The organism is Paenibacillus sp. FSL A5-0031, from assembly GCF_001956295.1.
In the GTDB taxonomy this organism is placed as follows: domain Bacteria; phylum Bacillota; class Bacilli; order Paenibacillales; family Paenibacillaceae; genus Pristimantibacillus.
Genome location: NZ_MRTD01000021.1, coordinates 1 through 57,671, shown reverse-complemented (window position 1 = coordinate 57,671; position 57,671 = coordinate 1). Strand labels below are relative to the sequence as shown.

The 57,671-nt window shown below is 46.0% G+C and carries 39 protein-coding genes and 1 other annotated feature (1 of these 40 running past the window's edge); of the genes, 37 read left to right on the top strand and 2 right to left on the bottom strand.

Annotated features, from left to right (window positions below; translation table 11 throughout):
- The 17 genes from BK120_RS28075 to melA form a co-directional block, all read left to right on the top strand.
- Positions 1-424, top strand: the 3' portion of a protein-coding gene (locus BK120_RS28075) for a sensor histidine kinase (RefSeq protein ID WP_144376879.1). Its footprint begins 677 nt before the window's first position; 424 of the gene's 1,101 nt are visible here — the last part of the coding sequence; its start codon lies beyond the left edge, outside the window; it ends in the stop codon at positions 422-424.
- Positions 425-520: 96 nt separating this feature from the next.
- Entirely contained in the window at positions 521-1,489 is a 969-nt protein-coding gene (locus tag BK120_RS28070; protein ID WP_083682554.1) for a D-alanyl-D-alanine carboxypeptidase family protein, read from the top strand.
- A gap of 216 nt (positions 1,490-1,705) precedes the next feature.
- Entirely contained in the window at positions 1,706-2,008 is a 303-nt protein-coding gene (locus BK120_RS28065) for an urease subunit gamma (RefSeq protein WP_076270805.1), read from the top strand.
- A 93-nt stretch (positions 2,009-2,101) separates the two neighbouring features.
- A complete protein-coding gene (locus BK120_RS28060; RefSeq protein WP_076270804.1) occupies positions 2,102-2,470 on the top strand; it encodes an urease subunit beta in 369 nt (122 codons plus the stop codon).
- Complete coding sequence (gene ureC / locus BK120_RS28055; protein ID WP_076270803.1) at positions 2,467-4,182, top strand: urease subunit alpha; 1,716 nt, start codon at positions 2,467-2,469, stop codon at positions 4,180-4,182. The genes BK120_RS28060 and ureC overlap by 4 nt, the downstream gene beginning before the upstream one ends.
- Positions 4,183-4,224: 42 nt before the next feature.
- On the top strand, positions 4,225-4,917 hold the full coding sequence (locus tag BK120_RS28050) for an urease accessory protein UreF (protein WP_256711049.1): 693 nt from the start codon (positions 4,225-4,227) through the stop codon (positions 4,915-4,917).
- A 25-nt stretch (positions 4,918-4,942) separates the two neighbouring features.
- The gene (gene ureG / locus BK120_RS28045; protein WP_076270802.1) at positions 4,943-5,671 is read left to right on the top strand and encodes an urease accessory protein UreG; all 729 of its coding nucleotides are present in this window, start codon (positions 4,943-4,945) and stop codon (positions 5,669-5,671) included.
- A complete protein-coding gene (locus BK120_RS28040; RefSeq protein ID WP_083682552.1) occupies positions 5,671-6,564 on the top strand; it encodes an urease accessory protein UreD in 894 nt (297 codons plus the stop codon). Before ureG ends, BK120_RS28040 begins: the two co-directional genes overlap by 1 nt.
- Positions 6,565-6,759: 195 nt before the next feature.
- The gene (locus BK120_RS28035) at positions 6,760-7,203 is read left to right on the top strand and encodes a MarR family winged helix-turn-helix transcriptional regulator (protein WP_076270801.1); all 444 of its coding nucleotides are present in this window, start codon (positions 6,760-6,762) and stop codon (positions 7,201-7,203) included.
- 145 nt (positions 7,204-7,348) lie between these two features.
- Positions 7,349-8,386, top strand: a complete 1,038-nt coding sequence (locus tag BK120_RS28030; RefSeq protein WP_076270800.1) for a BMP family lipoprotein — start codon at positions 7,349-7,351, stop codon at positions 8,384-8,386.
- Between the two features lie 116 nt (positions 8,387-8,502).
- Positions 8,503-10,002 (top strand): ABC transporter ATP-binding protein, encoded by a 1,500-nt coding sequence (locus BK120_RS28025; RefSeq protein WP_076270799.1) that lies wholly within the window; start codon positions 8,503-8,505, stop codon positions 10,000-10,002.
- Entirely contained in the window at positions 9,995-11,044 is a 1,050-nt protein-coding gene (locus tag BK120_RS28020) for an ABC transporter permease (RefSeq protein ID WP_076270798.1), read from the top strand. Before BK120_RS28025 ends, BK120_RS28020 begins: the two co-directional genes overlap by 8 nt.
- A 2-nt stretch (positions 11,045-11,046) precedes the next feature.
- A complete protein-coding gene (locus BK120_RS28015) occupies positions 11,047-11,970 on the top strand; it encodes an ABC transporter permease (RefSeq protein WP_076270797.1) in 924 nt (307 codons plus the stop codon).
- A gap of 68 nt (positions 11,971-12,038) precedes the next feature.
- Entirely contained in the window at positions 12,039-12,713 is a 675-nt protein-coding gene (locus BK120_RS28010; RefSeq protein ID WP_076270796.1) for a sulfite oxidase-like oxidoreductase, read from the top strand.
- Between the two features lie 4 nt (positions 12,714-12,717).
- Complete coding sequence (locus BK120_RS28005) at positions 12,718-13,440, top strand: nucleoside phosphorylase (RefSeq protein ID WP_076270795.1); 723 nt, start codon at positions 12,718-12,720, stop codon at positions 13,438-13,440.
- A 32-nt stretch (positions 13,441-13,472) separates the two neighbouring features.
- Positions 13,473-14,387: an AraC family transcriptional regulator gene (locus BK120_RS28000; RefSeq protein ID WP_076270794.1), complete on the top strand. Its 915-nt coding sequence runs from the start codon at positions 13,473-13,475 to the stop codon at positions 14,385-14,387.
- A gap of 132 nt (positions 14,388-14,519) precedes the next feature.
- Positions 14,520-16,016 (top strand): alpha-glucosidase/alpha-galactosidase, encoded by a 1,497-nt coding sequence (gene melA, locus BK120_RS27995; protein WP_076270793.1) that lies wholly within the window; start codon positions 14,520-14,522, stop codon positions 16,014-16,016.
- On the opposite strand, the gene BK120_RS27990 is transcribed toward melA, so the two are convergent.
- Positions 16,013-16,627, bottom strand: coding sequence for a 3'-5' exonuclease (locus BK120_RS27990; RefSeq protein WP_076270792.1), 615 nt, complete (start codon positions 16,625-16,627; stop codon positions 16,013-16,015). The two genes, melA and BK120_RS27990, sit on opposite strands and share 4 nt — an antisense overlap.
- A gap of 595 nt (positions 16,628-17,222) precedes the next feature.
- On the opposite strand from BK120_RS27990, the gene BK120_RS27985 reads away from it, so the two are divergent.
- The 12 genes from BK120_RS27985 (at position 17,223) to BK120_RS27930 (ending at position 30,250) form a co-directional block, all read left to right on the top strand.
- Entirely contained in the window at positions 17,223-18,479 is a 1,257-nt protein-coding gene (locus BK120_RS27985) for an MFS transporter (RefSeq protein WP_256711048.1), read from the top strand.
- A gap of 234 nt (positions 18,480-18,713) precedes the next feature.
- Positions 18,714-19,520, top strand: a complete 807-nt coding sequence (locus BK120_RS27980; RefSeq protein WP_076270790.1) for an ABC transporter ATP-binding protein — start codon at positions 18,714-18,716, stop codon at positions 19,518-19,520.
- Positions 19,521-19,529: 9 nt separating this feature from the next.
- Positions 19,530-21,368 (top strand): FtsX-like permease family protein, encoded by a 1,839-nt coding sequence (locus BK120_RS27975; RefSeq protein ID WP_076270789.1) that lies wholly within the window; start codon positions 19,530-19,532, stop codon positions 21,366-21,368.
- Positions 21,369-21,501: 133 nt separating this feature from the next.
- Positions 21,502-22,086, top strand: coding sequence for a GNAT family N-acetyltransferase (locus tag BK120_RS27970; RefSeq protein ID WP_076270788.1), 585 nt, complete (start codon positions 21,502-21,504; stop codon positions 22,084-22,086).
- A gap of 13 nt (positions 22,087-22,099) precedes the next feature.
- Positions 22,100-22,573 (top strand): GNAT family N-acetyltransferase, encoded by a 474-nt coding sequence (locus BK120_RS27965; protein WP_076270787.1) that lies wholly within the window; start codon positions 22,100-22,102, stop codon positions 22,571-22,573.
- A 38-nt stretch (positions 22,574-22,611) separates the two neighbouring features.
- Complete coding sequence (locus BK120_RS27960; RefSeq protein ID WP_144376878.1) at positions 22,612-24,075, top strand: serine hydrolase domain-containing protein; 1,464 nt, start codon at positions 22,612-22,614, stop codon at positions 24,073-24,075.
- 334 nt (positions 24,076-24,409) lie between these two features.
- Positions 24,410-24,671: a binding site (T-box leader), on the top strand.
- A 42-nt stretch (positions 24,672-24,713) separates the two neighbouring features.
- On the top strand, positions 24,714-26,360 hold the full coding sequence (gene metG, locus BK120_RS27955; protein ID WP_076270786.1) for a methionine--tRNA ligase: 1,647 nt from the start codon (positions 24,714-24,716) through the stop codon (positions 26,358-26,360).
- A gap of 4 nt (positions 26,361-26,364) precedes the next feature.
- Entirely contained in the window at positions 26,365-26,829 is a 465-nt protein-coding gene (locus BK120_RS27950) for an NUDIX domain-containing protein (protein ID WP_076270785.1), read from the top strand.
- Between the two features lie 63 nt (positions 26,830-26,892).
- Positions 26,893-27,279 carry a VOC family protein gene (locus BK120_RS27945; protein ID WP_256711047.1) on the top strand — a complete coding sequence of 129 codons (387 nt, stop codon included), beginning with the start codon at positions 26,893-26,895 and terminating at the stop codon, positions 27,277-27,279.
- Between the two features lie 216 nt (positions 27,280-27,495).
- On the top strand, positions 27,496-28,413 hold the full coding sequence (locus BK120_RS27940; protein ID WP_076270784.1) for a phosphotransferase family protein: 918 nt from the start codon (positions 27,496-27,498) through the stop codon (positions 28,411-28,413).
- A gap of 5 nt (positions 28,414-28,418) precedes the next feature.
- Positions 28,419-29,282, top strand: a complete 864-nt coding sequence (locus tag BK120_RS27935) for a MerR family transcriptional regulator (protein WP_076270783.1) — start codon at positions 28,419-28,421, stop codon at positions 29,280-29,282.
- 53 nt (positions 29,283-29,335) lie between these two features.
- Positions 29,336-30,250 (top strand): NAD-dependent epimerase/dehydratase family protein, encoded by a 915-nt coding sequence (locus tag BK120_RS27930; protein WP_076270782.1) that lies wholly within the window; start codon positions 29,336-29,338, stop codon positions 30,248-30,250.
- Between the two features lie 54 nt (positions 30,251-30,304).
- Here BK120_RS27930 and BK120_RS27925 read toward each other — a convergent pair whose 3' ends face one another.
- Positions 30,305-31,198: a multicopper oxidase family protein gene (locus BK120_RS27925; RefSeq protein ID WP_076270781.1), complete on the bottom strand. Its 894-nt coding sequence runs from the start codon at positions 31,196-31,198 to the stop codon at positions 30,305-30,307.
- A 321-nt stretch (positions 31,199-31,519) separates the two neighbouring features.
- Here BK120_RS27925 and BK120_RS27920 point away from each other — a divergent pair, with 321 nt between their 5' ends.
- From BK120_RS27920 to BK120_RS27885, 8 genes are all read left to right on the top strand, one after another.
- On the top strand, positions 31,520-32,533 hold the full coding sequence (locus BK120_RS27920) for a S66 family peptidase (RefSeq protein WP_076270780.1): 1,014 nt from the start codon (positions 31,520-31,522) through the stop codon (positions 32,531-32,533).
- A gap of 215 nt (positions 32,534-32,748) precedes the next feature.
- Positions 32,749-34,242, top strand: coding sequence for a glycoside hydrolase family 32 protein (locus BK120_RS27915; protein WP_256711046.1), 1,494 nt, complete (start codon positions 32,749-32,751; stop codon positions 34,240-34,242).
- A gap of 1,033 nt (positions 34,243-35,275) precedes the next feature.
- Entirely contained in the window at positions 35,276-35,659 is a 384-nt protein-coding gene (gene panD, locus BK120_RS27910; RefSeq protein WP_076270779.1) for an aspartate 1-decarboxylase, read from the top strand.
- A gap of 29 nt (positions 35,660-35,688) precedes the next feature.
- Entirely contained in the window at positions 35,689-47,784 is a 12,096-nt protein-coding gene (locus tag BK120_RS27905) for a non-ribosomal peptide synthetase (RefSeq protein ID WP_076270778.1), read from the top strand.
- A gap of 30 nt (positions 47,785-47,814) precedes the next feature.
- Positions 47,815-48,669, top strand: a complete 855-nt coding sequence (locus tag BK120_RS27900) for a CPBP family intramembrane glutamic endopeptidase (RefSeq protein ID WP_076270777.1) — start codon at positions 47,815-47,817, stop codon at positions 48,667-48,669.
- Position 48,670: 1 nt separating this feature from the next.
- A complete protein-coding gene (locus BK120_RS27895) occupies positions 48,671-49,471 on the top strand; it encodes a CPBP family intramembrane glutamic endopeptidase (RefSeq protein WP_083682550.1) in 801 nt (266 codons plus the stop codon).
- Positions 49,468-50,259 (top strand): CPBP family intramembrane glutamic endopeptidase, encoded by a 792-nt coding sequence (locus BK120_RS27890; RefSeq protein WP_076270776.1) that lies wholly within the window; start codon positions 49,468-49,470, stop codon positions 50,257-50,259. The genes BK120_RS27895 and BK120_RS27890 overlap by 4 nt, the downstream gene beginning before the upstream one ends.
- Before the next feature lie 64 nt (positions 50,260-50,323).
- Positions 50,324-57,671, top strand: a 7,348-nt coding sequence (locus BK120_RS27885; protein ID WP_076270775.1) for a non-ribosomal peptide synthetase, incomplete at its 3' end; no start/stop codon positions are given.

Here is a 57,671-nt window from a genome sequence, read left to right as displayed (position 1 = left end):
GCTGCTCGTGCAGTTTCGTTTGCCGCTGGAGGAAGCGGGAATGCAGAGCAAGCTGGTGACAGATAAAACGTCAGTCATGATCAAGGGAGATGCAGCCAAGCTTGTGCGTGTATTCGAGAACTTGATAGTGAATGCCATGAATTACGGCAGAGACGGCAAACAGGTCGTTGTGACTGTTCAGTTGGAGGGCAGTGCAGCCGTTATCGAGGTTATTAATTTTGGTGAACCGATTCCAATGATGGACATTCCTCATATTTTTGAACGATTTTATCGCGTAGACAAATCAAGAACACAGTGGTCAGGCGGTTCCGGCTTAGGGCTTGCCATTGTCAAAGGCATCGTTGAAAAGCATGAAGGTACGATTTCGGTGACGAGTGATTCGGAGCAAACGGCATTCCGTATAACCTTGCCGATTATTAATTAATAATTAAGGGTTTCTTATGGTTTGTTTACGGTCTCCTTAAACTGACTCTCCTATACTTGGTTGTATAGAAGAGACAGTGAAAGGGGATCGTTTTTTATGCAGCAAGAAACGTATGGAAGAAAACGTGGAGGTACAATCTTGTGGCTTCTAACCGCAATTGGAGTGATCATCAGTGTCTTTTACGTCATTTCATTAAAAGGCAGCCCATCTAAAGCTGATTTGCAATTGGATTCTAGCTCGGCTATTTTAATAGATCTCAATACAGGGGAAGTGCTCTACGAAAAAAATGCAAATGAAGCGCTGCCGCCTGCAAGCATGTCGAAGCTGATGACAGAGCTTATCATACTAGATCTCACAAGTGATGGTACGCTTGATTGGAAAGAGCAAGTAAAAACCAGCGCTTATGCTGCAGAGGTGCCAGGTTCCCAAATAGGCTTTGCGGCAGGGGAGATCTATACGGTTAGAGAGCTTTTTGAAGCGATGGCGATTCATTCCGCGAACGATGCGGCAGTAGCGCTTGCAGAGCATGTTAGCGGCAGTGAGGCTGCATTTGTTCAATTAATGAACAATCGGGCTGCTAAGCTGGACTTGTCCAAGCAAACCGTCTTTGCGAATGCAACGGGGCTTAGCCATGAGGATCTGCTTCCGTTCGAAGCTGCTTCTTCAGAAAGAGACACCATGATGTCAGCCAAGGATACAGCAAAACTAGCTGCCTATTTACTGAAGAAGTATCCTGAGGTAGTCGATGTTTCCAGCCGCAATAGCGTGAGGCTTGCGAGCACCTCGCAAAGATTGAAGACGACAAACATGATGTTAAGCGGCATGCCGTATGCATTTCCGGGCAATGACGGATTGAAAACAGGTTATACCGTGCAGGCTGGTTATTGCTTTACAGGTACTGCGAAGCAGGATGGCAAACGGCTTGTATCCGTCATTATGGGTGCGAAGACGCCAGAGCAGCGATTCACGGAAACAGGGAAGCTGTTTGAATACGGTTTTCAATTAAGCGGCTTGGAGAGCGTAATGGGGCATGTGCAAAGCAAACTCGGCTTTAAAGTAGGATAAACAAGGTTGAATTAAATCTGTTTTTCTCGAATGATGAAGAATATAGTCGATCATTCTCATCTAAATAGTTGTGTTATTGTCATGTTAAGTCTAGAACGAGCGCAAGTCGCTTTTTCTGGACTTTTTGTTTTTATGTCATAAAAACTAACATTAAATGATTTACGAACCGGTTTTTGCTGTTTATAATAAAACTAATACAGATAAAGAGGTGAGTATATGCAATTGACCGAACGTGAAAAAGAAAAGCTGCTCATTACGATCGCTGCAGATTTGGCAAGACGACGAATGAATCGCGGCTTGAAGCTTAATTATCCTGAAAGCATAGCGATAATCACCTCTGAAATTATGGAAGGCGCTCGTGATGGAATGACGGTTGCACAGCTAATGGCATTTGGAACGAAAATTTTGAATGCGGATCAAGTCATGAGTGGCATACCGCAAATGATTCACGAGGTTCAGGTGGAAGCGACTTTCCCAGACGGAACGAAGCTTGTTACCATTCACGACCCGATAACTTGAAAACTTTATGCAAAACGGCTATGGGCATCATTTCATTTGATATAGAAAGTGGCATGTGAACGATCAGCTTTATAGGGGAGGAGAGAATGGCCTGTGATACCTGGACAATATCGTACGGCTGACGGTGAAATTGAATTGAATGCCGGAAGAATGACGAAGCAGTTAATTGTAGTAAATACTGGAGATAGACCGGTTCAGGTAGGCTCTCATTTTCATTTTTTTGAAGTGAATCGTGCATTGAGGTTTGATCGCGAGGCAGCTTTCGGGATGCGTCTTCACATCGCAGCAGGGACAGCGGTTCGTTTCGAGCCCGGTGAGGAGAAGCCTATAACTGTAGTTGAGCTAGGTGGTACAAAGCTATCTTATGGACTTAATGGTCTCAGCCAAGGGAAAGCGGAGAACGGCAGGATGCCAGATGTTGTTCGCGAACGACTTGCGGCTTGGGAGGGCGAAGGTAAATGACTAAGATGGATCGACGCAGCTATGCGGCCATGTTTGGCCCTACAACGGGTGATGCCATTCGGCTGGCAGATACGGAGCTATGGGCACAGATTGAACATGATTACACGGTGTATGGCGATGAATGCAAGTTCGGCGGCGGCAAGGTTATACGCGATGGCATGGGGCAGTCGAGCGGCGCGCTGCGTGATGAGGGTGTGCTGGATACATTGATTACGAATGCCGTTATTATCGATCATTCCGGCATTGTGAAAGCGGATATCGGCTTAAAGGATGGATTTATCGTTGGCATCGGCAAAGCCGGGAATCCAGACATTATGGACGGCGTGCACCCGAATATGATTGTTGGCGCAAGTACTGAGGTTATTGCCGGAGAAGGAAAGATTGTAACAGCAGGAGCCATTGATTCGCATATTCATTTTATTTGTCCGCAGCAAATTGAAACGGCGCTCTCCTCAGGCGTCACGACGATGATCGGCGGCGGAACAGGTCCGGCAACAGGAACCAATGCAACGACGGTAACACCTGGCGCGTGGCATATGCGGCGCATGCTGGAGGCAGCCGAACATTTTCCGATGAATATCGGCTTTACGGGTAAAGGCAATGCTTCGTTCACCGCTCCGCTTATTGAGCAAATTGAAGCGGGAGCTATTGGGCTTAAGCTGCATGAGGACTGGGGAACGACACCAGCAGCAATCGATGCCTGCCTGCAAGCAGCAGATCAGTATGACATTCAAGTTGCTATCCACAGCGATACACTGAATGAGGCAGGTTTTGTTGAAGATACACTGGCAGCCATTGGCGGAAGAACGATTCATACTTATCATACCGAGGGCGCGGGCGGCGGTCATGCCCCAGACATCATCATCGCGGCAGGCGAGATGAATGTTTTGCCGTCATCCACGAATCCTACTCGTCCTTTTACAATTAATACGATAGAAGAACATTTGGATATGCTGATGGTTTGCCACCATTTGGACAGCAGTATTCCTGAGGACGTTGCATTCGCTGATTCTCGGATTAGGCCGGAGACGATTGCAGCGGAAGATATTTTGCATGATATGGGCGTATTCAGCATGATTAGCTCCGATTCACAGGCGATGGGGCGCGTAGGAGAAGTTATTATCCGCACATGGCAAACGGCAGACAAGATGAAAAAGCAGCGAGGACCACTCCTTCCGGACAATGAACAGCATGATAACTTCCGTATTAAGCGCTACATTGCCAAATATACGATTAATCCTGCGATCACGCATGGTGTCTCTCATCTGGTAGGTTCGCTGGAAGCTGGCAAATTCGCCGATCTTGTCATTTGGAATCCAATGTTTTTTGGCGTCAAGCCGGATCTCGTCCTGAAGGGCGGGAGCATCGCATTTGCGCAGATGGGTGATCCAAACGCTTCAATCCCAACACCGCAGCCTGTGTTCGGTCGGCCGATGTTCGCGTCTTTTGGGAAGCTGGTGTTTAGCAGCTCGATTACCTTTGTATCTCAGGCAGCCTATGACCTCGGGGTTGCGAAGGAGCTCGGACTGCAGAAACGTATTGAACCTGTAAAAGGCTGCCGCAGCGTAACGAAGAAGGATATGATCCACAATGATGCAACGCCTAAGCTTGAGGTGGACGCGGAAACCTATCATGTTCTGGTAGATGGCGAGCATGTGACCTGCGAGCCAGCTGAGGTGCTGCCGATGGCGCAGCGATATTTCTTATTTTAGCTGCGCGCTGCGGCCATGGAGGACAGGAGGGCGAGCAAAAAATTGAATGATGATATGAAATGGCTGGCTATGCAGCAGCTGCTCGATTCAGCGCTGCCGATCGGCGGCTTCTCGCATTCGTTCGGACTTGAGACCATGGTTCAAGATGGCCGTATGAATCGTTCTGCTCAGCTCTATGATTATGCCTCAGCCATGCTCTTGCAAAGCTGGGCAACCTCGGATGCGATGGTGATCAAGGCCGTATATAGGGATGCGCCAAAAGGGAATTGGGAAAAGGTGTGGGCGATTGAGCGGATTGTTCATTTGCAAAGGGTCGCATCAGAAACACGCAGCGGCGTAGAGAAAATGGGACGGCGGCTGCTTCAGCTTGCAGCAGCCATACATCCGCAGCTGGATTGGTCGCCTTTACTGGAAGCTATGAAGGCAGGAAATTGTTTTGCTTCCCATCCTCTCTCGCACGGCTATGCCTGCTGGGTGCTTGGCATATCGGAGGAGAATGCGATCCAAGGCTATTTGTATACTTGCATCGTAACTTGCGTCAACAGCGCTCTGCGGCTGATGTCGATGGGACAGACGGAGGGCCAATCGTTGATCGCAAGGCTTATACCGCTAACAGCAGACGCTTTGGAAATCGTGCGTGCGATGGTGCCGGAACAAGCCTATTCTAATATGCCGATGGCGGAGATGGCGATGATGCGCCACGAGAGGTTATATTCGCGATTATTTATGTCTTAATTATAAATTAATGGAGGAATGAAAAATGTGCCAAGGACAAGGACATACGCATCAGGAATGGGAAAGCCCGGCAATAGACAGCTCAAGGCCGATCCGTATCGGTATCGGGGGACCAGTAGGCTCAGGAAAAACAGCGCTTGTTGAACGATTAACGCGTGAGCTTCATACCAAATACAGTCTCGCTGTCATTACGAACGATATTTACACGAAGGAGGATGCTCGTATTTTGTTCAATACGGGTGTGCTGCCGGAAGAACGTATTATCGGTGTTGAAACTGGCGGGTGCCCGCATACAGCCATTCGAGAGGATGCATCGATGAATTTTGAAGCTATCGAGGAGCTGGAGCGGCGGTTTGACCATCTGGATCTGATTTTCATTGAGAGCGGCGGAGATAATCTTGCTGCGGCGTTCAGTCCTGAGCTTGTCGATCGTTTTATTTACATTATCGATGTCGCCCAAGGCGAGAAGATTCCACGCAAAGGCGGACCTGGCATTATGCGCTCGGACCTGCTTGTCATTAACAAAATCGATCTTGCGCCGTATGTAGGAGCGAGTCTCGCAGTTATGGAAGCTGACACAATGAAGATGCGCGGGGAGCGTCCTTTCGTTTTCTCCAATTTGTTCGGCGGCGATGGCGTGGATGAAATTGTGAATTGGCTTACACATGAGGTAGCTCATGCGCGCGGAACGGAACACTCGCATGTGATCCAGCTTACGAGCATACCTGATGACAAGCGGCACACAGCTTCCTAATGAGGAATGAGCAAAGCAGTGCAGAGGCTGCAGCCATTCGGCACGAGGATAGTGCAGTGGGAGAGGTCAGGACATCCGTACTGCGTGCAACGTTTGCCAGCCGCCTCGGTCAAACGTTAATCGGCAATAAATATCATACCGCTCCGATAAAGATTGCCAAAGCTTTTCCACTGGATGGTCAGCTGGGCGTAATCGTAATGGATGTTTCTCCTGGCCTGCTCAGCGGTGACCGGTATGAGCTGGAATGGACAGCCGAGAAGCACTCTCATGTCATGATTACGAACCAATCGTATACGAAGGTGCATCCTAGTTTGCCTAACAGTGAATCTTCGATGCAGCAATTGTTCGAACTAGAGGCAGATGCGGTCGTCGAGCATATGCCGGAGCCCATTATGCTATATAAGGAAGCAGCCTTTCGAAACGATACACAGGTTCGACTGCAAAAAGGGTCCGCTTGGCTGCAAGCCGACGTCCTTTGTCCAGGTCGCACGCTTCGTGGTGAATGCTTCGACTATCGCTCATACAGCAATTCATTAACCGTACATTATGGGGAAGAGCTTATCTTCTCGCAACGTCAGCGAGTAGTGCCAGGCAGTCAGGTTATAACTGCGCCTGGCAGCTGGGATGAGATGACGCACTGGGCTACCTTTTATATGTTCAGTGACCGTGTCAACAGCAGCCATCTGGAGCAGCTTCAGGAGAAAATGGACAGCTTCGAAGCTCCAGAGGCTCATAAAGTAATTGGCGGTGCGTCTATGACTTATCGTTACGGTGTTGCGGTGTCCGCAGCCTCAACGGCAGCATGGCCGCTGCAGCAATTAATGCAAGAGCTGTGGCAGACTGCGCGAATGGGACTGCTTGGCAAGCCGCCGCTGCGATTTTTGCAAGGATAGATCAAGCAGTTTTATACTTTTTCAGAAAAAAGGTCAACCTTCAACCTTCGGTTGGCCTTTTTGTGCTAAATCAAAAAGGTTTCATATTTATTTCGTGAAGAACGTTAGTTAAACAAAGGAAGGGAAGGTATAATATGAACAACAGGATGGACTAAAGAAAGTAGATAGGTTGGTGATCAATTGGAAGCTTCAAATATGGAAAGACAAGAGTTAATGAGGCGGCTGGACGAATCGTTTCGTCAAGTGAGAAGACAAATAAACACCGAATGGCACACCTATAATGTGCATGGCTTAGGCATGACCCATGGGAAAATGCTAATTATTTTAGGGAAATCAGGACCACAGAAAGCATCAGCTTTGGCTGAGCAGCTGCTCATCACTAGTGGTGGAGTTACTGGAATTGCTGATCGTTTGATAGAGCTCGGGTATGTGAAACGCGAACGCGGCGAGAAGGATCGGCGTGTCGTGATGCTCGAAATTACGGAAGAGGGTTTGGAAATCATCCATTTAATTGAGACGATACGCTCGAAGCTGATGCTTAAGCTGTTCGATGGCATGTCGATAGCAGATATGGAGCAAGGTGTTCAGTTGTTTGAGCAAATGAGTCGCAATATGGAATCGGATGTTACAAATTCGTGACTAATTTCATATTTCATTATTATTGTGGATGAATTTAGTGTAGAATAAACTAGAAATTTGTCGAATCGAAAAAGATTGACAAAATCCGATAAAACAACTAGGATTAAAAGGAATTAATACATTCAATTGTTTAGGGGAGATTACGATGAAAAAGGTTTTTGCTTTGGCGGTATCGTTGTTTCTAATGGTTGCGATTGTTGCAGCTTGCGGATCTAACAAAAATGAACCAGGAAACGCAGCGAATAACGGTGCAGGTGACAAAGCGGACAAGAAAAAAATCGCTCTTGTATTGCCCGAAAAAATTGGCGTTAACAAGTTTTTTGTATTGATGGATGAAGGCTTCAAAAAAGCAGGCGCAGAGTTTGGCGCTGAAGTGAAAACAATTGAGTCCACTGACCCAGCGGGTTTTGAACAAAATCTTCGTGCAACGGTAGCTGAAGATTACGACTTGATTATTACAGCAACATTCCAAGCAGAAGATGCACTTAAGAAAGTGGCTGCTGAAAATCCAGACAAGTCTTTTGCAGTTATCGATACTGTAGTTGATCTTCCAAACGTTCGCAGCGTTAACTTCCGCGAGCATGAAGCTTCCTACTTGATGGGAGCACTTGCAGGTCTTGCAACTAAAACAAATATTGTGGGTGCAGTCGTTGCAATGGACGCTCCACTTCTTAGCAAATATACATCAGGATTTGAACAAGGTCTGAAAAGCACAAATCCAGATGCACAATTCCTTATCAACTATGTAGGCAGCTTCACGGATCCAGTTAAAGGTAAAGAGCTTGCGCTTCTTCAACAGTCCAAAGGCGCTGACTTTATCGCAGGTATGGCAGCAGTTGGCGACAATGGTGTGTTTGATGCAGCGAAAGAAAAAGGCTTCTTCACTTCAGGTCAAGATACAGACCGTACGGATGAAGATCCAGAGCATATCGTGCTTTCACAATTGAAAGGTACGGATGCAGTTGCTTACGAAACAGTGAAAAGCTTCGTTGATGGCAGCTTTGCATTCGGCGTTGCAGACTACGGCTTGAAAGAAGACGGCGTAGGCTTGACTTTCGTAACAAGAGACAGCAAATCAACGCTTAGCCCGTTTATTGGCCAAGAAAATGTCGATAAAGTAAAAGCTATCGCAGAAGACATTAAATCTGGTAAAATCGTAGTAGTTAATCCGCTAGCTCAATAGTACAACAGGCCGGCTGCTAACCATGCAGCCGGTTTGCTTGTTGCCTAGAAGCTTCCTCTGTAATCGAGGGAGCGGTTTTTTTGTTTATATCGGGATTGAAAGGGGAGAGCTTTTGTATGTTGCTGCAAATGGACAGCATTACGAAGTCATATGGGAGCGTAACCGCAAATAGCAATGTTCAGTTTTCGCTGCAAAAAGGAGAAATTCATGCCTTAGTCGGTGAAAACGGTGCAGGGAAAACGACGTTAATGCGTATTCTGTACGGGATGGAAAGTCCAACTAGCGGTGAAATTCGCATTGACGGCAAGCCGGTTTCGTTCGGGAACCCAGCTGATGCGATTAAGCATAAGATTGGAATGGTTCATCAGCATTTCATGTTATTCCCGACGTTTACGATTGCCGAAAATATCGTTATTGGGCGCGAGCCCTCCAAAGGGGTAGGTTTTGACCGTAAGGCAGCTGCCACAGAGGTGGAAAGAATTGGCAAGCTTTATGGCATGCCGGTAGATCCTTGGAAGAAAGTTGCAGATTGCTCGCTTGGCATGCAGCAGCGCGTTGAAATATTGAAAGTGCTCTATCAGGGCGCTGAAGTTATTATTTTGGATGAGCCAACTGGCGCCTTGACGCCGCTCGAAGTGAAAGAGCTGCTCATTGCGATTAAAGGATTAGCTGCGCAGGGCAAAAGCTTTATTCTTATTAGTCACAAGCTGCAAGAAATTATGGAAGTTGCTGACCGTGTTACCGTCCTTCGAGATGGCAAGGTTACGGGAACAGTCGAAGCGAAAGACACGAATGCGGAACATTTGTCACGGCTTATGGTAGGCCGGGATTTAGTACATATATCACGAAATAAGGTGAGCAGAGGCAAGCCTGTTCTTGAGGTATCAAATGTTTCTATTCCAGGTGTCAAAGCGAAGCCGCTACTAAGCGATATTAGCCTTCATGTCAATGGGGGCGAAATTGTGGGGATCGCGGGTATTTCAGGCAATGGTCAATCCGAGTTATTGCAGACGATATCCGGTTTAATGAAACCCGGAGCCGGCACAATCAAGCTGCTGGGTAAAGATGTGACCGGTGCGCCGGTTGGCGATATTCGTGAAAGCGGGCTTGCTCATATTCCTGAGGACCGTTACCAGTGGGGCGTTGCGAAGGATGCGACCGTTACGGAAAATGGCTTGATGGGACATGCTGACAAGCATCAAAAGCTTGGTGTATTGAATGGGATGAGCATTCGTCAAATGGTAGGCGAGTGGGTGACACGCTTTGGGATAAAAACGGGCTCTTTATCTACAAAAGCTCAGTATTTATCCGGCGGAAACCTACAGAAGCTTATCGTTGCACGGGAACTTGCGCAGAAGACGCCGTTTCTTATCGCAGCGGAGCCAACGCGAGGCGTTGACGTCGGCGCAATGGAAATTATACATGGCGAGCTTCTAAAGAAGCGGGATGAAGGCGGAGCGATATTGCTTGTTTCATCAGAGCTGACTGAAATTTTGAAGCTATCTGATCGGGTGTTGGTCATGTATGAAGGTAAGATCGTAGGGGAACTGGATGCTGACAAAGCTACAGAAGAGCAAATTAGTTTGTTAATGGCGGGAGGAAAAGCGGTTGGATAAGCTGGTACAATTCGGACGTTCGCTGTTACAGCCGCTTTTGGCTGTTATCATTGGTTTAGCAGCGGGTGCGATTGCCATTGTTATCGTCGGAGGCTCCGTAATGGAGACATACGCGGAAATGTGGAAGGGCGCCTTCGGCAGCTTTTATTTTTTTACGAATACGCTCAGTAGAGCTACGCCTATTATCCTTATTGGTCTAGGGGTGGCGCTGGCATTCCGAGCTGGATTTTTTAATATGGGCTCAGAAGGCCAAATGGTATTAGGCGCTCTTAGCGCAGCGGTAACGGCAATCTATTTGCCGGGGCCAGGTTGGTTTAAACTCGTAGCTGCTATTATAGCTGGAATTATTTCCGGGGGAATATGGTCGGCATTCGCAGGATGGCTCGATGCTAGATTTCGAATGAATCTGCTCATTACCACTTTATTGCTCAATTATATTGCAACGTTGTTTGCAGGTTATATTGTATCGTATCCGCTCAAGGATCGTACAGGCTCTGCTGCAATGGCACAGACGGTTATGCTTGATCAAAGCGTATGGCTGCCGAAGCTGTTTAAAGGAATGAGCCTTCATGGCGGATTTATTATCGCTGTAGTCGGAGCAATATTGCTGTTCTTGTTCATGCGCTATACCGTTAAGGGTTATGAAATTAGAATGCTTGGCGGCAATCCGTTGTTTGCAAGCTATGGCGGCGTGCAGCGTGGAAAAATGATGCTTATCAGCATGTTCGTCAGCGGAGGTTTTGCAGGACTAGCTGGCTCCGTTGAAGTGCTCGGCACGCAGTACCGCTATTTGGACGGCGCTTTGACTTCGCCAGGTTACGCATGGTCGGGTATCATGGCCACATTGCTTGCCGGATCGCATCCGCTCGGTACGGCTGTAGCTGCGATTTTGCTTGCTGCACTGCAGACCGGCGGTATGGGCATGGAGCGGAATACAGATGTTCCGCTGGAAGTATCAAGCATTATTCAAGCGGTGCTCATTTTATTCGTTTCTGCTAAGTTCACATACTCGTTCATTAAACGCAGGAAGGCGAGGTCATAAGTATGGATTTTTTATTAGATGTCTCGCTGTACGCCTCGACGCTTCGTATGGTTACACCAATTCTGCTTGCGGCACTCGGCGGCGCAATATGCGCGCGTGTTGGTTTGTTTAATGTAGGCCTAGAAGGTTTAGTATTGATCGGTGCATTTTCTGGGATTGTAGGCAACCACTTCACCGGAAATGTGTTCGCAGCCGTATTGTTTGCGGTATTATGCTCACTCCTGTTTTCAGTGCTGTTCGGTTTTATGAGTATTCATCTGAAAGCGAATGTTATCGTTGTTGGTATTGCGCTTAACTTTCTGGCGCTTGGACTTACGACATTCTCACTACGTGCGATCTTTGATGTGAAAGGCGCATACTACAATAAGGATATGATTGGGCTGCCTAAATGGGATATTCCATTGTTAAAAGATATTCCATGGTTCGGAGAAGTTTTATCCGGGCATTCCCCGCTTGTCTACTTGTCCATCATTCTCGTTATTGTGCTGCAGCTGTTTTTGTTCAAAACGGTTACGGGCTTTCGCTTGCTGGCAGCTGGAGAGAATCCGACAGCAGCCAAAAGCTTAGGCATCAAGGTAACTCGCATTCAATATGGAGCAGTGCTGCTCTGCGGCGCTCTGTGCGGGTTAGCAGGCGCGCAGCTGTCGCTCGGCAATGTCACTATGTTTACAGAGGGAATGACTTCCGGTAGAGGTTTCATTGCACTCGTTGCAACGATGTTAGGCCAATCCAATCCAATCGGTGTTGCGGCATCAAGCTTGCTGTTCGGATTTATGGATGCACTCAGCATCAGGCTGCAGGGCTTCGCGCTGCCGACTCATTTTACGATGATGCTGCCTTATATCGTTACGATTCTCGCGATGTTGTTCTTTAAAGATAAAGGTTATATGCAGGAAGCTCGAAAGTCGAATGAGAGCTCCAGGTAGAGCTGAGATGCTTTATAGCTTGAAATGAGAAATGAATCAGCAAGGAATGGAATCTGGAGGTATACGAGATGCATAAAAAAGCAGAACGTCTCAAAAAAGTGACTAGCATTAAACAGACGGTGCTCGCTCCTGAGATCGCTCATCGGATTCCGCCTGGTCAAACGATGACCGAGCGTTTTCCGATTTTGCATGAGGGAGAGGTTCCTTCCTATGACATCAACACCTGGTCGCTGCGAGTATTCGGCGAGGTAGAGGAGGAGCGTACGTTCAGCTTCGAAGAGCTGCTTGCTATGCCTCAAACCCAAACGAAGTGCGACATTCATTGTGTAACGCGCTGGTCGAAGCTGGACACAGAATGGGAAGGCATTAAGTTCAAGGACTTGCTGCCTTTGCTGGGCGTTAAGCCAGATGCCAAATATGTTATGTTTCATGCAGATGAGGACTATGACACAAATGTACCGCTTGAGGATTTATTGCACGATAATGTGCTGCTTGCGCATCGATTTGACGGTGAGCCGCTGACTGACAAGCATGGCTGGCCGATGCGGATGCTCGTTCCTCATTTGTATTTTTGGAAAAGCGCAAAGTGGATTAGAGGTATTGAGTTTATGAAAGAGGATCGCGAAGGCTTCTGGGAGCGCAACGGCTTCCACAACTATGCCGATCCATTTAAAGAACAACGCTTCACGAGCGAAGAGAATTCGATGCCGGAAGACGAATGGATAACGAAGGAGTTTGATTAATCAGATGCTGCCTATACTGCAAGTTAACCCAGAAGATTTGCCGGCTTACGCTATCGTATGCGGTGATCCACGCCGCGCGGAGACGATTTCACAGAAGCTGGACAATGTAAAAGAGCTTGCATTCGCTCGCGAATATCGGACATTTGTTGGTGAATATCAAGGCGTAAGACTAGCCGTGGTAAGCCACGGCGTAGGTTCGCCAGGAGCGGCGGTATGCTTCGAGGAGCTTATCCGCGGAGGCGTTAAAACACTTATTCGTGTAGGTACAGCGGGATCTTATTCAGCAGATCACCCTGCAGGAAGCCTAATCGTCAGCACAGCTGCAGTTAGAGCGGAAGGGCTCACGCATCAGCTGGTGCCGGCAGGCTTCCCGGCTGTTGCAGACAGCGCGGTTACTGAAGCGTTGTATGCATCTGCGCTTGAGAGCGAAGGCATTGTTAAAAAAGGCATAACGGTAACGCTTGATGTCTTTTTCTCAGGAGTTGTAGACATTCCGCATCGCCAGTACAAACAAGCAGGCGCACTTGCTGTTGAAATGGAAATTGCGGCTTTGTTCGTTATCGCAACGATGCGCGGTGCACGCGCGGGAGCGATTCTCGCACTGGACGGTTACGCAGATTCTGATTTGGCGGGCGAATACGATCCGCATACAGATGTTGTAGCGAAGGCAATCGAGCGTGAGATTGAAACGGCGCTTCTTGCCGTTGTTAAGCTTGCATCCGCGTAACCATACTTGTCTTTAAGTAAGGGGGGCTTCACGTGAGTGGGACGTTGTTTAAGCGAGAATGGCTGAATGGAGATTTTTATCCGCATGTGTTTGCTTATTATTTTAAGCAATGGTCTGATTACGAGATGGCCTTCCACACGCATGATGCAATCGAAATTATGTATGTCATTTCCGGAGCTTGCGGGATAGAGCTGGAAGCAGAGGCAACCAGCCATGCATGTGAAATGACGCTCAAGAAGGGTGATTTCATTATTCTTGATGCGAATGTGCCGCACCGACTGACCGTTGACGAGCGCGGGCCCTGCCGGATGCTTAATGTTGAATTTGATTTTAGGGAACGCCCCTCGGCGTTTCCCTCTATACGGCAGCTTGCGATGGAGGACGAATTTGTGGACAGATTGATCACAGAGCCGTCCTCTTATTTGTTTTTGCGTGATCCGAATGAAGTGTATCAGGTGCTAAAGAGCCTAGTGCTTGAGCTGGACAGCCGAGGCAGGAGCGTCAATATGAAGGCAGAGTTGTTGTTTGCTCAGCTGATCTTGGCGATAGCACGACTTCATAAGGAAGCTGGCGTAAAAGGGGCTAATCCGATCGAAGCATATGTGAAGCAGTCGATTGAATATATGCATCATAACTATGATAGAGATATTCAAGTAAAGGATATTGCTGCAGCAGTAAGCTTGCATCCAGGTTATTTGCATCGTGTATTTCGCGCGCAGATAGGCCAAACGTTAACGGGCTATTTAACGGAGCTCCGGATGGAGAAAGCAAAAATGCTGCTCCGTGAGACGGATATTGCAATAGCGGATATTTGTGATTATGTTGGCGTGGGGAGCAGGCAATACTTTCATGCGATGTTCAAAAAATATACGAAGCAGACGCCAATTGCTTACCGTCACTCGGTCGATACGCAAACATTGGACTTCCGCTGGCAGCGCAATGAATAATACAAAGTGACGATTTCTGACACTATGAATGGCAGTTGGTCACAATATTGATAACGCTTCCGTTTTATCGTTGCTAAAATGTAGAGGAGATTAAACAAACTCTATTTAGACGATAATCGGAGGCTGATTGGCATGTCTACTTTTAAAATTGCATTTATAGGCGCAGGCTCGATTGGATTCACGCGTGGACTGCTGCGGGATTTGCTCGCTGTACAGGAGTTTCAAAACATTGAAGTCGCATTTACAGATATTAATGCACATAACCTGGAGATGGTGACTGCGCTTTGTCAGCGTGATATTCATGAGAACGGCTTGTCGATTTCCATTCAATCGACAACCGATCGGCGCGAAGCTTTGAAGGATGCGAAGTACGTCATTTGTACTATTCGTGTCGGTGGTCTTGAGGCTTTCGCAACGGATGTTGATATTCCGCTCAAATACGGCGTTGATCAATGCGTTGGCGATACGCTCTGTGCTGGTGGCATTATGTATGGACAGCGGGGCATCGCTGAGATGATGAACATTTGCCGTGATATCCGCGAGGTTGCTGCTAAGGATGTTCTTCTGCTCAACTACGCGAACCCGATGGCGATGATGACTTGGGCATGCAACAAGTATGGCGGTGTGCGGACGATTGGTTTATGCCACGGCGTGCAAGGCGGACACTGGCAAATAGCCGAGGCTTTTGGACTGAAGCAAGAGGAAGTCGATATTATTTGTGCGGGTATCAACCATCAGACCTGGTATATCCAAATTAAGCATAACGGTGAGGATCTAACTGGCAAGCTGCTTGAAGCATTTGAGAAACATCCAGACTTCAGTCGCACGGAGAAGGTACGCATTGATATGCTGCGCCGCTTCGGGTATTACAGTACAGAGTCTAACGGTCATTTGAGCGAATATGTCCCTTGGTATCGGAAGCGGCCTGAAGAAATTAATGATTGGATTGATTTGAGCTCATGGATTAACGGAGAAACGGGCGGGTATCTGCGTGTATGCACGGAAGGACGCAATTGGTTCGAGACTGATTTTCCAAACTGGATGAAGGACCCTGCAAATGAATTCAAGTCGGAGCTGCGCAGTCATGAGCATGGTTCATACATCATTGAAGGACTCGAAACAGGACGAATCTACCGAGGTCACTTTAATGTGGAAAACAAAGGGGTTATAGCTAACCTGCCTAACGATGCCATCATTGAAGCTCCAGGTTATGTTGATCGCAACGGCATTTCAATGCCATTCGTGGGCGATCTGCCGCTTGGTGCCGCCGCGGTGTGCAATGTAAGCATCTCTGTGCAGCGTCTTGCTGTAGAGGCAGCCATAAATGGCGACATTAACCTGCTCAGACAGGCTTTTATGATGGACCCGCTAGTTGGCGCAGTTTGCAATCCGAAGGAAATTTGGCAGATGGTCGATGAGATGCTTGTGGCGCAGGAGCAGTGGCTGCCGCAGTATACAGATTCTATCGCAGCAGCCAAGAAACGCCTAGATGAAGGGCCGTTGCTTCCTACGCGTGATTATAAAGGCGCAGCGCGCCTGAAGGTGAAGACGGTTGAGGAAATGCAGCAGGACCGAGATGCCGCAAATAAAAATGCAGGCGAATCGGATAAGGGCAAGGAGCGGGTTTAACGAGGAGCGTATTTCAGCTCCATTGCTTCAAGCCTAGTCCCTGGCGGCGTCCAAGCAGGCGGTCCAAATTTCTTGAGGTAGCCTAGTGTATTGAGGTAGCTCTCTACCGATTGCTCTTCATCCATCTTGCGGAAAATTTCCCAACAAGCGATAACATCATTCAGTGCACGATGACCGCCAATGAGCGGAATGCCATAACGATCGGACATGTCTTTCAGTGTATGCGGATAAACATGCCGCGCGCGGCTAATCGTGAGCGTATCGATGAAGCTGTTCGAAAATGATCTGCCCGCAATGCGAAGCAAGGAATGGTGCAGGAAACCAAGGTCGAAGGCGGCATTATGAGCAATCAAAACGTTATCGCCTATCATTCGGTTCAAAATACGGAATGCGGTGTCCTCGTCCATGCCGTAGGAGGTCATCTCATCCGTGATGCCGGTGAGCTCTGTTATTTTGGCAGACAGCTTGCCATCGTAACGTACGAGAGTACTGAATTCACTCGCTATTTCACCATTCACGCAGCGGATCGCAGCCATCTCAATCACTCGATCCTTCTTCGGATCAAGGCCGCTCGTTTCAAAATCAATGACAGTATAAGAATGATTAGTCATAGTTGGTTCACCACTTTTTCTAGTTATAAGTTGCAATCGTATATGAAATAATTCGACAAAAAAGATAAATAACCTTCATTGTGAACATAAAACGACCCATTACCAGAGCTTAGTTAGCCGGTAATGGGTCGTTTTTGCTTGGATAGATTCAGTTTGCAGACTAGTGGTTATTGCCGGATGCATTGCCTTTTTTGTCGGAAGTTTTTGTCGTTGTATTTTTGGTTGCATGACCTTGCTGCTTCGCCATGGTCGGTTCACCCCCTTCTCAATGTAATGGTTGTATTTTGTGAATGGAGGGGGGAGGCTATTCGCGATTAGGTACGATTAGTATGCTTTTGAAGCGAATGTAAAAATTAACCAGATTAAAACTGTTTAACCGCTATATCTGCCATTTTCAAGTCGGATCGGCAAGTCTAATCATGCGAACAAGGGATATAAACAATGAATACGGTTATTTGATTGCTCCATATGGAAGAATAACGGCTATTTTGAAGGAGTGAGCGCTTTATTGAATCGAGGGTATATGATAGCCATGTGATAAACTAAATAGAAAAGAAAGCGCTTATCAGTTGAGAAGCTACGGGGGATGCTGCAAATGCGGACGGGGTCGAGATTTTGGAGTAAATGGAATGTAATGAAAGGTACGCCGCTTCCGCCAGAGAGCAGACTTAGCAAGGAAGCGATAACGGCTTTAATCATTCATTGTTGCTTTCAGTTTGGCGCATCGATGTCGGGTTTGTTTCTCAATTTATATTTGTGGCGGTTAACGCAGGATTTGACCGTAAACGGAATTTATAACATCATCGTTTTCATCGTAACGCCTCCGGCCTTTGCACTAGGTGGCTGGATTGCGAAGCGGCATGATCGAATGGTCACTTATCGACTAGGTATCGTCATGATTGCCATCTTTTATTTGATGGTCGTCATTGCGCAAGAGCATGTGGCTCAGTATTACATATGGTTTGCTATTTTTAATGGGATCGCCGCGGGGCTTTACTGGACTGGTTATTTAGTTATTCAATATGATGTCTCAACGGAAGCGAATCGCATACGTTTTCTTGCAATCAATATGATTTTCTTTAATGCATCCGGGCTAGCAGGGCCGGCGCTTGCGGGGTTCATTATTCAGCGAAGCGAGGGGCTACAGGGTTACATCATTATTTTCACGCTTGCCTTCATTATGTTCCTTATCGCAGCGATCGTCAGCTTCCGCATTCCGATGATCAAATCACATCACAAAGCCTATTATTTAAAATTTATGGGGCTGGTGATGCATAAGAATCGTCGCTGGCTGAAGGCATTGTACAGTTTTTTTGTATTAGGTCTATTTCAGGGAATTATGCTCTTCCTTCCAAATATTATGCTGTTTCAGACGGTTGGGCGTGAGGATTGGGTAGGTTACTTGGGTGTTTTCTTTTCTTCGCTTACGGTAGCGACGGGTTATGTCATTTCAAGAAAAGCACAGAAGGAGCAAGTACGCAAATATGTGCTCCTGTCTACAACTGGGGTAGCCATCGGTTCATCGCTGCTGCTCATTCAAGTGGAATTTTGGTCGGTTGCCTTATTTATGATTTTGTTCTCGATATGCAATCCACTTGCCGTAAATACACTCACTTCTTATTATTATCGCTTAATCGGGACATTGCCCCTTAAAGGCCAGCTGCGAGTAGAATCCGTTGTTATGCGGGAGCTTTTTCTAAATGCGGGAAGGGTGCTTTCCATTTGCTTGCTCATTATACTTGCTAAAGATCTGCAATCTATATGGATGCCGATTGTGCTGTTTGCCATGGCGGTATTGCAATACATATCGGTATTGCTCATTAAGGAGAAGCAAAACTCGGAGCAAAATTAACAAAAAGCTGGTAATATTAATTATCTTGAAAGAAGAGCCTCGACCGTGGGATGACATGGTTGGGGCTTTTTGCCATGAAGTTCAGGAGCTGTCTGTTAAATCGTAAAAAAGTATTAAGATAATCTTTATGAAATCTTAACGGTTACATTAAGCTCGCTTTAGGCGTCTTCCTTATACTAAGTAGAGTGCAGGGTATCGTACAGGTACCAAGGCAGAAGGAGATGTCACTAAGCTATGACAACAAAAAATCCCGTTATCGATATAAGACAAATATCCAAAATATACGGAAGCAATAAGGCGAATCAGGTATATGCGCTGAACAATATTTCGTTCACGATGCAAGAAGGAGAGTTCATCGGCATTATGGGAGCTTCCGGTTCGGGCAAAACTACACTGCTCAACGTAATCTCGACGCTGGATAATCCAACAGAGGGTACGATTTCAATTGCTGGAACAGATATTACACGAATGAAAGCCCGTGAGCTTTCGGATTTCCGGGCGCAGCGGCTTGGGTTTATTTTTCAAGATTTTAATCTGCTCGACAATCTGACAGTCTATGAGAATATCGCACTTCCCTTGTCCTTGCAGGACGTCCCTGCTGGCGAGATCCGAATCAAAGTGCGTCAAGTTATGGACAATCTTGGTATTACAGCGCTAGCCGAACAATATCCAGCGATGATCTCAGGAGGGCAGCGGCAGCGTACAGCCGCTGCGCGCGCCATCGTTCATGAGCCTGCTTTGCTGCTGGGTGACGAGCCTACAGGCTCGCTTGATTTGAAAAATGCGGTCAGTCTGCTCGAGACGATGAAGCGCCTAAACGAGGAACAGCGAATATCGATTCTCATGGTGACTCATGACGCGTTCAGTGCAAGCTATTGCGGAAGAATTTTATTTATACAGGACGGTCAGCTTGTGAAAGAGCTGTACCGCACGGGCAGCCGTGAATCCTTTTATAAGCAAATTTTGGACGTGCTCGGCGATTATGGTTCGGCAGCTGCCGCTGCTGCATCCGATGAAACTTACGAATCGGAAAGGCAGTGAGGTGAGAACATGCTTATAAAACTAGCTTTATCCGGCATGAAAAGCAAATTCAAAGATTATATCGTGCTGCTTGCTGGACTTGTCATGTCGATAGCCATCTTTTATATGTTCCAGACGATGGCGTGGAACCGCGATTTTACGGAGGCAAATGCAGTTATCAACTCAATTGGGCTCGTCTATATATTAGGTTCGGTACTGCTGTCGGCAATCACTTTTTTCTATATTATTTATGCCAACAGCTTTTTGCTGTCGCTGCGCCAGCGGGAATTTGGACTCTATCTCGTTCTGGGGGCACGCAAAAGTAAAATACGTACTTTAATGTTTATTGAGACGATTGCGCTCGGCATTATTTCACTAGCGGTTGGGCTTGGGCTCGGGTTTGGCTTATCCACGCTTGTGGGGCATCTCATGGCTAAGCAGCTTCAAACGAGTCTTATCGGTTATCATGCCGTATTTGGACCAGCCATTTTATTTACTATCATCTTCTTTACTTGTTTATTTGGACTGTCTGCGATATGGAATCAGCTGAAGCTTTCTCGCATGAAGGTATTGCATCTTGTCCATGGCAATATGCAAGCAGATCGGCTGTGGGGAAGCAGCCCGTGGAAAATTGTACTTAGCATCGTCGGAGCAATTGCTCTCGGGCTCGGTTACTTCTCCCTTACGTTTATGGAGCAGCTGCGGGAGAATGGATTGTATACCGCCACATTCATGACACCGCTCGGAACGTACCTTCTGTTTATGATGCTGCTCCCGCCACTTGTAGTAAGAATGAAAAAGAGGAATCAAACACGTGGAATCCGCGCCTTCACTTTTGGTCAGCTGAGCTTCCGAATTAACGGCTTAACGAAGCTGCTGGCAACAGTAGCGATGCTGATTGCACTAGGAGCTGGTGCAATTGCCGGAGGTATGGCTTTTGTGAATGATGCGAAAATTAGGGGAGAGAGCTACCGCGTTTATGACGCGATCGTGCATAACCCGAATGCGGAAGAAGCAAAGATACTCGCTTCCATTCCGTTCAAGGAACAGTTTAAATATCGCTACAAAATAGAGAATGAAATCGTTTATTATGCGAAAGAGGACCTCGAGAGCCAGCGGCCATTTGTTCATTCGGGGCAGGGCCGCGAGTATTGGGATGAGATAGAACAAATCAAAGGCCCTCTTCCAGCAGGCTCTGAGAGTGATGGAAATAATACGGATACGGAAGAGCTGTCCAGTCAGAAGTGGAGAGGTTTCATCTGGGAGATTTCGCCACCCATAAGTGAGTTCAGGCTTGTTGACGCAGGAGACTTCGCAAAGCTTGGTGCGAAGGAACAGGTCGTTGTGATTGGAAGAACGGGCGACTTCCTCGCTTATAGGATGTCGTGGAAGGCGTTAGACCAGCTGGAAACAGAGAAATCAAATGGGGAGTACCTATCATGGAGCAAGTACAAGAACTATGAGAATGCAATAGGTATCGCTAGCGGTACAGTCTTTATGGGCTTTTTCCTTGGCATCGCCTTTCTTGCTATGATGGCGAGCTGTTTGATGTTCAAAATATTATCAGGTGCAGCGAAGGATGTTCAGCGGTATGAGATGCTCAGCAAGCTAGGGGTAAGGAGAGAGCGGTTATCGCGTTCAATCTATTACGAGCTGTTTCTCGTATTTTTATTTCCTGGCATCGTGGGGCTCGCGCATGTTCTAGTCGGTATGAACCTCTTCTCGTTTATACTAAGTGAGCCTTATTATCGCTTATGGATTCCCATTTCGTTGTTCGCGGCTATCTATGCTGCTTACTATCTATTAACCGTTCGATTGTACCAGAACATCGTGCTGTCTAAGCGGGACAAGGCTGTACATTCAAGGTAACCAAAAAAGGAGCTCTCAGGTTGAATGACCTGAGGGCTCATTATTTTGATAGGACATTACAAATAATTGCCTTTTTTATATTAATTTTATGTATAATAGCGCTTAATACGATTATTGATTGTGGGAGGATCACATGAGAGAAATAGATTATAGTCAATATTTTTGGCAGGATGAGGAGATCAGATTACGAGCGATTCAAGACGCTGACTGGGAAGGGCATTACTACAACCGCTTTGATACGCCAGCTCGGCGCTTATTAGAGTGCACGGTTGAGCTGCCGCCTACGATTGCCGAGGCTAAAAATTTCGTTGAAACTTATGCTGATTTCTCTTCGGATAACAGGCGCATCATGTTTGCGATTGAAAATAGAAACGCTGAAAATATTGGAGGCGTTAATCTAAATAGTATCGATGAGAAAAATGGCACGTTTAGCATTGGCATACAGATCGATAGAGATCACCGAGGCAAGGGATACGGGACTAGAGCGATGAGAATTCTCTTAAAGTATGCTTTTATGGAAAGACGGCTCAATAAGTTTAATGACTATGTACTGGCAGGCAACGTAGGCTCAACAAACATGATGATCAAGCTGGGCTGCCAGCAAGAGGGTGTGCGCAGGAAGGTTATTTACACTAATGGTGAGTATAAAGATCTAATATTATTTGGACTAACGAAGGATGAATTTGTAGAACAGCAGAAAAAAGATCGTTCTGTTTAGGAGGTTTAACAATATGAATATTCGATTGTTCGAGCAAAACGACAGGCAGGATGTAATAAATATATTATCGGAGCATCCGCTGCAATTCCCAGATTTCGTTATTGAAAGATATCCGCCTCGGTGGGCGGACTTCGCCAAAGCTCCAGCGGGTAAAAGCCAATATTATGTAGCCTATAACGATGACAATCAAATTATGGGTCATGCAGGATACCTATTTAATAATGAAGTAGGCCTTTATGAAATCGTAGGCGTAGTCGTGAAAAAGGATTTTCAACGAGCAGGCGTTGGCAAAGCTTTGCTTTCTACCATCTGCAATAAAGTAAACGAGCTGAAAGAGAAGGAAATTATTCTTTATACTTTAGGGCATCCGGGGAATGAAGATACGATAACCTTTTATCAACGGATCGGTTTTGAGGTCAGCCTGTATGAAAAGGACTATTTCAGCAGTGGTTACGATAGAGTCACGTTTATTAAACAATTGAGCTAGTAGATTCGTTGAGTATAAAAAAGTGGGTGATTGCATTCATGATTAACGATGTTGAAGGCTTGATAAGCGTTATGGAAATGGATCGACCAGAAAACCATGGTTTATCATCGAAGTCGTTGCTTGCGTTTTTCACTCAAATCAAGCAATTAAACTTGAAGTTGAACAGCTTTATCTTGATGCAAAGCGGCAAGGCTACTTCCAAGTTTTATCGTGATCCTTATCGTCCAGGCACGCCGCAGCTGTTATTCTCACTTAGCAAAAGCTTCACATCTCTCGCAATAGGCATTGCTTGTGACGAGGGCCTGTTGGATTTAAGGGACAAGGTTATCTCTTTTTTTCCTGATAATCTGCCTCCCGTGATTTCGGACAACTTGGCTGAAATGACTATTCACCATCTGCTATCGATGAATGCCGGCCATAATTACAATATTTACGGAAGCGTTGCGGAGCAAACGGACTGGGTTAAAGCCTATTTAGCAATGGAAGTAGAGCATAAGCCAGGAACCTATTACCGTTACAGTACACATTCTACCTATATGTTGTCTGCTATCCTTGAGAGAGTAACAGGTCAAAAGTTAACCGAATATTTAATGCCTCGTTTGTTTATGCCTCTAGGCATATCATCCGCTTCTTGGGAAACCTGTCCGCTTGGCGTCGTTGCTGGGGGAATGGGACTAAGTATTCCTACTGAAGGGATAGCTAAGTTTGGGCAAATGCTGCTAGACAAAGGCATATTTAATGGCCAGCGAATCGTTTCAGAGAAATACATTTCACTCGCCACCAGCCTGCAAAGCGATACATCGCGAGACGAAGAGCGCATCGATTTTTCCCAAGGTTATGGGTATCAATTTTTTCTATGTCGTGATGGCTGTTATATGGGAAATGGCGGGTATGGGCAGTTATGTTTTGTGTCGCCCAAACATCAGGTTGTCATTGCGGCAACATCGAGCTTCTCTTCCATGAAACAGCTTCAAACCATGCTAGATTTAGTGTATGAACATATTCTCATGCAAATAGACATGGATATCCACTTTGAAGATGGTGAACAAAAAACAGATTTAGATCAGCATCTCTTGAAAGTGGCTAATCCGTTCATACCAGCATTAAGTGAGCCTAGCCCTATTCGCTTAGATGATCTTCGTTTTTCATTCAGGGCTAATAAACAAGGACTCACTGAGCTTCATTTTGCAGCAAGCGGGAACGAATTTCAGTTTAAGTTATTTTTTGGCGAACAGAGTGTGAAGACGTATCCTTTTAACTTCAGCACCATAAACCATTCAATCGATCATTTTGTGAAAGATTTGGAAACACATGATCAGGAGGTGGTTACTCAGGCTTGTTGGATAGACTGCAATCAACTATCTCTTACATTGATCTACATAGAAACTCCGTATGTGATAACCTATTCCGTTTGCTTTTATGATCATAAAATAGAACTTAAATGTACTCATAATGTGTCATTTGGTTTTGATGCGTACGAATTAATTGGTGTACAGGTTTAGTGTTGTGACAGCATAGCTATGCGCTTTAGCGTACATTCAGAGAGGATGCCAAGCGGCGTCCTTTTTTCATACATACAGGAATAAAAAAATATAAACTTACCGAACGAACGGAGTTTAGCGACCAATATCATATATTACACAATGTGAGGTGAGTTCTTTTTGACAGCAGAAATCAATCGTCGGATTGAGCAGGTATTAGGAGGAAATCTGGAGGCATTTTCCGATAGTTATAATACAATAAAGCGAGGTAGGAATAAGGAGATGTGGGCAGTAATATAATCATCTTGACTTAAAAAAACATTTTGAGTATAATTCCAATAAATTGAATATTCTAACAAAAGCTGCGATGAGAAAGAGTACCAAGGCGATGTCTTTTTACAGAGAGCCCCGGTTGCTGAAAAGGGGTAAAGAATAACTTTGGGAATATGGTCTCTGAGCTGCGCATCGAAACCTCATATGGTTGTAGGCTGCGCCGGAACCCGCACCCGTTACTGTGCTAGGGTATACATGCATAAGCATCGTACCTGAAGAGGTTAATGTCGCAAGGCATTAATAAAATTGGGTGGTACCGCGTGAGCACAGCTCTCGTCCCTTTGGGATGAGGGCTTTTTTGTTTGTCAAAAAAAGGAGGAATTATGATGACAAATGTGTTTATTGGCGGTGCTTGGCCCTATGCGAACGGTTCATTGCATTTGGGAAGATTGGCGAGTGTATTGCCAGGGGATGTGTTGGCACGTTATTACCGCGCAAAAGGAAATAAGGTATTGTACGTATCTGGAAGTGACTGCCACGGTACACCTGTTGCCGTGCAAGCAATTCAAGAAGGTGTTTCTCCGGGAGATATTGCAGATCGATTTCATCAGGAATTTGCCGAATGCTTTAAACAGCTTGGGTTTACGTATGATTTGTATACTCGAACAGACCAGCCATTTCATCACCAAGTCGTTCAACAGTTATTTTTGACACTTTTAGAAAAAGGACATTTATATAAAAAAACAATCCAACAAACGTATTGTGAAACAGACCAACGATTTTTACCGGATCGCTATGTTGAAGGGATTTGCCCTGTTTGCAGCAACCGTGCGAGAGGCGATCAATGTGATTTTTGTTCAACCTTGCTTGACCCAGCCGACCTGACAGACAAGACATGCAAGATTTGCGGGAATCCTCCAATTGAGCGGCCAACGGAACATTATTATCTTGCACTCTCTTCCTTCCAAGCTGAATTGACTAAGTATGCAAATAAAACAAAAGGTTGGAAAGAAAATGCAGTACAATTAACGCAAAGATATCTTGCAGAGGGGCTTCAAGATCGAGCGGCGACAAGGGACTTAGATTGGGGCGTGGAGGTTCCGGTTGCAGGGTTCGAAGATAAAAAAATTTACGTCTGGATTGAAGCAGTGAGCGGATATTTATCGGCAAGCAAGCAGTGGGCTGCTGAAACAGGCGGCAGCTGGGAGTCCTTCTGGAAGGACGGAAAAGAGGAAATAACCGCTTATTATGTACACGGCAAAGACAATATCCCTTTTCATACACTGATATGGCCGGCTGTACTTCTAGGCGCTGAGGATTATCATTTGCCTGATCGAATCATCTCTTGTGAATACATGACGCTGGAAGGGAAAAAGTTTTCGACAAGCAATAATTGGGCGGTTTGGGTGCCGGACATTTTGAAGCGTTATGAACCAGACTCTATTCGTTATTTTCTGATCGCAAACGGTCCTGAGAAGCGGGATACTGATTTTTCATGGCGAGAATTTATTTATAGTCACAACGGAGAGTTGCTCGGCGCATTTGGCAATCTAGTCAATCGTACGCTAGCGTTTGTAAATAAATCTTTTGAAGGAAACGTTCCTGAAAGCAAGCAGAACGCGGAATGGATGAAAGCCATTGCTTCTTTATATGTCGAGTCAGGTGCATGCATTGAAGATGGGCGACTAAAGGAAGCGATTGAGTTAATTTTTGCTACTATTCGCAGAGCAAACAAGTATTTTGATGAACAAAAGCCATGGATTCAGATTAAAGAAAATCGAGAGGCTTGTGCTTATTCAATAAACACTTGCGTGCAAATTATAGCGAATCTTTCTCAATTGTTGACCCCGTTTATTCCTTTCTCATGCGAGAAAATAAGAAGGTTTCTAACTCTTCCTGAGCCTAGCTGGGAGTTCATTACTGTAGCTGCTAATCAAAAAATTCAAGGTTTAGAGCTGTTGTTTGAGCGTATTGACGTTGGTTGCATTGAGGAAGAAACAAATGCGCTAAAGATTCAATCCAAAAGGGAGTGAGCCTATGAATAAGAGAATTATCGTTACTGGCGGAGCCATTATTAAAGATGAAGCTGGAAGAATATTGTTACAGAGAAGATCAGACTACGGAGATTGGGGTCTGCCTGGCGGCGGAATGGAAGCGGGAGAAAAAATTGAAGAAACGATGATAAGAGAGGTGCTGGAGGAAACAGGTCTGCATGTAACAGAATATGATTTGTATTCCATTTATACTGGTCCCAATATGCAGTATCAATATCCTGATGGCAATGAAGTTGTATTCGTCATGTTTATCTTCAACGTGGCGGTAGATTTAACAGGTAAATTAGCTGAGGATGGTAAGAATGTACTGCATACGGATAGCAATAATGAGTCGCTGCAGTTGGTTTTTACGAAGTTGGAGGATATCGATATTGAATGTATTAGCAGCGTGCAGAAGCAGCTGTTTAGTGATCTATTAAATCATAAAACGGATATTTTGCGAGGTTGATGATTGAACTTTCTTTTTGTTGAAATAGTTAGAATAAATTATAAATTTTAGGAGTTGTTATTGGTGGAAAATAATAGTGTAAACTTGGTTCATTTGAAAGGACCATCATTGGTTTTTTTAGTAGCCGATTTACAAGATTCCGTTCATTTTTATGAAGAAATAGGATTTACTTCAGAAAATATCGGCGGACACATCCATATGAACTACGGAGATGTGACCTTTATTCTACACGAAGCTAAATTGAAAAGTGATATTCGGCCCAATTCGTCAGTAGAAGGCGGACTTTATTTTGATGCTTTCTGCTACACGAATCCAGAGGGATTAAGACAGTTACATAAGTTGTTTATTTCAAAAGAAGTGAAGATTGTGCAAGGACCGCATTGGTCAGATGGATGGAGTGAGCTTACCATTGTCGACAATAACGGTTATCGTATTGCTTTTGGCGGCTGAGCATTGTTTTTTAAGTCGATGTGCCCGATCTTAAAAGCCTTGATTTGAATAATGGCATAAAGCCATGTCATTAATCGAAGTATGAGATAAATTTGAAGCGTTGAGAAATAGTTTGGGCAGTTTTTGCCTAGAGTTGACTATGAAACGTTTTTTACCTTTGAGCGAGACAGCAGTGAAGCTAAAATAAATGTATAACTTTGTTAAGGAGCTGCTGCAATGCTTAATAAAAACGAGCTTATCTCATCATTATTATTAATGGCCAAAGAATGGGGTTTAACGGATATTACGCCTCATGTGCTTAGTGAGGGTGGAAATTTAATTATTCATCTAGCTCCTTATCCCATTGTGGCAAGAATAGCGATTGTTCTCTCTGAAGCAGATGGAGAGTATGCATACAAGATACAGGATCGAGAGCTGCTTGTAGCGCGTTACCTTCATTCGAAGAATGTCCCTGTGCTGCTGCCAACTAGCCTTGTTGATGCGGGTCCTCATAACGTGGCAGATACATGGCTGACACTGTGGGCTTATGTCCCTCCTGCAGCCTTGCAACCTCCATCACCGAAGGAAGCAGTTGATCTTATTAACAAACTTTCTAAGGCAATGAAGGACTTCGAAGGTGATGTTCCTATGCTTGGCGTTTGGGAGCGCACTTGTCAATCAGCACAAAGATTAAGACAAAACCCCGATGAACGAATACAAGCATTATTGCAGAAGTTTCATAAATGGGATAAGCAGATGCGGAAGGAGCTAGGCCTGTTAGTACCCAGTCATGGAGATGCCCATGCAGGAAACCTGATACCGAGCCCGGAGGGCTGGTTATGGATGGATTTTGAGGATATATCATTAATGCCCTACTACTGGGATTTGGCCTCCTATGTTGGCAATCTTGTTTTATTTGGTGGAACACAAGAGCCAACTTTCACATGTATGCTGAATCATTCTGATATTGTTTCTGACAAAAAGACTTTTGGTTTTGCAGTTTCTGCACGCATACTGATGTCTACCTTAGGCAATCTGGATTTTGCTCTCGCAGGGCATGGCGATCTGGAATTTGCGACGAAACAACTTGAATTAGCTGAACCCATTTTGCAGCAGATAGATCTATTAACAGGTGAGACTCTCAAAGGGGAATAGATTCGATGAGCAACGATCAATTCTACTCTATAGGCCAAGCGGCAAAGATATGTAATATCGCTGTTCAAACACTGCGCTTTTACGACAAGATCGGCTTGGTCATACCCAGCCATACGGATAAATCCACTGGTTATCGGTATTACTCCAATTACGAACTTCTTTATATTAAAATCGTCCAAGACATGAAAACATTGCAATTTTCGCTTGATGAAATAAAAGCTGCTTTAAAAGATGGAAGCTTAAGCAGTTTAGTAGAGAAGCTTGAATTAAAACGAAGAAACACGATTACTGAAATAGAACAATTAGAGCAGCTTGTACAATTAATAGGAAAGAGATCGGAACAAATCAATTATTTGCTGGATTTAGGCGATGAGCTTAAAAACCTTGATGTGTTAGTGGAATTAAAACATTTGCCGGAGCGGCTTATCCTATCTGATCGCAGCAGATCAGCGTGCGGGATGGAAGCATCGGTTGTGAAGTTTACACGATTATTTCAGCAGGCGGAAGCAAACGGATTAATTCCGAAGCAATTGATGACGATTTACCATGAAAATATTTTGACATTTGATCGAGAGGATTCTGATTTGGAGTTTTGTATTTCTACTGACGCTATTGGTGCTCAAGCTCTTAAAGGTTATGGCCGAATCATCCCTGAAGGCGAGTATATTACAGCTCTTTATTGCGGAATTCCGAACGCCGAATCGTGCAAACGGATTTACAGCAAGCTGCTCGCGTGGATGGAGAAGCATAACTACATCGAAGCGGGTCCATCGATTGAGCTGTATTTGGTTGATATGGCTCAAATGATGAAGCCGGAGGAGTTTATTGTGGAGCTTCAAGTTTCTGTTCGAAAAGCGTTGACCCTATAGTTACTATAGGGTTTATATTGTTTTTATTCGCCAAATGGGGAGGAAAAAACAATATGAATGTGATTTTCGGAACGGGTCCGTTGGGTATGGCCGTCATGAGGGAGCTTGTTGCTCTTGGAGAACCTGTCAAAATGGTTAGTTTGAGCGGGAAAGCGACTGTGCCTTCAGCGGTGAGTGTAAAGCAAGCGAACGTAATGAATGAGGATGAGACAAAGGCCATAATGAAACATGCAAAGGTTGTCTTTCAGTGTGCGCAGCCGCCATATCAGAAGTGGCATGAGTTGTTTTTACCTTTTCAGGAGCATATCATATCGGGAGCTATAGCTGCAGGAGCGAAGCTGGTCGTTGCCGAAAATGTATATATGTATGGGCAGGTTAATGGGAGCATGCATGAAGGATTACCGTACACAGCCGTGACTAAGAAAGGGAAAGTACGCGCAGACATGTCTAATCGTCTGCTGCAGCTCTATCAAGAGGGGATACTGCAGGTGACGATGGGACGAGGAGCGGATTTTTTTGGACCGAATGTTCACCATTCTTCTGTTGGTTCACGGTTGTTCAAGCCGATAGTGAAAGGTAAAGCATGCACGGTTATGGGGAATCCGGATAAGAAGCATACGTATACGTTTATCGATGATTTTGGTAAAGCGCTCGTTGTGTTAAGTCAACATGAAGATGCATATGGCCGCGCCTGGCATGTTCCGAACGATGCTGCGGTTACAACAAGAGAATTTATTGAAACAGCTTATCGACTTGCTGGATTCCCTGCAAACATTCAAACCATGGGGAAAGCGATGCTTCGAATAGGGGGATTGTTTATACCGGCAGCGAGAGAAAGCATCGAAATGCTGTACCAGTTCGAAAATGATTTTATTATTGATAGCAGTCTATTTTCAGAGAGGTTTGGCTTGAAGGCTACGCCCTTAGAGGAAGCTATAGCAAAAACATTGGAATCGACGGTAGTGTAGAGGTTTTGCAGGTGTGATTACAGGACGTAAGGCCTGCTAATACTCAAGGAAGATTTATTCATACACGACTGCTGTCGTCATTCCTCCCAGCGAAAGCGTCATATTATTACTAACATGATGCGGGAAATGACAGTGCAGAGGCCAGCGACCCGGATTATCAGCGATAAACTCAATATCTCTCGTGGTACCTGACGAAATTAGTATTGTATTTTTTTTAAGACGATTTTCTATTGCAATAGAATTTCCATCCGCTGCAGTCTCATAGAATTGATGTCCGTGAAAGTGAATCGGGTGATTCATCATTCCAATATTCCCGAATCTTATTCTAACGCGGTCACCCTCGTTAACTGGTAATAGGGCTGTATATGGAAAGCATTTTCCGTTTATAGTGAAAAAATTACTTTCATGTGCAAAAGGGTCAATTTCGTAGTTTCCATTTTTTAAAACCCCAGGCTCCAAGCCCATTAGTTTAAATGCTCCCAGCATAAGGTAATAATCTTTTTGTATGTCCTTTTTGCTTTCATTGGGATCAAGGATAATAAAACCTCCTTCTAACCCTAGCATATCCTGAACTACACTGTAAAAATGCGAGTGATACATATGGGTACCAGGAGCGTTGGTGATTTTAAAATGGTAATCAAAATAATGGCCTGGATCAATTTTAGGTGAAGGTTCGATTTCTGGCACACCGTCCATTCCATTTGGAACATCTAAACCGTGCCAGTGCACACTCGTAGGCTGAGGTAATTTATTATGTACTCTAAGACACACATAGTCTCCGGGATATACACAGATCGTTGGCCCCGGAGACATTCCATTATAACCCCATGCATTCACATAAATTCCGGGAAGTATTTCGCTCTTTACAACTTCTGCAACAAGATTAAAATACTTCACTCCATTTTTTTCAGTGAAGGGCAGATTTGGAATGTTTGGTGTAATGACCACATTCATACCTCCAAAATATATTCTTAAATCATTGTATGAATGGATAATAAAGATTAGTGCTGTTAGATAAGATCTGATTATGTGTTTCCCGGAGCATATACTTGTTTGCCCGTGACAATTCAGAAAGTACCCCATAGAGTAGCCATACATATAGACAAGTTGTCTCTCGATCGAATAAGCTGAAAGAGATGTATCCATATCTAGAGCCCCGAGAGCGGGAAGTGAAACAAAAAGATCAATGTATAACCATCGTTAAAGAGCTAATGACATTACAGAATGACGCTTTTTCTATGTTAAAAGACATTTATGCGGAGGACAATGATGATCAAATATCCGAGGTTTGAAGAAGGAGCAACGATAGGCGTGACGGCACCATCGCATGGGGTTTCTGCTTCTATGCATGATTCGTTTAAGCTGGCTTGCAGTCGTATGGAGACGAAAGGGTATTCAATCATTTGCGGGGAGACAGTTTGGACGCAAAATAAAGCCAAATCATCGCCTGCCCAAAAACGAGCGGACGAGTTTAATGAAATGATGAGCAGTGATCACATTGATATCGTCATTCCTCCATGGGGAGGCGAGCTGTTGATTGAGATGCTTGAATATATTGATTTTAACCGCTTAAATGATAAATGGATAATGGGCTATTCAGACATAAGCGTGCTGCTATTTGCGACTACGTTAAAGACAGGCATAGCGTCTGCACATGGTGCTAATTTATTTGATCTAAGAGGCGAATATTCGGATGAGACGACAGCCATGTGGCAACCGGTTTTATCAACTAAGGCAGGAGAATCTATCATTCAATATTCGTCTAATAAGTATCAAAAAGAATGGCAGCACGATAATCCAACCCCTTATGTGTTTCATTTGAACGAGCCTACATACTGGAAATCGACCTCCAACCAACAAGTGAAGACCGAGGGACGTTTACTTGGAGGCTGTATTGACGTGATCAGACATTTAGTCGGCACACCTTATGGTGATGTATCCGCTTTTCGAGAGCAGTTTATCGATGGTGAGCCTATTTTGTGGTACCTCGAAAATTGTGAGTTATCGACCGTAGATTTACGCAGATCACTGGTTCAAATGAAGCTGGCGGGCTGGTTTGAGCAGAGCCCATGCATTTTGTTCGGACGGAGTCCAGCAAATCAACCCGTAGACGGTTATACCGTTGAAGATGTGTATCAAGAGCTCGCTGAAGAGCTTCAAATTCCGATCATTTATGATGTGGATTGCGGGCATGTTCCTCCTCAAATTACGCTCATAAACGGTGCTTATGCCGAAGTGGAAGTTAATGAGGGTAAAGGTATAGTCAAGCAGTTTTTTAAATAGTGGTAAAAGACAAAACAATTCTATTTGCACTATAGTGCTGATCCTAGAATTAAGAGAACGTAGCAGCAGTATTTCAGCAGGGGTGAGTCCGTCTTTCGAAAGCAATGGCCTAAAGCTATTTGCGATCGGGAGGACGGATTGGTTCAATAAAAGTAAGCGTTTACACATGCTCAATTAGCATGATGAAAATTCACAAGCAAGGATGGGTGATCAGGTTGGAAAATACGACAAGCAAACAAGACCTTCATCAACGTTATATTGCAAATGCGAATAAAGCGCTTCAAGAAAATGTGAAAATGATTGATACAACATATCGGCTTCATTATCATATGATGCCGCCAGCAGGCTGGATGAATGACCCGAACGGCATGATTTATTTTGAGGGACATTATCATCTGTTTTATCAGCATGATCCCTATCAATCGAAGCAAGGTCCGATGCACTGGGGACATGCTAGAAGCAAGGATTTAGTTCACTGGGAGCATCTGCCTATTGCGATAGCACCCTCCGAGAATTATGACAAAGCAGAGTTTGGCGGACAGGGCTGTTGGTCAGGAAGCGCAGTAGATAACAACGGCGTTTTAACGTTAATTTATACGGGACATGTTGATGGCAAAACACCGGAAGAGGTCCAAGCTTTAGCGACAAGCACTGACGGTGTGACGTTCCACAAGTATGCTGCTAATCCGGTGATCGGTGATTCACCTGACGCGCAGCGGTTCGGATTCCGTGATCCGAAGGTGTGGAAGCATGAAGATAAATGGCATATGGTCGTTGGTTACGGCAAAGACGGACTTGGCAAAGGGTTAATTTATACGTCGAGCGATCTGCTGAGCTGGGAATATCAAGGTGCTGCGGCGCAGAGTGAGGGTACGATGGGGGATATGTGGGAATGTCCAGATCTATTCCCGCTTGGAGAAGGCAATCAGCATACGCTGCTCATCTCCCCGATGAATATTGCACCAATCAAAAACTTGTATTTGTCAGGGACGTTCGATTACGCAAGCTGCCGCTTTGAGAGACAGCAGATGGGACAAATCGATTATGGATTTGACTTTTATGCGCCGCAAACGCTGCTTGATGATCGAGGCAGAAGAATAATGATCGCATGGATGAACATATGGGGAGCGACGATGCCCGAGCAAGCGCATGGCTGGCTTGGCGGAATGACGCTGCCGCGCGAATTGACGTTAGCAGCGGATAGTACGGTGCGAAGCAATCCAGTGCCGGAGCTTTCCGTGCTGCGTGGACAACAGGTTTCGGCGACTGATGTAGCTCTATCAAGCAACGAATTTGTCAAAATAGAAGGCGTCCATGGAGACTCTCTTGAAATGGATATTGTATTTGATCTGGCTGGAACGGAAGCAACAGAAGTAGGTATTCGTGTACGCAGCTCCGAGGATGGGACGGCCTATACTGAAATTAGCTATTGCATAAGCGAACAAAAGATTTGTATGGATCGTAATCTCGGCGGTGAAGGCGATGGCGGAGTTAGCGAGGCGCCGCTTCAGTTGTCTTCAGACGGGCGTTTGCAGCTAAGACTGTTTCTTGATCGCTCCTCTATTGAATTGTTTGCAGGAGAAGGCAGAGTCGCTATGACCAATCGGGTTTATCCGAGATCAGAAGATATAGGTATCTCTTTCTTTGCTCGCGGCGGAGACGCGCTGCTTCAAACCGTGAATGCTTGGCAGCTGCGCTCGATTTGGTAATGAATGTTGATAATGTTGATACCGTAAAAGTCTGAGGATTGGACGTTGTTACGCGTGGCGAGTTGTTGATGGATTTCACACTTTGCTTAAAAGATTTGGTTAACACGTTTCAGTCAGTTGGTTTGTGATTTTGTCTGCAATCTTCCAAAGGGCTGTTCCAAGCGTAGTTTTATCTACGCCTGGGACAGCCCTACTTTATTTTGACGGAATTTATGCAAAACGATGTCCTCCCCTTATCCAATACACGGCTTACGAATCTAGCAGCTCATATTTAAACCATCCGAAAGGGATTAACATTTTAACGAACTCTAGAATCGTTATTTCGAGAAAAGCAGCTAAAGACACCTTAAAAATCATGCTTTAGCGTTAATTAGATTCGTTAACACGCAAGAAGCCTAGTTTTCTATAGAATAAGCTCAATACAGTTCGTTAGAGAATAAAACAACCCCCTATTTTCTAACACGAAATCGTTTATTATGCGCGAATCTATCACAATAGTGACCATATAAATCAAAAAAAGAGAATTCCACCCCTTATTAACATAAAAATCCCCTTTCTTTCATAGGTGCAATCCAACTACTATAGGTATGAGTTCGAATGGTAAAAAGTATCATTTTTTTGATATTAGTATCAAATTAGTCAGGATGACCACGCTCTTTGATATCAAAATAAGCTAAGCCTTTATAGCATTTTCCCACACCTCTTTCATTGCGCAGCTCTTTTCTAGTAAATGATTTCATTGCTAATCTACATGCTTGTCAGTCTCCCCAACAAGTTAACCCACATGTTATTTTAACTCGAGTATTCAACCCGCATAAGCTATACCTTCAACCAAAAATACTTAGTCGTCTGCCATCAGAAGTTATTAACAAACTATTGTTAACGCTTTCATGTTAACTGAGCGATTTCTTTGTCTTTTTTATTTTAAAATTTGTAATAAATACAAATAAAAGTAACTTTAAGGTTGTGTTAAAGCACTATTGTTTATCGGTATATTAACCAAATTCACTATTCTATGAGGAGTGTGTTATTTATGTTTAGAGAAATTCACAAATCCAAAATTCACCGTGCGGTCGTTACGGAAGCAAATTTGAATTATGTAGGCAGCATCACGATTGATCAAGATATTTTAGACGCATCCAATATTTTAGAGAACGAGAAAGTACAAGTTGTAAATATCAATAACGGCGCGCGGTTGGAGACGTATGCGATCACAGGCCCAAGAGGCTCAGGCATGGTTTGTCTAAATGGAGCGGCTGCGCGAATGGTTCAGCCAGGAGATCTCGTTATTATTATTTCCTACGCCATGATGGAAGATCATGAAGCGAGGGTGTACAAGCCCGATGTGGTCATTATGGATGAGAATAATCGGATTGTGACGGACAAGTATCAAGAGCTGCACTCTACAACGGTATAATGCCACAGACAAAAAGTAGGGGGAGTTATATGAATATCATCCGAAATCTCTCAGAGGTACTCATTGCAAGCGGAACGAGCGGTGCGGGCATTACGTTCTGCGAGGCGGGTAAGGATCGATTCGTGTCGTATGGACAACTACGCAAGGCAGCGGGAGCAGTACTCGGTCAGCTGCAGGAAAGAGGGCTTGGCCAAGGGCAGCATGTTGTGCTGCAGACCGAAGATAATGAACGATTTCTTGTTTTGTTTTGGGCCTGCCTATTGGGCGGCATGATCCCCGTTCCACTTACAGCGGGACGAACTGACGAAGGCAGGAAGAAGCTTCTTCAAGTAAGCAGCCAACTTGGAAATCCGTATTTGCTGTGCGAGCCAGAAATATGGGAATCTGTTGCAGCTTATTGTCTCAAGAATGAAGAGCATGCCGCAGGACAGCTTCTGCAAAAAAAAATGCTGCCGATCAAGGATGTTTTGGATGAAGCAGCTGCTATAGAGCACCAAGGAACAGTCTATGCGGCAACCGAGGAAGATGTTGCATTTATCCAATTCACCTCTGGTTCTACAGGCGATCCTAAAGGTGTTGTTTTGACACATGGCAACTTACTTTCGAATATGCGGGCGATATTGGAGGGCGCGCAGTCGACCGAGGCTGATTCCTCTTTAAGCTGGCTCCCGCTTACGCATGATATGGGTTTGATCGGATTTCATCTAACTCCGATGCTTGGGCTTATGAATCAATGGCAGATGCCGACCTCGACATTCGTGCTTCATCCGATGAAGTGGATGGAGCTCACGCATCAGCATCGCATTACCTGTCTATCATCACCTAACTTTGGTTATGTTCACTTTCTACAGCATTTTAAACCTGAGAATGCCACCTGCTGGGACCTTAGCTCGGTAAGGCTTATCTTTAACGGAGCGGAACCAGTATCCGCGAGCAATTGCCGTGAGTTTCTCGCACAGATGAAGCCTTATGGGCTTCGAGAACAATGTATATTTCCCGTCTATGGACTAGCGGAAGCAAGCTTGGCCGTTACATTTCCGCATGTGGAGGAGAGCTTGAATACCTTATATGTAAGCCGAAAAGGCTTGAATATTGGGGATGTTATTCAGGATGCTCCAGCAGATGATCCCAATAAAATAGAAATCGTTGAGCTCGGGTTCCCTGTATCCGAATGCGAGCTTAAAATTTGCGACGAGTCTGGCCGGGAAACGCCAGATCGGTACGTTGGACTCCTCCATATTAGAGGGAGGAATGTCACCAAGGGTTATTTTAACCGCCCTGATGTGAATGCCGTCATTCTATCGACAGACGGTTGGCTGAATACCGGTGATCTTGGATTTATGCAAGACGGCAGATTGTATGTGACTGGCCGCATGAAGGATATTATTTTCGTCAATGGCCAGAACGTATACCCGCATGATTTGGAAATGCTGGCAAGTGAAATTAAGGGAGCAGAAATAGGCAAAGTAGCTGTTAGCGCGATTCAGAATGAAGTAACGAAGCAGGATGAGATCGCCGTGTTTATTCAATTTCGAGGAAAGCTTAATGCTTTTGTGCCGCTGAGGGAAAGCGTGCAGCGACTGCTAAATCGAAAAACTGGACTCCAAGTGGAGCTCATTGTACCAGTGAAGCGTATTCCGAAAACGACCTCTGGGAAAATTCAGCGTTACACTCTTGCTGAGAGTATGCAGAGCGGACAATTCTCTTCAGTCATTTCGGAATTGGAGTCGCTGGCAGCGATTATGGAAGAAACAGCTCCCGAGTCGGCTGTTGCAGCTCCTGAAACGGATGCCGAACAGCGCATATTGTCTATTTGGAAAAAAGTGCTGAAGACAGACCGCATTGGAATAGATGATCATTTTCTGGAGCATGGCGGTAATTCACTGCGCGCAGCTTATGTAGCTGCCCAGCTGCAGTCGACGTTTGGCATAAATGTATCTCTAAGCGAGTTGTTTCAGCATCATACTGTTCGGTTGCTCGCCGCTTATGTCGCTGAAGCGGCTGCTGGGGAAGATCAAAGAAATGGCCAGTGCGAAGTGATCTCAAATGGAGGCAAGAGGGATTGGTATCCCGCTACATCTGCTCAGAAGAGATTATTTATTGTTGAGGAAATGAATTCAGGTCTTCTTCGTTATCATCTGCCGCAGCGCATAAGCATTGAGGGGGAGCTGGACCTCAGTAAATTTCAGCAGGTGTGGGAGTCTTTGATCAACAGGCATTCTTCACTACGTACATCATTTGTTATGGACCATGATATCGTGGTCGGTCGAATTGCAGATTCAGTAAAGCTGCCCATTGTTTATACAGACGGGCGCGGTTGGTCAGAGAGTGATATGCAGCACAAAATAAGTGCATTTCTACAGCCTTTTGAGCTATATAAGGCGCCGTTGTTCCGAATAGAGTTAATCACACGCGGTCATAACCGACATCTGATGTTATTTGATATGCATCATCTCATTACGGATGGTACGTCGATGGGGATATTAATCGGGCATTTTGTAGCGATGTATGAAGGGGCTGAGCTGCCTCCAAATTCTTTTCAATACAGCGATATTGCTGATTGGGAGAATAGGATCAGGGCAGAAGATAGGCGCATGAGCAGGCAAAGAGAGTATTGGCGGCAAATGTTCAAGGAGGGAGCGGGGGAGATCGACATCCCCGCAGATTATCGGCGTCCGCTCACTCCTAGCTACAAGGGAGCTATCGAAAAATTTGTACTCGATGCAACCCTTACAGCTAAGCTGGAGCAATTAGCTTTCCGAACAGGCGGTACGTTGTACACCGTATTAACTTCCATTTACTTTATGCTGCTGAGCAAGTACACCGGAGCAGTTGATATGGTAATCGGTACTGCGTCGGCAGGGAGAACAAGGCCGGAGATGGAAGGTATCGTGGGCCTGTTCGTCAATATGGTGCCGCTGCGACTTCGAGCTGGCAAGGAGCTTTCGATCCTTCAATGCTTTGAAGAGATCAATAAACAAATATTGTTATCGCTAGACCATCAGGACGTCCCTTACGAAGAAATTGTAGAGCTGGCAGAGGCAAAACAAGAACATGGCCGTAATCCATTGTTTAGCACCGTATTTACGCTGCACAACATGGAAATTCCACAGTTTACTACAGCGAATGTCACATTCAAGCCTGAGCCGATAGGGACAGGTACAACTAAATTTGATATGACCTGGGAATGTATAGCTTCGGAGGAAGGCATTTCAGTATCTATTGAATATTCCATCGACTTGTACAGTCAAGAAACAGTAAGAGGATTTGCTCGACATTATAAAACATTGGCTGATGCAGCAGTTCAATCCCCCGAGTCGGTTGTTGAGATGCTTCCTATGTTAGACGAGGATGAATGCCAGCTTATTTTGGCAACTAGCGAGTCGAGTCGAGCACCTTACCCTAACGATACTTCGCTGTACCGGCTGTTTGAGAGGCAGGTGGCTCATACACCGCAGCTCCCGGCTATAGTTATGGATGAGGCGACCCTCTCTTACACAGAGCTGAATGAAATGGCAAATGCTCTGGCTAGATGGCTCATCAACCATGGAGTAGTTCCGCATTCACGTGTGGCGCTGCTTCTTCATCGATCCTTTAATATGCCAGTTGCGATACTTGCTGTGTTGAAGACCGGCTCCGCTTATGTGCCAATCGACCCGAGTTATCCTATCGACAGGATTGAGTTTATGCTTGGAGACGCTGATATTTCTACAATGATAGTAGATGCCCAGACAATCCATATAGGCGGCAAGCTTGCTCAAGCTGGGAATAGGCCAGTAGATAAGATTGACATCGATGCTATGAGGAACGAGTGGAGACAGGCAGAGGGACATAATTTGAACGTGGATGTAACAGGGGACGACGCAGCTTATGTGATGTACACCTCTGGTTCCACAGGACGGCCAAAAGGAATTTTAACTACGCACCGAAACGTCATTCGTATTGCTCGGGCTACTGATTATATCCGAATAACGAATGAGGATGCGCTGCTGCAGTTATCGAATTATGCGTTTGACGGATCGACGTTTGATTTTTATGGGGCACTTTTGAACGGCGCAAAGCTCGTCCTTGTGAATGAAAACGATTTGCTTGATATCCATCAGCTTATTTTATTGATGAAGAAACAAAGGGTTACTATATTTTTTGCGACTACAGCTTTGTTTAATGCATTCGTTGACTCTGGACTGACGGACTTGCCTTCCCTTCGTCATCTATTGTTTGGCGGTGAACGCGCGTCAGCCTCGCATATTAGAAGAGCTTATCAGACCGTCGGTTCAGGCGTGCTGCTTCATATGTACGGTCCAACAGAGTCTACTGTTTTCGCTACTTGTTATCCGATTGATTCGATAGAGCAGGACAATGCTGCGATTCCAATAGGCAAGCCTATCGCACATTCAGAAGCACTTGTATTGGATGAAAATGGTGCCTTGCTCCCAGCACTTGTGCCTGGGGAGTTATGTATTGCCGGCGATGGTTTAACACAAGGTTACTTGAATCTGCCGGAGCTTACTGCAAATAAATTTGTTCCCCATCCTTTTAAAGAGGGAACCAAGCTTTACAGGACAGGGGATTTGGTTAGGCGGCTGCCTGACGGTAATCTAGAGTTTTTGGATCGGCTCGACACCCAGGTGAAGCTGCGTGGATTTCGTATAGAACTGGGGGAAATTGAGAGCAAACTGCTAGAGTGTGAGGACGTTAGGGAAGCGGTAGTTATGCTGAAATACCGCAGCGGCGATCCACAGCTTGCAGCCTATATCGTTGCAAATGGTGAGCTTTCCATAGATCGGCTGCAAGCAGAGCTGGGAGCAAAGCTGCCGCAATTTATGATTCCGACAGTCTTCGTGCGGGTGGAGAAGCTCCCGCTCACCTCTAACGGCAAGATTAACAAAAACGCATTGCCTGAGCCTGACTTTTCCAAACTGAGCATCGGAATGGCAGCAGCCTATGTCCCGCCTGCAACCCAAACCGAGATTCAGCTTGCAACCATTTGGGAAATGGTTTTGAAGGTAGAGGCTGTTGGCGTTAATGATCATTTCCTCGCACATGGCGGTCACTCATTGAAGGCTGCAGCGCTTGTGTCGGAAATTTACAAGCAATATCATGTCCGAATGCCGATCAAGGAAGTATTTCTACGTTCAACAGTTAGAGAGCAAGCAGAATGGATTGACAGCGCAGATAAAGAGGCATATGAACCAATAATACCGATAAACATTTCTCGATCTTACCCGTTAAGTCCATCCCAGCAGCGTATTTTTCTCATTGAAGAAATAGCAAACGCGGGTATAGCCTATCATATCCCGCTAGTGCTGCGCTTAACTTGCCATGTTCAGCGAACGGATATGGAACGGGCCATAAAAGGACTAATTGCTTTGCATGAGCCGCTTCGTACATCATTCCAGCTTATTGACGGTGAGGCGCGTCAAATTATACATGAGCATGCTTCGTTCGAGCTTCAAGAGATAAGCGATACAACAATAGATCTAGAGCAACGGTTCTGCAAATTTGCCAAGCCGTTGCCGCTTTCACAAGCTCCGCTCCTTGACGCACGGCTGCTCAGCAGCGCATCCGGAGAAACTTATTTGCTTCTAAATATCCATCATATTATTGCGGATGGCATTTCGGTGAGTCTGCTTATTGAAGAGCTAGTCAAACGACTAGACGGCAAGCGCTTGGAAGAGCCGCATATTCAGTACAAGGACTATGCGGTATGGAGAGCAGGCCAAGGGAATACGGAACGCATGCGGAAGAGCATCCGATATTGGGAGACCGAGTTAAGCGACCCACCTCCGAGCCTCGACATGCCGCTTGACTTCCCGCGTGGGGAACGGCAATCGCTGGAGGGGGAGACGTTTGGATTCCATGTTCCTTCAGAGCTAGCTATTCGGCTTCAATCTATATCCGATACGCTCAATATCAGCTTAAACAGTCTGTTGTTTGCTTCCTACGCTCTGCTTCTCCAAAAGTATACAAGCGGAAATGACTTGATTATAGGTGCGCTAGCGGCAGGAAGATCACATCCTGAAACGGCTAATATGATCGGTATGTTCAATAATTTTCTACCAATTCGCCTTAAAATAGGCGATGGCATGAAATTTGATCAATTTGCGAAGGCGTCACATGATTACCTGCTTGCAGCACTCGAACATCAAGATGTGAGCTTTGACCAGATGATTGAAGCTGCGCAAATGACGATTGATCCCTCACGAAACCCGCTGTTCGATACGATGATGATTTTGCACAACCAGATCGGAAATGATTTGGAAGTGAAGGGTCACACCGTAGGAGTACAGCCTGTACGCGCAGGTAAAAACATGACATCAAAATTGGATTTTAAGCTTGATCTTTATTCTCATGGTGACGGAGGCTTTCGAGCAGAGCTAGAGTTCAATACGCGATTATTCCATAAAGCGACGATGATGAGGCTGGCGGATCATTGGCTAAATGTACTGAAACAAGTGACCGATGAGCCAGGCATGAGATGCTCTTCCCTCAGCTTAATTATGGAGAAGGAAGCGCAAATGCTTCAAGAATGGAATGACACTGCGAGGCCGTATCCCGATAGCCAGACCATTCATGGTTGTTTTGAGGCACAGGTACGCAAGACGCCGGATGCTCCAGCCATTCGATTGAACGAGGGTATGTTTACTTACCGTGAGCTCGATGAACGTGCAAACCGACTTGCTCTGCTGCTCCGTAAGAAAGGTGTTGGAGCAGAGACGATTGTTCCGATTGTTGCAGAGCGCTCTCTTGAAATGATGGCAGCGATTTTAGGCATTCTAAAAGCCGGGGGCGCTTACTTGCCTATCGATCCGCATTTTCCAGAGGAGCGTATTGGGTACATTCTTGAAGATAGCGGAGCCAAGTTATTATGTTCCCAGCACAAATGGATGAACCAACTGCCGTTTAATGGTGAAATTATAGATATAAATGCTGTTGAAGACAAGGGTTCGCATGATGCTGAGGAATGGCTATGGGAGCCTGCAGTGAACGCGCATCATTTGGCTTATGTTATCTATACATCAGGTTCTACTGGAAAACCAAAGGGAGTTATGATCGAGCATGCTGCGGTCATCAACCGTATACATTGGATGCAAGATCAATATCCACTTGACGCGCAAGATGTCATTCTTCAGAAGACACCTATAACATTTGATGTTTCGGTGTGGGAGCTGTTCTGGTGGAGTTTTGCAGGGGCATCTGTTTACTTGTTGGAACCGCAGGGGGAGCGGGAGCCGCAGGTCATGATGAAAGTCATCCGTGAGCAAGCGGTGACGGTCATGCATTTTGTCCCATCTATGCTGGGCGTATATCTCCAGTATGCATCGGAAGTTAAGGCGGACAAGCCTTTCGGAGGTTTGCGTTACGTATTTGCAAGCGGAGAGGCGTTGAAGCCTGCACAGGTGGAAGGGTTCTACAGCCGACATTCTGCAGGCAGCGAAAGTCCACGACTCATAAATTTATACGGACCTACTGAAGCGACCGTGGATGTCAGCGCATATGACTGTGCGAACTATAAGCAAGGATCTGTTCCAATTGGCTCGCCGATTCAAAATATTCGGCTGTACGTTGTGGATGAGCAGCGGCGGCTGCAGCCGATTGGAATTCCGGGCGAGCTCTGCATCGCTGGAGTGGGACTCGCTAGAGGTTATTTGAACCGTCAAGAATTGACAGCGGAAAAATTTGTACCCGATCCTTTTTTTGCTGGGGAACGCATGTACTTGACCGGAGACCGCGCGCGCTGGCTTGCTGACGGTCATATCGAGTATTTGGGTCGATTCGATCATCAAGTGAAGATTAGAGGATTTCGAATGGAATGTGGAGAGATTGAGCATGCGCTGATGCAGCTGGAGGAGGTTTCCGATGCGCTCGTCATGACCGTGAAGGATCGGACGGGAGAGCCAGCCTTATGTGCATATGTGGTTTCTTCTTTTGAACGCAATGAACGTGAGCTGAAGGAGAAACTGAGGGGAACGCTGCCGGAATATATGATTCCTTCTCTGTTTGCCTGCTTGCACTCCTTTCCTCTTAATGCTAGCGGGAAGATAGACCGCAGCCTCCTTCCACAGCCGACGTTTGCTGATTCTATTGGCGGCGCCGATCCGCGCAGTGAGACGGAGCTCCGACTGGCAGAGCTATGGAAGAGCATACTTGGTGTTCGCATCGTACGCACCGGCGATCATTTTTTCCAGCTTGGCGGACATTCGCTGCGCGCAGCGCAGTTAACGGGTGCAGTGGAGCAGCAGTTAGAGGTCATATTTACACTAAAGGATGTGTTCGCCTACCCTGTCCTAGAAGAGATGGCAGCGTTCATTGATAGATCGCCGAAAAGGACTGCTGCATCTATCACAAGGGCCGAGCAGAGGGATGTTTACCCCTTGTCGCTTGCGCAGAACCGACTATTCGTTCTGCATCATATGAAGCCTTCAAGTACAGCCTACAATTTGCCGCTCGCACTCAGTATGCGTGGTGAACTGAACGTTGAGAGATTGCAAGAGGCGCTGCAGCGGCTCATTGATCGTCATGAGCCGCTCAGAACAAGCTTTGAATGGCGCGATGGCGCCCCCGTGCAGCGCATTCATGAGCGAGTAATGGTGCGAGCTGATGTAACAAAAACGGATCAAGTGGATGGATGGAGCAGCATGCAAAAATTCGTTCAGCCATTCGATTTGAGCATTGCTCCGCTGCTGCGCGCTTCGCTTATTACAAATGGCGCGCAAGAGCATTTGCTGATGCTTGATATGCATCATATCGTATCTGACGGTATTTCAATGACAGTGCTGGCGCATGATTTCACCAAGCTTTATGAAGGCGGCACGTTGCTGCCGCTTGAAGTCCAGTACAAGGACGTAGCTGTATGGCAGCAGGGCTTTATGAAGAGCCGCGAGCGGGATAGGCAAGAGCAGTACTGGCGAGAGGAGCTGGCGGGAACGCTGCCGCTTCTGAATTTGCGAGTGGACAAGCCAAGACCAGCCGAACAAAGCTTTAAGGGGAGCAAAATCATTCATGCGCTGCCTCTCTCGTTAATATCCGAGGTAGAGTCATTGGCAGCAACGGCTGGCATGACTAGTTTTCCAATATGGCTTGCTTGTTTTCACGTGCTGCTTCATAAGCTGACGGGGCAAGAGGATCTTATTTCTGGTACACCGATTGGAGGAAGATCCCATCCAGAGACAGCCCCGCTTGTTGGGATGTTTGTCAATACCGTTGCTATACGGAGCCAGCCACCTCGTGAGCACAGCTTTCTTCATTTTGCCCGACAGATCAAGGAGAAGGTGCTTGGTGCGATGCATAATGGGATGCTGCCGTTCGAGCATTGTGTAACCTCACTTGATGTAAAGCGAGACCTGAGTCGAAATCCAATCTTTGATGTCATGTTTGTAATGCAAAATATGGATGTGCCGGCAATGAAAGCTGATGTGCTGCAATTAAAGACGCAGCCGCTGGAGCACGCTGTATCCAAGCTGGACCTGACGTTTGAGCTTGCAATGCGCGAGGATGGTGCAGACCTTACTGTAGAATATGCAACGGATCTATTCGAACAGCAAACAATCAACCGAATGATTAGCTACTATATTCGGATTGTGAAGCAAGTTACGAAAGATACGCATATCTCTTTAAACCAGATAAGATTGCTGACTTCGGATGAAGAAGCCATTCAACTTGTTCAATTTAATGAAACGGCTACCGCTTATCCAAGTCATATGACTGTTGAGTCTTACTTGGAAGCACAAGCTGAGTGGATACCGCATGCTACTGCCCTGATCTATGAGACTGGGGAAATGTCCTATCATGAACTGAATGGGAAGGCTAATCGGCTGGCAAGAGTTCTGAGAAAACACGGGGTGAAGCATGAGGATACTGTAGCCGTCATCATGGAGCGTTCTGTAGACATGATCATTGCGATTTACGGCATATTGAAGGCGGGAGCGGCGTATGTCCCTATCTCACCTGGGCTTCCTGAAGAGCGAGTTCAGTATATGCTGGATGACTCGGGAGCAAAGATTGTGTTGACTCGGGGCTTAGACGGGCAGTTCGGCAACATGTCGCTAGATTCTAAACGATTGAACATAGAGGAAGCGCTGCAGCATGAGCAAAATGATGGACCGTTAGAAAAAATTCATCGATCGCGCAGCTTAGCGTATGTGTTATACACCTCTGGGTCGACAGGACAGCCTAAAGGGGTAATGATTGAGCATCATTCCGTAGTGAATCGCCTTACGTGGATGCAAAACAGATACACGCTTGAGATGCATGATGTGATTTTGCAAAAAACGCCATTCACGTTTGATGTGTCGGTATGGGAGTTGTTCTTATGGAGCTTCTCAGGCGCTAAGCTATGCTTGCTTGCACCAGGCGGAGAAAAGGACCCTGGGGCGATATATGATGCCATTAATAAGTATGCGGTGACTACGTTACATTTTGTACCTTCTATGCTTCATCTGTTTTTGGATTACCCGGGCCTTGTTAACGATAGTAAAAAGCTTGAGAGCTTACGTTATGTTTTTGCCAGTGGAGAAGCGCTTACGGTCAATCAAGTAGAGAGATTCAGAGAGCGAATCGGAGAACCTAATGCTGCGAAGCTCATTAATCTGTATGGTCCAACGGAAGCGACGGTCGACGTGTCCTATTACGAGTGTATTGGGGAACAAAGTTTAACGAGTGTGCCTATTGGCTCGCCTATCGACAATATTTCCTTATATGTGGTCAATGATGTTATGCAGGTTCAACCGGTAGGCGTGGCGGGAGAACTGTGTATTGCGGGAGTTGGCTTGGCGCGGGGGTATTGGAAACGTCCTGATTTGACCTCGGAAAAGTTTGTGAAAAATCCATTCGCAGCTAACGAGCTCATGTATCGTACAGGCGATCTTGCGAGGTGGCTGCCTGATGGCAGCATCGAATTTCTGGGACGAATGGATCACCAGGTGAAAATTAGGGGGTACCGCATTGAATGCGGGGAGATCGAGCATGCGCTTACGGGTCATCCAGACGTGAGGGAAGCCGTTGTCATGAAGCGTGACGGAGCTGCGGCGGAAAGCGCTTTTCTATGCGCGTATGTCGTAACGAGTGATGCAGTCACTACTGCACAATTACGTTATCATTTGGCTAAAACATTACCCGATTATATGGTTCCGGCTGTCTACGTGGAACTGGATCACATGCCGCTTTCTCCAAATGGCAAGGTAGATCGTAAGTCATTGCCAGCACCAGACGAGCGGTTGGATGCAGGCGTGCGTTATGTGGAGGCAGCAAGCGAAACGGAGAAAACCATTTCTATCGTGTGGGGAGAAGTGCTTGGCCGAACCGCTATTGGAACGCATCATAATTTCTTTGATGTTGGAGGAGAGTCGCTGCTGCTTGTCCGTACCCACCAGCGACTGGAAGAGTTGTACCCAGGTTTACTCAAGGTGACGGATCTATTTAATTACCCGACGATTGCCGCGCTTGCAGAATATATTGATTCCCAAAGCAATCTTTCTCGCACTTGGCATTACGCTGGAATTGCTGCAGGCGAGGACTGCTTCAATAACACATACGCTGCGCAGAGGAATGGTTCGTACCAATTTACCCTTGAGGACGATTTAATTGAAGGACTGGCGGAAATGGCATATACGGAGTCCGTGTCCATTACAACCGTTGCACTAGCAATCTATCTGCTCTTCTGGAAGCAGCAGTCAGGCGCTAATGACTTGGTTATACCAGTTGCAACATCAAGGAGACGGCTCACACCTTTAGAGCTTGACTTTAGTACGGTGCTGGAGTTTAGCGAACTAATCCGAGCAGCCGACTCGTTGTTTGACGACACGAAAATTTCCTACGATTGGAATCAAGTGGAGAGAGAGCTTGGGAGCCATAATAGTTCCCGCATAACGCCTTTGTTTGTAGATCGCTCGCGCACCGGTTTCATTTCCGAAAACGAGCTTCTTCATCTCTTCGATATCATTCTCACGTTAGACAGCGGCAGGGGCGGAGCAGGTAAAGGAATGAGCGGTTTATGGGAATTTAATGCACGTCGATTAAAGAAAGAAAAGGTTAAGGCATGGGCTCAGAGCTATATTAAGCTGCTCAGAATGGCCGTTCATCAATTTCAGCAGACTTCTAATGCTAGAGCTGGCGGCAAGCAGTAAGGACAACCCCATATGCAAAGGAGCATTACGTTGAAAAAGATCATGTTTATGCTCGGGAATATCGCATGGTATTTAGGTATCTTCTACGCTTTGCTTTATCTTCTGCGATCAACCTATCAGTATGAAGCTACACTCAGCCTTGCCAAGTTTATGGATCGTAACCCGGCGATGTTCATGGCGATATTATTTACCTCCATTTTGCTCATCTATATGCTTGTTCTCCGTTTGAAGAGAAGCATATGGAAAGAGCAGAAGCAAACTTTGTTTCAAGTTAGCGGCTTCAAGAAGATCGGGGTCAAAGATGCCGGGTTGATGCTGGCTATGGGGGCAGCCGGATGCCTGTTTAGTATTGGTCTAATTGAAATTGATGTCATCGCTCGGCACTTTCCATCCATCCCCTTTCTCGTAGATGATCTCATTAGGGGAGATTCTATTTTTTACGTAATTTTGGGTGCGGGGCTTATTGCCCCCATCTATGAAGAAATTTTGTTTAGAGGATTAATTTATGGACAATTGCGTCAAGTGATGCCGCTGTATGCTGCGCTTATTTTGCAAGCATTGGTTTACGCCTATTTTCAGCCAAGCCTCAGCCTGTCATTCATTGGTTTTGGTTCTGGACTCATCTACGCAATATTGTATATCCGAATAGGGAGCCTGTTGGCGCCAATTATTGTACAAACCTCAGCCATGAGTTTTATTTTTATTACTAAATATGTTGGATGGCATGAAGCGATTAACGAATTAGGAGAACCCGCGTTGTATGTCCTAACGGCTGGAAGCCTGCTCTTCCTCGTAGGTGGAACGGCATACATTTGGCGCAGAGGGCTCGAAAAAGGTGCAAGTTCAGTACAAGCAGACCCGATTACGGTTGGAAGAGGGCGATAAGATGAGAAATTGGACTGTATCGATAGGGAGAGTTCTACTAGTCATCGGGTTGTATTTCGCTTGGTTTCTTACCGTTACCAAATTATTTTTTGAATATATCTACCCGTTAAGTCCTTGGTTTGAACAAAATACGCTTATTGTCATCATATTAAATGACATTATTGGTTTTCCGCTTATGTACTTTGCAATAAAGCTAATATTTAAACAAAACCTATTCAAGGAAGCCCGATTTCAAAAGATGGATGGCAGCGCTATTTCCTTGTCGCTATGGGTGGGTTTGGGTGCGGGGTTGTTCACTGTAGCATTCTCGCAATTGCCTGCGATCCAGTCCGATCAGTTCAAATTCCAAGAGTTATTCGAATATTTGAATCGGGCAGAATGGTATGTTTTCCTTGTTTTTCTATTGCTAGGCAACGTATACAAGGAAACGTTATTTAGAGGTTTACTGCTGAACAGTTTTAGAGGCGTTCTGCCTGTCACTCTTGCGATTTTGCTGCAAGGGTTATTATATGGCGTTCTATTCTTCTTTGGTGATATTCCGCTTTCCTTGTATGGGTTCCTTGGGGCTATCATTTTTGCGCTCTTGTATGTGTGGTTTGATTCCATCTGGGCGCCGATTGCCGCGCAGGTGGCTTGCCAAGGAGTTCAATACTTGCTCTGGCATCTAGGCCCGAAGAGTGACGATATATTCATATTGTCAGCTGTAATGGCAGTTGCAGGTGCGATGATTGCAACTGGCTTATATTTGGGCAATCGCCGCTTTCGCAAGCCATTCAGTCACGAAGAGGTCGTTCACACATGAGAACGTTAACTGTAATTAGTAAAGTTCTACTCTATTTAGCTATTTATATGTGCGTAGTTTTATTCACAAACTGGGCGTTAAACAATTGGATTCAAGATGCTGAGTTTAGTGCGTGGCTTAGCAATAATCCAGCGAGCTCTCTTATTGCAGCGAATACGATTGTGATCGCCATTTATTTGCCGCTGCTTCGCTGGCAAAACATTCGAATGCAAGACCTCGGCTTCGTTCGACCACAATCAGCAGCGATGGCTGCTGGGACAGGAATTTGGCTTGGTCTGTTCATCGCGGTGTTCACACAGCTTGGTTGGATCGCTGAGAATTTCCCCGAAATTGCTAATTTGGTTCAATTTGTTGCTGGTGGAGGGAATTTCTTCGTATTTGTGTTGAGCAGCTTATTGTTAGGTTCTTTGCTCGAGGAATTGTTGTTCCGGGGGATGCTGATCCATGTTTTCCGTCAACGCTTCTCCTCTGCATGGTCTGTGCTGCTGCAAGCTTTGTTGTTTGGAACCGTATTTATGAGCGTAACCATTGGTGCCTTCGCTGCTCTTGGAGCGATTATTTATGGTGTAATTCGCGTGACCACAGGATCGATATGGTCATCTTTGCTCGCGCATGTGTTCAGTACAGCAACCTTGTATGTCGTCTCTCATTTTATGAAGGATTCCTCTCCCGAAACTTTTCTTATTCTGTCGTTCATAAGCGGTATAGCGATTATTGTGCATTTGTATATATTGCTGCGTAGACAATCGGAGGATTTGAAGCGGCACAACAAAAGTATAACGAGTTAAATCAATGATTCATGGTAGTGATTACATTGCCACTGCAAACAACCGCAAAAGAGGAGTGTGCAGCATGTTCCAGTTGGATTTGTTGGAACCAAATCGCAATGAAAATGAAGGAGACGCAAGCAGTGACGCGGTGCTGGAAACCGTAAGCCAAGAAATTGCGATCATCGGCATTTCTGCCAAGCTTCCGAAGTCGGACACACATCGAGAGTTTTGGGATATGCTTCAAAATGGAGTGGACGGTGTACGCTCCTTCCCGCAGTCGAGGCGGCAGGAGTTGGAACCGTATCTTCGTCGCCTGAGCGCATTGTATGAAACCATTTCAATATTTGATGGTGCATATTTGGAGGATATCTCTTCCTTCGATTATTCCTTTTTTCGATTGTCTCCGAAGGAAGCTTCACTAATGAGTCCGAACCAGCGCATGTTTCTGCAGACCGCATGGAGCGCATTGGAGGATGGCGGGTATGGGGGCGAAGCGCTCCATGGCTCACGAACAGGTGTATTTATCGGTCATAACGCCGATGCGCTGCATGATTATAAACGTATTATTGAGACGGTAAATCCAGAAGCGCTCGCAATGGCAGCGCCAGGCAATTTAAGTTCAATGATCGCAAGCCGCATCTCATATCTCTTGAATTTGAAAGGGCCGGCACTTAATGTCGATACCGCATGCTCATCCTCTCTTGTGGCCGTCCATTTAGCATGTCAGTCCATTCGCAGCGGTGAATGTGATGTTGCTATCGCTGGAAGTGTGAAGCTCAATCTCCTTCCGATCGATATGGGCATTCGGCTTGGGATCGAGTCAAGCGACAACCGTGCAAAGCCATTTGATGACAGCTCTGACGGGACGGGTATCGGGGATGGTGTAGTCGCATTGCTGCTTAAACCGCTCGCAAAGGCGCTGCAGGATGGGGATCATATTTATGCACTCATTAAAGGGAGCGCTATGAATCAGGATGGCAGCTCCGTAGGCATCACTGCGCCTAACGCCTTGGCGCAGGAGGATGTCATTGTCCGTGCTTGGCAGGATGCAGCCATTGATCCCGAAACGATCATGTATTTGGAAGCGCATGGTACAGGAACCACATTGGGAGATCCTATTGAAATTGATGGAATTACGAGAGCATTCAGACGTTTTACAGACAAGAGGCAGTTCTGTGCGATTGGCTCGGTCAAAAGCAATATCGGACATCTCGATCATGCTGCTGGTATTACGGGGCTGCTGAAGGCAGTTCTTTCCCTTTGCAATAAACAGATTCCACCTACGCTGCATTATCGTTTCCCCAATCGCAAAATATCGTTTGTTGATTCTCCAGTGTATGTCAACGACAAGCTATCGCATTGGAGTGACGAGTTTGGTACGCGTAGATGCGGTATTAGCGCATTTGGTATGAGCGGAACCAACTGCCATGTTGTACTGGAAGAAGCACCGTCAATGTCAATGAATGATAGCGTTATGTTGGACGAGGCAGCGCATGCAGCTTATGGGGAAGAAAAAAATGAAGTTTTTTGCCTATCCGCCCAAAGCGAATCGGCTCTTAAGCGATCCATTATTAATTATCGTGCGTGGTTTGCCGATCAGGAGCAGCATGAGTGGCGCTTATCGGACATTTGCTATAGCGCGGCGATAGGTCGCGGACATTATCGATATCGTTTGGCGATCGTCGCCAAAAATGAAGTTGAGCTTAGAAATAGGCTGGAAGCCTTAGATGTTGAGCGGTTTCAAAACACGATGATGCCGAATATTTATTACGGCGATTCAAATGCAGTGCATACGGGAGGGAATGACGAGCGAAAGCAAAAGGAGCTCTTAGAGCAGGTTGTCCGCAGTAATCGGGGCAACGATGATACAAGTACACAGTTAGCTCAGTTATATGCAGCTGGTGCTAAAGTAGATTGGAAGGAGCTTTATCGTGATGAGAGACGCAGAAGGGTACCGCTGCCTGTATATTCATTTGATCCCTATCCGTGTTGGGTAGAGGAAGATGATCGCAGTGTTAATATAGTACCTCTGACAGAGATCAAGCATGAATCGGCAGTTAACCACGTGAGGCTGTGCAGTGAAGGTGCCGTCTCGGAATCGGAGCAAAGTGTCGCTAATGTATGGGGGGAACTGCTCGGTTATCGTGAGCTCAGCAATGATGCTAACTTCTATGAATTGGGCGGTGATTCGATCATTGCGCTGCGAATCGTTAATTCACTTAGTCAAAGCTGGGGGATTCGGCTAGAAGTGCAGCATTTGTTAGGACATCCCACACTTAGCGGGTTTGCTGGTGTTGTGGAAGAGCGGCGATTAAGGAGCGGTTCGCCAGAAACGGAAAAAGTAATTCATATGCCCCGGGTGGCGGAGCGGGAGTATTATACGATCTCTTCGTCGCAAAAGCGCATGTACTTGCAGCAAGCTGCCTCGCCTAGCGATAGAAGCTATAATTTGCCGGAGCTTTTACATATAGAGGGGGAAATTGATGCAAGCAGATTGGAAGCGTCTATTCATTCATTAGTAAAACGGCATGAGATGTTAAGAACGTCTTTCGCCATAGTAGACGGTGAAATTTGTCAATTTGTTCATACTGATGTTCACTTTTCCCTTCAGCGGCTGCAGGCATCAGAAGAAACGGTGCTTGAAACGCTGCATAGCTTGTTTACATCATTTGACCTGAGTCATGCGCCGCTGCTTCGCGCTGCTTTATTGACCGTTAACCCTGAGCGGCATGTGTTGTATTTGGATATGCATCATATTGCTTCGGATGGCTTCTCAGCAGGTATTTTGCTCAAAGAGCTTATGATGCTTTACCGAGGAGAGAGTCTTGAGCCGTTAACCTTGCGGTATATAGACTACGCTGCGTGGCAGAGAGAGGAACTGCAATCGGAGCGGATTGAGCGACAGAGAAGTTACTGGATGAAGCAATGCCAGGGGGAGTGGCCTGTACTTGAGCTTCCGACAGACTTTCCTCGTCCTCTGATGAAGAGCAATCGCGGCGAAACATTTGATATTTATGTGGATAACGAATTATCGGATAATCTGCGAAAGCTGGCAAAATCAACGGAATCTACGCTATTTATGGTGCTTTTATCGGTCTATTATACCCTTCTTGCAAAGTATTCTGGCGGGGAAGATATTGCTGTAGGCACACCGATTGCGGGGCGAGTCAACCGTGAAGCTGAAGCTCTGGTAGGGATGTTCGTCGGAACACTTGTATTGCGCGGGTATCCCGTGGCAAACAAACCGTTTACCCAGTTTTTAGAAGAGATAAAAGCAGCATCGACAGAGGCTTATGAAAATTCGGATTTTCCATTTGAAGAGCTAGCGTCCATGGTGGATCGGCGAGACAGCAGCCGCAATCCGTTATTCGATACGATGTTTATTATGCAAAATTTGAACATTCCCAACTACTCGAGTGAAGAATTGGCCTATCGGCATGAGAGGTTCCCGCATGGGACGGCGAAATACGATCTGATGGTTCAAGCCGTAGAGCAAAATGATGGCACCCTGCGATTGGTAGTCGAATATGGCAGGGACTTGTTCCGCGAAGAGACCGTAAGGTCGATGATGAGGCATTACGTTACGTTGCTAAGTTATGTAACGGACTATCCAGACCATACATTAGGCGAGTGTGAAATGTTGTCCCCTCAAGATTACAACAAGTTGCTGACGGAATTTGGCAGTCGTGCGTCTGCTTTCCCTAGCGCTCGCTGTATCCACAGCAGCTTTGAAGAACAGGCAAGGCGGGTTCCTGAAAGAGTCGCCGTTCAGTGCAGAGGGGAGTCATTAACGTACGAACAATTGAATGGGCGAGCAAATGCGCTGGCGCGCAAGCTTGTTCGCTGCGGTGTTGGCCCTAACAGCATTGTCGGTGTGATGGCTGAACGTTCGATTTCAATGGTGACAGGAATGCTTGCGATTATGAAGGCTGGCGGTGCATACCTGCCAATCGACCATCAATATCCGCAGGAGAGAATTAGCTATATGCTTGCTGACAGCGGAGCAAGTTTGCTCTTAGTAGACGATTCGGTTCATAGAAATGCGTATCCATCCGTTCAGGAAATGCGATTAACAGATGAAACGATATATGACGGGGATAAAAGCAATGTGGACGTATCCATTTCAGCAGATGATCTTATGTATGTTATCTACACTTCGGGATCTACTGGGCAGCCGAAGGGGGTTATGGTTCCGCATCGCAGCTTTTATAACTTCAGCCATTCGTTGAAGCTGTTTTATGACGGATATTTTGATGAAAGAGATCGCTGCTTAAGCCTTACCAATATTTCGTTTGATGTGAGCGTATGCGAGCTGTTTATGCCTTTTATGTTTGGCGCGTCCCTTGTCCTTTATCCAAATCCCAAGCTGCTTGACCCTAGAGAGCTAGCTAAAGTAATAGTAGAAGAGCAGATAACTTTTGCTTATATTCCGCCGACGCTGCTTCGGGATGTGGCGCAATCGTTGGAACAATCGAGGATGACGATCTCCTTGGACAAGCTGCTTGTTGGCGTTGAACCAATAAAAGATACAACGCTTGCGCTTTTTGTTCAATTAAATCCGAATATACGAATGGTTAACGGCTATGGTCCGACTGAGGCAACAATCTGCTCCAATATGTATGTGTATAAATCAGCTGCAGCCAGCGGCGTTAATGTGCCAATTGGCGGACCGATGCATGGCGTCGCGGTTCATATTTTAAATTTTGGAGACAAGCCTGCACCGGTGGGATCGGCTGGGGAGCTATGCATCTCCGGCAGCGGCCTTGCTGCTGGGTATGTTAATAAACCGGAATTGACCGCGGAGCGGTTTGTTGAACACCCGCTGCTGCCTGGCACCATCATGTACCGTACTGGTGATTTGGCTAAGTGGCTGCCAGACGGAAATGCGGTGTATTTAGGCCGGATGGATGATCAAATCAAGCTAAGAGGCATTCGGATTGAGCTTGGAGAAATTGGTGCGCAGCTTCTAAGACATGAGGCGGTAGACGAAGCGGTTATCATCGCTCATGAGGATCAAGCAGGCGATAAAAAACTTTGCGCATACATTGTTGTGAATCAAACAATAGGTGCTCAGGATTTAAAGAGCTTTTTGAAAAACAAAATGCCAGACTATATGATCCCTTCGTTTTTTATGGAGATCGCTGCGATACCGTTAACACCTAATGGCAAAGTGGATCGCAAGGCGCTCCCAGAACCTGTTTTACAGCAACGAGTCGTTGCTGAGCTTACTCTGCCGCGAACCTCGCTGGAGGCAGAGGTGGCTGAAATATGGAGAGATGTACTCGGCATTGAGCAAATTAGTATGTATGATGATTTCTTCGAGTTGGGTGGACATTCCCTGAAGGCTGCGGTATTGGTAAGCCGGATTCAAGCTAAATTCCATGTTGAAATGCCGCTAAGCGTCGTATTTGAACGACTGTCTGTTGCGAGTATGGCTGAGTGGCTGGCAGGGGGAACGCTGTTAAATTCTGAGCTGGGCATCGGAGGAGCTATCATTCCACTGCAAGCAAATCGGGATCATTATCCAATGTCTCCTGCACAGAGACGCCAATATATGATCGAGCTCATTGCCGGACAATCGACGATGTATCATATTCCGTTTGTGCTTCACATCTTAGGTAATCTGGAAAAAAAGAAACTGGAAGCCGCGTTTACTGCACTAATTACGAGGCATGAGAGCCTGCGAACATCATTCCACTATGTGGGTGAACAGTTCTGTCAGCGAATTCATCCTGCAGAGCCATTTGAGCTAACGGAAATGGTTATAAAAGGCGAGCAGGCTGATCTATGGCAGCGCGCGTCATCTGCAATCGGAGCAGATGTGAGGATCAATGAATTAATGGCCCAATTTACAGATCCATTTGATCTCGGAAGCGGTTCACTGCTAAGAGTCGGTCTTGCTGAATTGGCAGAAAACCGTCACTTGTTATTGCTGAACATCCATCATATTGTGACGGATGGGATATCGATGAGCGTGCTCATAAAAGAGTTGGTCGATTTATACAACGGGCAGGCATTGCCAGAGCTGACGGTGCAATATCGGGATTATGCAGTCTGGCAGCTGGAACGATTAAGCGGTGACTATTACTCGAAGCTGAGGCGTTATTGGCTGGGCATGTTCTCGGACGAACTCCCGGTGCTTGATCTGCCTGCAGACAAGCAGCGTCCGGCGGTTCAGCGTTTTGAGGGCCGAAGGTATGCTTTTCAGCTAAACGAGGAGCTGGCATATCGGGCGCGGCAATTGGCAAGGGAACGAGGGACGACGTTATATACGCTGCTGCTTAGCGCTTATACGGTTCTCCTTGGGAAGTATAGCGGACAAGAGGATATTATCGTGGGTACTCCCGTAGCCGGACGCAATCACATTGATGTAGAAAGGCTAATCGGCATGTTCGTCAATACGGTCGCCATTCGTTGCCGCCCGCAATTCGGAATGACGATTGGCAGTTACATTACTGAAATGCACGGGAATGTGCTGCAAGCGCTGGAGCGTCAGGAATTTCCGTTCGAGGATCTTGTAAATCAGCTTGATATAGAACAGGATTTAAGTCGCAATCCCCTATTTAATACGATGTTTATATTGCAAAATATGGAGCAGCCAGCAAGGCAAGCGGGGGATTTGATCTTCGAGCCACAGCCGTACGAAACCGGATTCAGCAAGTTTGATTTGTCGCTGGAAGCAGTGGAGACGGGGAAGGGGATCACATGCTGCCTTGAGTATGCAACCTCCTTATTTCATGAGAGTACGATCGAGAGAATGGCCGCGCATTTCTGCACAATCGTTAAGGAGATGACATCAAGCGAAGGGTCTAGGAGAACGATAGGTGAGCTGGAATTAGTGGATGAGGCAGAGCGATTGAAGCTTTCTTCGCCGTTAGCAAGCGCTGCTGATAAAGCGGAACAGAAGGGCAATGACATCGCGGAGAGGGTAGGAAAAGTACTGCTCGGTGAAACAAACGTGATTGCAGAGATGACTGCAATGGAAGCACATTTCTCTGCATCCACCAAAGAGCATCCCTGCTGGATGAGCATCATGGAAGAGATAGAGCGGCAAGCGGCAGAAACGCCGCATGCCGCTGCGATTTTATTTGGTTTGGAGACGCTCTCGTATTTCGAATTAAATGAGCAAGCGAATCGTCTTGCCCATACGCTTCGCAGCCGCGGGGTAGGACCGGAGCGAATCGTAGCCTTGATGGCAGACCGTTCACCCCTGTTGATGATCGGAATTCTTGGCATTTTGAAAGCGGGTGGCGCTTATGTCGCTATTGATCCGGCATATCCTGTTGAGCGTATTCAGTGGATGCTGGAGGATTGCGGCGATCAATGGCTTCTGACAGAAAGGAAATATGCTGGGTTTGTCATAAATGCGTCAGAAGAATGGTATTTGGATGATGTTGATCTGTATAACTCGGAACGAGGGAATCTGGAAA

Bases quoted from the DNA above. Each gene is read 5' to 3' on its own strand.
- BK120_RS28025 (WP_076270799.1), top strand. From the start codon at position 8,503: ATGTTGCTGCAAATGGACAGCATTACGAAGTCATATGGGAGCGTAACC.
- BK120_RS28005 (WP_076270795.1), top strand. From the start codon at position 12,718: ATGCTGCCTATACTGCAAGTTAACCCAGAAGATTTGCCGGCTTACGCT.
- BK120_RS27930 (WP_076270782.1), top strand. From the start codon at position 29,336: ATGAATGTGATTTTCGGAACGGGTCCGTTGGGTATGGCCGTCATGAGG.
- BK120_RS27895 (WP_083682550.1), top strand. From the start codon at position 48,671: ATGAGAAATTGGACTGTATCGATAGGGAGAGTTCTACTAGTCATCGGG.
- ureC (WP_076270803.1), top strand. From the start codon at position 2,467: ATGACTAAGATGGATCGACGCAGCTATGCGGCCATGTTTGGCCCTACA.
- BK120_RS27890 (WP_076270776.1), top strand. From the start codon at position 49,468: ATGAGAACGTTAACTGTAATTAGTAAAGTTCTACTCTATTTAGCTATT.
- BK120_RS27970 (WP_076270788.1), top strand. From the start codon at position 21,502: ATGAGAGAAATAGATTATAGTCAATATTTTTGGCAGGATGAGGAGATC.
- BK120_RS27975 (WP_076270789.1), top strand. From the start codon at position 19,530: ATGCTTATAAAACTAGCTTTATCCGGCATGAAAAGCAAATTCAAAGAT.
- BK120_RS27935 (WP_076270783.1), top strand. From the start codon at position 28,419: ATGAGCAACGATCAATTCTACTCTATAGGCCAAGCGGCAAAGATATGT.
- ureG (WP_076270802.1), top strand. From the start codon at position 4,943: ATGTGCCAAGGACAAGGACATACGCATCAGGAATGGGAAAGCCCGGCA.
- BK120_RS27980 (WP_076270790.1), top strand. From the start codon at position 18,714: ATGACAACAAAAAATCCCGTTATCGATATAAGACAAATATCCAAAATA.
- BK120_RS27990 (WP_076270792.1), bottom strand. From the start codon at position 16,627: ATGACTAATCATTCTTATACTGTCATTGATTTTGAAACGAGCGGCCTT.
- BK120_RS27965 (WP_076270787.1), top strand. From the start codon at position 22,100: ATGAATATTCGATTGTTCGAGCAAAACGACAGGCAGGATGTAATAAAT.
- BK120_RS27920 (WP_076270780.1), top strand. From the start codon at position 31,520: ATGATCAAATATCCGAGGTTTGAAGAAGGAGCAACGATAGGCGTGACG.
- melA (WP_076270793.1), top strand. From the start codon at position 14,520: ATGTCTACTTTTAAAATTGCATTTATAGGCGCAGGCTCGATTGGATTC.
- BK120_RS28015 (WP_076270797.1), top strand. From the start codon at position 11,047: ATGGATTTTTTATTAGATGTCTCGCTGTACGCCTCGACGCTTCGTATG.
- panD (WP_076270779.1), top strand. From the start codon at position 35,276: ATGTTTAGAGAAATTCACAAATCCAAAATTCACCGTGCGGTCGTTACG.
- BK120_RS28010 (WP_076270796.1), top strand. From the start codon at position 12,039: ATGCATAAAAAAGCAGAACGTCTCAAAAAAGTGACTAGCATTAAACAG.
- metG (WP_076270786.1), top strand. From the start codon at position 24,714: ATGACAAATGTGTTTATTGGCGGTGCTTGGCCCTATGCGAACGGTTCA.
- BK120_RS27940 (WP_076270784.1), top strand. From the start codon at position 27,496: ATGCTTAATAAAAACGAGCTTATCTCATCATTATTATTAATGGCCAAA.
- BK120_RS28070 (WP_083682554.1), top strand. From the start codon at position 521: ATGCAGCAAGAAACGTATGGAAGAAAACGTGGAGGTACAATCTTGTGG.
- BK120_RS27950 (WP_076270785.1), top strand. From the start codon at position 26,365: ATGAATAAGAGAATTATCGTTACTGGCGGAGCCATTATTAAAGATGAA.
- BK120_RS28030 (WP_076270800.1), top strand. From the start codon at position 7,349: ATGAAAAAGGTTTTTGCTTTGGCGGTATCGTTGTTTCTAATGGTTGCG.
- BK120_RS27985 (WP_256711048.1), top strand. From the start codon at position 17,223: ATGCGGACGGGGTCGAGATTTTGGAGTAAATGGAATGTAATGAAAGGT.
- BK120_RS28065 (WP_076270805.1), top strand. From the start codon at position 1,706: ATGCAATTGACCGAACGTGAAAAAGAAAAGCTGCTCATTACGATCGCT.
- BK120_RS28040 (WP_083682552.1), top strand. From the start codon at position 5,671: ATGAGGAATGAGCAAAGCAGTGCAGAGGCTGCAGCCATTCGGCACGAG.
- BK120_RS27960 (WP_144376878.1), top strand. From the start codon at position 22,612: ATGATTAACGATGTTGAAGGCTTGATAAGCGTTATGGAAATGGATCGA.
- BK120_RS28035 (WP_076270801.1), top strand. From the start codon at position 6,760: ATGGAAAGACAAGAGTTAATGAGGCGGCTGGACGAATCGTTTCGTCAA.
- BK120_RS27905 (WP_076270778.1), top strand. From the start codon at position 35,689: ATGAATATCATCCGAAATCTCTCAGAGGTACTCATTGCAAGCGGAACG.